We start from the raw sequence: 57,671 nt of genomic DNA, 5'->3' as shown, positions 1-57,671 counted from the left end.
AGAAATTGAGTTAAAACCACCTGCGCCACCATTACCTTTTACGCCGCGAATATCTGGTACCGCACCGCTGAGAGACACCACGTTAGCCACATCAGATACTGCATCGCTTACGGTAAAGTAGCGCATGCTGTCTAGTTCTTCCTGGCTGATCACCGAAACAGAAGAGGTGGTCTCTTTCAAAGAGCGTACTTTCTTCTCACCGATCACGGTGACTTCTTCTAACCAGCGCTCACCTTCGGTGGGGCGTTCGGCGGCCTCCTCAGCCATTGCCGTGTTGATTGATAAGCTCAAACTGAGTGCGGCGAGTGAAGAAAAGGTCCTAAGGGCGTGGATTTTACTCATGGCTGGGGTCTTTGTGTTGAATTGGAATAAAAGCATCAATTGCGACTGATTCGTATTTGCATAAATGTTGCGGCGGGAAGTATAATTTGCCGAAAGGACCATTGCCTTTGCATGAGCGTCAAATATCTTTGTTTAGCAAGCAATTTGTTGGGAGAGACCATTGCCAGTATGTGAGCCATCCTTATCGGGCTATTTAAAGCAGAGTGAATCAAGCTGGATGCAAGCTTTGCCTGGCCAAGATTCTGAATGTGGCTCTAACGGTGAGGTCAATCTCAAGTTGCGCGATTTTCAACAGCGCAGTGGTGCTTCTATTACTGTTGAGGATAGTAATATTGGGCCCGATGACACCTTAATTCGCGGGAAGTTTTACAACAGTGACTTGCGCCAAGGCTTGAACTTGCGCTGTAGTAATACCAAAGAGGAGCATGCATTCTGTTCAGATTCTTCCCATGCACCTGGCTTGTCTTGCATTTTCTTCCTGCGCGGGGCCGTTGATGTTGAGATTGGCAATTGCCATTTTGATCTCAAACCTAAAGCCGAACTTGGCGGTATTAGTGCGACGGCGGTATTAAAAAGAGAGAGCGAGTCTTTTAAGCGGATCACTAAACAGGCGCAATATGTTCGCCATTTAGTGGTTACGGCTAGCCCAGAGTGGTTGTCTAGTAGTGGTTTCGAGCAGAGGCTTGGCCCAAAACTCCAGCAGGTGCTAAAGCAGCAAAATATGGCTTCGCGCCAGTGGCATCCTAGCCAGCGGCTGAATCACTTAATCAAAGATATTTTTAGTCCTTCTTTGATTTTGCCTGAACTTATCGATTTACATCTTGAAGCGAGGACTATTGATATTGTTAGCGAAACCCTTACGGCGCTTATTCTAGCTTCGGGTGAAAGCTCGCAGGAGTCGGCTCTTGGGCGCCATGACAATATCAGGCTGCAAAGAGCGCGCGAGTTTATTTTGGCAGACCCTTCACATAATTTGAGCGTTGAGCTAATCGCTAAAGAAGCCGGCATCAGTGCCAGTGGTTTGCAGCGCTTATTTCAAAGGGTCGAAAACTGCAGTGTATTTGACTACGTTAGAAAGATTCGCTTAGAAGTCGCTCACGATAAGCTAGGTCGTGGACATTGCAGTGTACAAGAGGCCAGTATGTTGGCTGGCTACAAAAGCGCCGCGAATTTCGCTACGGCTTTTAAGCGTTACTATGGTAAAACTCCACGACAAGTTTTAATGGGTACGTTATAGAATACCTGGCACACAGCAGTCGGGCGCATACTTATGTGCTTGTCTAGATGTGGCGGTAGCTCACCAAAATCGACCCAAGACGGAACTTCAACTCTGGCTTGATATAAAAAAGGGTTTTAAGCCACCAAGGTAGCTTGCTGTCGGCTTTATAGAGATTCTCGATATTATTTATGCGAGCTGTGGGTACATTACTTTCAAAAAAAGCGCGCGTATCTCGAAAGCCATGTTTGAATGGACTATCAGAGCCGACGGCTTTCACAGATGGGTGTACCTTATCTTTTAGCAAATCTCCGATTACTTCGATACAGGCTTCGTGTTTGGGGAAACGATTGATGAAGGCGTCAAAAAACTCTTTAATTACCTTCTCTTCAAAGTACATAAAAGTGCCTTCACTAATCAGCAAAATAGACTGTTCGGGATGTACTTTTACCTTGTCAAACCAGCTGAAGTCATCGATACCACCTTCAATTTCATGAATGTTTTCCCGTGCTTCTAATAGCTCTTTACGCAATAAATGGCTATCGCGAACATCAATGTTGTACCAGCTTACATTGTGATCGCCTAAACGGTAGCTGCGATAATCTAAGCCGCACCCCAAGTTAATAATTAGTGGGTATTCGTGCTTATTTATAAATTCTTCTACGGCCTTATCAAATAACCGCGTACGTGTGGCTACACCATGAAACATCATGCTTTGGAAGCTCAGTGACATCTTATCCAGATCAGAAAAGTCAATGCTATCGTCCAATACCAGCTTGGCGGCAAAGGTGTCCTTACAGCTATCAATATCATTGATAGTGGCGTGTCCTCTTGCCCATAATGGTATCAGCAAGGTTTTTGGAATGGCGCTTAAAGAATGCATTCTTGACTCCTGATAAGTAGTGCCCCACCGTGTGGATATAGCTATCGGTGGGGCACAGGTTTATGCGAGGGTTAGTTTTGCTGGGTTCAATAGATCTAGCAATTCTTCGCGACTGAGGTCAGTATTTTCTTGTGCTACATCGATAACTGGGCGGCCTTCTTGGTAAGCTTGTTTGGCAATGTCAGCTGCCTTTAAATAGCCAATAATAGGGTTTAAGGCGGTAACCAAAATAGGGTTTCTCGATAAGGCTTCTTGCAGTTTTTCTTCATTTACCTTGAAACTGCTGATAGCTTTGTCGGCAAGTAGGCGGCTACTGTTGCTTAATAGGATTAAGCTTTGTAGTAGATTTTGTGCGACTAAAGGCAGCATTACGTTTAGCTCAAAATTGCCGGACTGGCCGGCAACAGTGATGGCTGTGTCGTTGCCGATTACCTGTGCTGCGACCATTGCAGTAGCTTCTGGTATAACGGGGTTTACTTTGCCTGGCATAATAGAAGAGCCAGGTTGTAAAGCTTCAAGCTCAATTTCGCCCAATCCAGCTAGTGGGCCAGAGTTCATCCAACGCAGATCGTTGGCAATTTTCAACAATGAAACCGCAGTGGTCTTTAGCTGCCCGGATAGCGCAACGGCGATATCTTGCGAGCCGATATGAGCGAAAAAGTTGTCTGCAGGGGTAAACTCCATATCCAGGCGCACGCTGAGTTCCTTGGCAAACATATCTGCGAACTCTGGGTGAGCATTGATACCAGTTCCGACTGCAGTGCCCCCTTGAGCTAGGCTCTGAATCGCGCTTTGTTGAGCTTTGAGCTGTGTAATATTCTGCTTAATTTGTGTGGCCCAGCTATTTAAGCTCTGGCTCATTCTCACTGGCATGGCATCCATTAAGTGAGTTCGGCCTGTCTTAACATGATCATGAACTAATTCGGCTTTGTGGCGGATGCTGTTAGCCAAATGCTCTAAAGCCGGCAACAACTCCTTTTTCAAGCTGACGGCGGCACTGATGTGAATAGTCGACGGAATAATGTCGTTGCTGCTCTGACCATAATTAACATGATCGTTGGGTGATACGGTCTCGCCGCAGATATTACTGGCCATCGTTGCAAGCACTTCGTTGGCATTCATATTTGAGCTTGTGCCGGAGCCTGTCTGAAAGATATCGACAGGGAAGTGCTGCATTAATGTGGTGCTAGCAAGCAGTTCGTCCGCCGCCTTAACAATGGCATCGGCGTGATTCTCGCTAATAACACCAAGCTTTTTATTGGCGAGTGCAGCCGCCGCCTTAGCGTTCAGCAATGCACGAATAAAATTTTCCGGCATGGCTTGGCCACTAATCGGAAAGTTATTAATCGCTCTTTGGGTTTGAGCACTGTATAGGGCGTTTGTAGGGACTTCCAGCTCGCCCATGCTGTCTTTTTCAATTCGGATATCGCTCACGGTTTTCTCCAGTTAGCTGATTGCAGTTAATCCCGGGGCTACATAGTGACTGCACAGTGATAGTTCCTGGCGCAACTGTAACCAACGGCTTCGATCTTGTTCGTTATGGATAAGTTGATGTAATACATGCAAGGGCTGCCAGATCGCATCAAGGCAGCAGCGCCGCCAGTTAGGCGAAATCAGTTCATCCGAAATGGTGTCGAGCAAAAGGTAAAACTGTTGCTCGTAGTGGTTTTGCTGTCTCTCTTTACTGCAGCGGGTACAAGGTCTGATACCTCGCCGATTCGCGCAGCATGATTCCCTATGCAACCATTGATTAATGAGCTGCGGGTTATCAGGCTCTCGCCCTGAGCGAATCAGAGCTCTTATTTCGATGAGCTCTGGGTCTTGAAATGGATTGTTCATGGGCATTTAATCTAATGCGAATGAGAATGGTTATCATTATATGTTTGAGGCTGGGAATTGCAATAGCTTTGTTGGGTTTCGAGTGCTTAAGCTCGTTGGTAGCTGCAATACGAAAGCAGGCATGTAGAAAGAGAGGCAAGGTAGGCAGATGGAGAGATACTGGGCAGACAGAGGGGGCTTAGCCCCTCAAGCGTTCTAATTGGCGCTGTAGTTAACGGGAATTAGCACTTCGTTGCGGCGTAGCGAAGGCAGGGTCATTGGGTGATCGTAGCCGGCCATTATTGCTGGGCCACTGACTTCGATGTTTTCTGACGACAACCATTGAGTGAGCTTATCGCGATGCTCGGCAATGTTGCTGGGGCTGAGTAGGCCATTAAAGCGAATTGCCGCAAAGGTTCGCTGTGGCCATTGCTCTAAATTGACGCTTTTGTCTTTAGGCTTGGGGGCATCTTTGAAGGTGTATGTCGCGGGTAGTACAAAGGACATTTTCTCCTTGCGCTCTGTATCCATAAATACCGGAGCAGTCATGGCAATTTTCTCATCTCCAGCATTACCTCCCGAGATATAGCGAAATAAACTCATAAAGGCGCCACTGTCACGGCCCTGGCTTTGCATGGCTGTGCTTACCAATACGATGTTTTGGTAGCTTCTGATTTCGATATTGCCGTCAGCTTTGAGTAAGTTATAACTCGCTTCTTCAGTGTTAGCTGATACCAAAGAGCAGGCGGCTAAAAATAGGCTGCTACTTAAAATGACAGTAGCCTTTAGTATCTTGACTGTTCTAAACGCAGGGGAAAACGCTGCTGTCAGATTTTCTTTCAAAAAGTACATAATCAACGACCTGGTATTGGAGAGCTCTCAATTGATACGGCTTATATCCAGCAGTAGATTACAATGTGCTTTTATTAAAGCAGCTCGCCGATAGTTTTCAGGCTGGCTGTGCTGAGAAAAGCTTGCATGGCTTTAAAAAGTTTCTGCAAGGGCTTGCCATAGCGGGCTTTAAAATCCGTACTGGCTAAACAAAGCTCCAGCTCATTGGCGGCCGTTAGCTCGCATAAGGAACGGCATTGATATTCGCTAAGAGTGAACTGCTTTTTGGTAAATCGATCACGGTATTGGGGGCATTTATCGGATCCGTCAAATTGGGGGTAGAGAAAGCCTCGATCACAGGCGCCGTACAAATAGAGAAGTGATTCAGCGGGCTCACCAATGACCTGAACAACCTTATGGCGTTGCTCAAGCTGAAGAATAGCTTCATCGAAACCGTCTGTACCATAACAAGCATGAAAAAGGCCTGCCTCACACAGCGTTTGATTGGCACCCCAACTTTGTAATAGTGTTTGGGTGCCTTTGAGATGGTCAAGCAAGCTGCCATTGAGATGTGCAATTTCACCGATACCTAGCGCTTTAAGTTGTTGGAGCTTGTCCATGCTTGAAAATCCTATTTACTTAAATGTCATGCTTCAGCTTATTTTTAGCCCTGCATAAAACTAAATCAGCAGACTATTTTCATTACTCTTGCCAATATCTCGCATTTTGTCCGTCGTCTCAAGCTGAAGTAGCGGGTTGATCTTTACGTAATGTGTTAGAAAATGAAAATTTTACGGTGTAATTGAGGCGGAATCACTGTCATTCCAGTACAGAGTTTTAATTATAGAAGATCAGTACTGCTGCAGTGGAATGATCACTATTGGGGAAAGTACTTTTCGAAAGTGTGATTTCAATATTACAAAGAACTGCATATGAAAATAGCCCAGCTAAATCCTGTTATAACTGGGCTATAAGCACTAAAAACCAATAAATTGAGAGAAGCTTGATACCGCTTCGCGCTCTGTACGCAAGCTGTTAACAGCTTTGCTCTTGTCTGGGTGTCCTAGTGCGAGTCCGGCGTATATCACGTCTTTGTCATCTAGCTGTAAATGGCTGTGTAAAGAGTTGCGAACCATTGCCCAGATCTCCTGCATACAAGTTCCGTATCCCTTGGCGTGGGCGACTAGGCAAACTGTCTGCATAAACATACCAAGCGATGCCCATTGGTTGCGGCCGTGAACACGGTCAATGGTAAAGAAGATAGCTACTGGTGCTCCGTAGAAATTAAAGTTATCGACAGCCCAAGCTTGGCGGGCAGCTTCGTCTTGTCTTTCTATACCCATAAGTTCATACATAGCCTTGCCCACACCAGCGCTGCGATCTTGATATTTTTGCGGCAGATTTTCAGGATAAACCGGAAACTCATCGGCTTCGCCGGCAGGGTTTTTCATTAGTGTATTTAGGGCTAAGTCGGTAGCCGCTTTGCGGGAGTCGCCAGCGAGAACCACAGTGCCCCATGGCTGAAGGTTTGAGCTGGAAGGCGAGAAGCGCGCAATATCTAGTATCTCTTCCACTTCGGCCTGGCTGATCGGAGTATCAAGAAAAGCACGTGTAGAAATGCGAGTTTTAATTGCGTCGATAGTATCCATAAAAATCCTGTGCCAATAGAGTGTGTGATACCTTCATGTTCCTAGGACGAAGGCGGGCTGTAAAGGGTGGTTTGGAACAGTTAATGTGTCAGATGCGATGCGCAAGAGCAGTATTTGTTATACTCCCTTATTCGCTCGCAGAGACTTTGTCTAATCACTTTGCAACTGCAAAGTACCTTGCCACTGGAGATAAAAATGCCCCACTGCATTATTGAACATTCTGAAAACCTTAGCGCTGAGCCACTTATAGAGTCGGTATTCAATACTGTTGTCGCTTCAGGCCTATTTTCAAAAAATGGAGATGATGTAAAGCTTCGGGCGGCTAAATACAGTGGCTATAAAGTAGGCAATAGCTCGAGGGGTTTTGTACATGTTGTTTTGAAGATTCTATCAGGGCGCAGCACTGAGCAAAAAACTGAATTGGCCAAGATAGTTTTAGGTGGCCTGCAAGGCCTAGCAATTAAAAATTGCTCTTTTACGGTGGAGGTGGTTGATATAGATACACCGAGCTATGCGAAACTGGAAAACTAGTATGCGTTTGTGTCTGTTTATTCTACTGCTAGGGTGCTCCGCCTTTGCTCATGCTGAGCTGGGTTTAGCTAAGGTGAAAGGCCTGAACATAGAGTATGAAATTATTGGCCAGGGGCAGCCGGTGATTTTTCTTGAGGCGGGTGGTTCTGCGGGTTTAAGTGATTGGGACCCAGTTGTTGAAGGTTTTTCAAAGCTGGGAACCGTCATACGATATTCTCGACTTGGTAATGGCAACTCACAAAAATTACGCAAAAATTATAGCTCAGAAGAGTATGCCCAAGAGGCATTGTTATTGCTCAAAGAATTGAAAGTCGACGAACCCGTGATATACGTGGCACATTCATATGGAGCCTATATTGCAAGAGTCTTTGCTGCAGCCTATCCCGATAAAATCTCTGCGCTGATGTTGATTGAACCAGCCTCAGAACATGATGTAGATATAATGCGTGAAATAGACCTTGCTCAAGCTGAGAAAGAAATCGCGCAAATCAAACTTGATGATATGGCCAATGGGATGTCGAATCAGTATCTCGACTTTTGGGCTAAACGTCCTTTACCTGATTACCCCGAGATTCCAGATGTTCCTGTGACGGTTATTGCTTCGGTCAAGCGATATAAAAACCCAGCGGCATTATTCTTTAGCGATGAAGGGCGAGAGAAGTGGGGAAAGCTGCATACACAATGGGCCGAATCCTTTCCCCGAGGGCAGGTCGTGCTAACTAACAAGAGTTATCATTATCCGCAGTTCGATGAACCTGAAATGGTGATTCATGCACTGCAGCGTTTGATCGAGAGAACTCCTCATTAGGGGCTCTCTTTTGAGGTTGTGGTTAGCGTTAATGTGCTGGAAACTGTTGGGCTATCGCACGCAGCAGCTCAAAAGTCGCCATCTCTTTATTGCTGGCTTCACCTTCAGTAGTGCCATACTCGGAATTCGCCGATAGCTTTACGATGACTAAATCACGGCTAGGGTTTACATAAATAAATTGGTTGTAGACCCCGATGGCAGAGTATTCACCTTCTTCGCCCTCAGGTATCCACCATTGGTAGCCATAACCTAGCGGAAACAATTCATGAATACCTGGACGCAAGTGGGGGGCTTGTACTGTGGTGGATTTTTCGATCCACTGTGGACTTAAAAGTTGCTTACCTTGCCATAGGCCATTTAAACGATAGAGCTCACCCAGTTTGGCATAATCCCTGGCGGTGGCATTTAGTCCGCCGAAGGCCATTTCAACATTGAAGTCATCGATTAGCCAATAGCCCGGTGAATTCATGCCCAATGGATGCCACACCTTTTCCTGTAAGTAATCTGTTACAGATCGACCTGTTGCCGCGGCCAAAAGCATTCCCAAAGCTTGAGTGTCGGCGGAATTATAGTGATTCACGGTGCCTGGCGTGTTTTCGCTGATCAGGCTGGGTACAAATTCATCGAGTGAGCCACCCATGGCCATGATTCTACCTAAGCGCAATACATCCGAATCAGGGTTGCTGTAGTCTTCATTCCAAGCGGCGCCAGAAGACATTTGCAACACATGCTCAACCGTGGCTTGATCATAAGCCGAATCTTTGAGACTAGGCAGGTAGTCAATAATGGGTTTTTGCACATCGATAAAACCTTCGCCAACAGCTATGCCAATACCGGTGGCGATAAAACTCTTTGCGACGGACATGGATAGCCAGTTAACGTCTGGGCCGCCGCTTAGCCAGTATCGTTCAAAGCGAATCTTGCCTTGATGAATCACCAGTAAGGCAGAGGTGTCAGTATCGCTGATAAACTGCTCGCTGGAATAGCGTGTGCCATCGTAACTAAAATGCTTCGGTAAAGTGATCTCTGTGCCTTGAGCAATAGTATAAGGAGAGGGGGAGGGGCTCATGGTACTAACAGGGAATATTTCTGCTAGGCGGCCAAAGGTTTGATATTGCTCTTGGCCATTAAATAACGACGCTACAAAATGAGCACGTTGTATATCGCGTTTAAAATATAGTCCGGTTGCTATTAGCACCAGCAAGGTAACGCTAAGGCCTATAATCAATGGTTTTTTCATAGTCTTATCCATACTGCATTTAGCCCATTGGGCTTGATCATTTACTTGGCTAAGGTTTAATGTAGCAAAAATGGCCGAGCAAAATTTATGGGCTCGGCCATAAAAGTTATGCGAATGGTCGTATGGAAGACTCGATGACAGATAAGAAAGAACGGCGCTCTCAAAATCTACCCTTTTCAGATCCAAGTCGATATCAACAGCGAGATGCTAATCATTATATTGAGCACGATACCCACAATGAAGTGGGCTATGAAGCGCTGTACCAGCTACCGGGGCAAATTTTACTGCGAGTTTTAGATTTAAAAAGTTGCAGTGGGGAAGCCGCGGCTATCAGCATACCTCAAGAGCAGTTGGTGTTTTGTTTTAAAGCAGCCGGTGAGAATGTGCTGCAAGCAGAAGGTGTGGATGTGCGCTTGGGCCCAGGACACTTTCTTATGGGCTATGGTGGAGACGGCGAGAAAATCACCGACCAAGCCGATGCTGGGCAGCCTTATCAGATGCTGATGTTGGTCTGTCCGCCTAGCGTCTTTAATGATATGCCCTTTGCTATAGATAACGAACAACTGCCCCAAGACATCTTGCAAGCTACTGCAGGAGAAGACCGTTATGTAAGCAGTTATGCCATGGGAACCCAAATGCTTGCGGCTGCGAAGACCTTGTTTGAGCAAAAGGAAAGAGGACCATGGAATATGGCTTTCTTGCAGGCTAAATCAACAGAGCTGCTATGTTATGCCATCGATGAAATAGGGCGGCAAGAATTGCAAGAGCAATGTAAGCAGGTTTCGCCTAGGGAGCTAGAGCAGATACGTGAAGCCCAAGATATTTTGCAGTTAGAAATGCAAACTCCACCAACACAAGATGAGTTAGTAAAGCGCTTAGGCATTGGTAAAACTCGTTTAAAAAACTGTTTTAAAGCCGTAGTCGGCTGCTCTATGAGTGACTACCTCTTATCGCTACGCATGCAAAAGGCTCAGCAGCAGCTTCATATTGGCGATCTTTCTGTAACTCAGATTGCAGAATCTATAGGCTATGAGCACGCCGGTAATTTTGTTGCAGCCTTCAAGCGACGTTTCGGCACCACACCAAAAGCCTACCAAAAGGCATTGCAATCCTTAGCTGACTGATCTCTTTTTAGCGGGCGCTATATCGGGTCTACTTTATGCATATCTACGGATTTGACCATATCCTTGGTAGCCGCTAAATAGGCCGCCATATGTTCTGAATTGGCGTGAGCCAAGAGGGCGTCTTTATCTTGGTAGCATTCCTGCACATAGAACATAGCGGGAGCCTTGCGATCTTGATAGAACTGATAACGCAGGCAGCCAGGCTCTTGGCGAGTAATCTCTTGGGCTTTATGCATCTCGGTTTTTAAAGCATCAATACTTTCTTCATGGGCGCTGACGCGGACTAAAAGGTTAACTTCTGACATTTACTGCTTGCTTAATTTGTTGAGTGAACGATCGATCGATAATATTATTTGGACGCATCAAAGGCAAGTGCGGATTGATATTAGCTTGCCTCACTCCTGCCTCTGGCAGGCTCTTTTGCAGTGTTGGAAGTGTGGTATTGCTCAACATTGAACGATTTAGCTTGCGATAGGCTATATGCATACTGTTCTTGCAGCTTGGCTGTTATTGGAACGTGGGCTGTTTTTAGAACGCAGGCTATCGGAACTTCTGATGGAACCTCAGGTATAAGTACTTCAGGTATCGTTATTTCGGCAAATATGAATAAGGGTTAATCATGTATAGAGAATCAAGGGATTGCTTTTTGGGCTTGTGTTTAAAAACAAGCGTAGTGTTGTTTAGTGCCGCATGTGGTTTCGCTTCTTCTTTGTCGCTCGCCGCCACAGACCCTTGGGGCTACTGGGAAGCGGCTGATAAAGGCGCGATAGCGCAAATCTATCCATGCGATCAAGATCGCCAAAGCCTTTGCGCAAAGTTACTGTGGATTAAAGATGACCCAGATGGCACGTTACTAGATAGCAATAACACAGATGCTCAGTTACAGCAGCGAACGCTTACGGGTTTGGTATTTGTTGATGGCGTCGCTTTTAAAAAAGCAGGCAAATGGTCTGGTGGCAGCATATATGACCCTAAATCCGGCAAATCTTATAAGGCCAAGGTTGAGCTAAAGTCGGCTGACAAAATTAAGCTGGGTGGATGTATTGCGTTTTTATGCGATAGTGAAACTTGGAGTCGAACCTCGAAGCCTATACAGAGTAAAGAATAGCTGCTATTTATGGCTAGCCAATAACTATTAGGTTCAACCCCAGCACTTGGGTGGGGCTATTCTGCTTGCCCCACCAATTTAATTACTACAATGTGGCCCTTTTCCACATCTAGGCCGAGTGAGGAGCAGTCGTTACTAAGGGTATCAGTTGCACCGCGTACGCTTTGACCAGTTGTTTTATTGATGCACATTACTGATATTGGGTTAATTCCTAATACGGTGCTTCCTACAATGGATTGGCCCTCGGCAAACTTTAGTGACCCCCTTAGAGCTGATGTTCCTCCTTCGCAATGCTGAACAAAGTCCACATCTAATTCACGCAGTGAGCCATCAAAATTATAACTAAGTTTAGTAACTGTAAAGTTCCCTGTTGACCTATTGCAGCCGCGTCCGTCACCTGTGAAGCTCAGGCCAGCTTCAGTACTTTCTTGAAATGGGTATCGGGTAGCATTTGGGTAATGTCCGACTTTAAGAGTCTCGCCACTAGGTGGGGCAATGTCAAAATTCCACCAAAGCCCTAGTTCTCTAGGGGGGTTGTTTATGGATAAAGAAATTCCCCCGTCAGAGTTTCCACGATAAACAAATTCAGCTTGTGTGCTAGAGATTTGAAATTTTTTCCCCTGGCCAATATAGTCGCCCGTATCGCTATTGATATTTAGCAAAGAGCTAGCCCAGCTAGAATATGAAATCATAAGCGATAAAAATAATAAGGTCCGTATCATAGTAGTTTCCATCTGATTTATTTAGTGACGCCTAGTCTGATAATGGCTTTTTTAGTTAGTCAGTTTTTGTTTCACAATTGAAAAATTCTGACCAGCAGTGTCAAAAGAAAGGGTGGCGGTGCTTCCTGAAAAAGGGAAGTCGTCGACTTCTATTTCTTTTTTCAAATCACTAAAGTACTGAATTTCTCCGCTTTTATTGTTGGCGGTAAAAGAGGTGAACGAATCTTCTGCTAAAACTTCATATTGGGAGCCTGATTTCTTCAACAGCCTTATGCGATGCAGGCCATTGCCAAGATTGCCGGAGTAAAAAAGCGTGCTCCAGCCAACCCGCTGAGAGCTTTGATCTTTGTTGAGGGCTGCAAGGACATCAGGCCTGCTTACGCGGCTTGTAGGGATGGGAGCTTCATCATCAATTTTAATAAATAGCTCAATATCTTCTGAAGCGCTTTCTGTATTGTAGTGCCAGCCACGAATAGATATAACGCCTGTTGCATCTTGGTTTTTATTCGGATATTCGATTTTAATTGCAGGTGTTCCGTTGATGAGGCTTCCATTATTAATGCTTTTGGGGCTTCCGCTAAACCATTGGCGCTTTGATCGAGTTTGCTTTCCGCTAGCATCTATTTGACTAATGATGGAGAAATTCTGTTCGGCGGTGTTAAAAGCTAGCTCTACGCTCGAATTAGCATATGGAAAATCATTTACCGTCACATGTGGGTAAGATTGGTTGATATACTGCTTTTCAGACTGTTCTGTAGAGCTTTGAATGGTAAAGGCAGTAAATGTTTCTTTGTTGATAAGAACCCCATCTTCACTGTAAATTTCCAGCTCGTGTTGTCCATTGCTTAGATTGCCCGAATAAAACAAAAGATTCCAACCAATCGGCGTTGTAGAGTTATTGATCTTCATTGCCTTGTAGACATCGGACCGAAGATTTCCGATGTTTATCTCAATTGGTGCTGCGTCATCAATTTTTGCATAGATAGCAGGTTTCTTGGCCGACTTCAGAGCTTGTTGCTCATCCTTGAACCAACCTCGTAACTGAACTACTCCAGAGATTAAACGATTTGATTTAGGGGTTTCCAAAGACACATTAGGTACATTGGCAGTTTTCCCGAAATCGAAGATGCACGACTGACCCTGGCAGTCATCGAAGTTCACTTCTACTGAGCAAGATTGCTGAGATTGCGGCAAAAAGTACATGTTACCTTCTAACTTCCCATTGCAGCCTGTGATAGAGGTCAAGTTCGCGTTTTCGAAAGGGATAAGTTGAAAGATTCTGCGATTAAGGGAGTCTGTGTTAATAGCCTTTAGAGTTCCAGGTCCGTTGAGGGCGATGCTACGTATATCCAAGCTATGACTGCGCTGATTTTTATAGTCAATAGTGTTTTTGCTATTTCCTCGATTTGATAAATTACTAGTGTAACTTCCAAATAGTTCATTTTCTGAGATATCAATCCGTACACCCGCGGCCGATATTTCTTTACTTAGGTTACTTGCTTGGCTGTATATCTCATTGTTCTGTAAAGATATGGAGTACATGTACTCCGCAGCAGTGTGTTCAGGTAGTTCGCCATTAAATGCATTGTGAGCGAGTAGGACCTCACTGCACATTGAGCAAAGATTGTTGGGTATCTCTCCGCTTAGTAGGTTATTGCTAAGATCCAAAAAACTAATGCGAGCACTTTGACTGAAACTGTCAGGCAGTACTCCCGTAATCTGGTTGTTGGCAAGTTTCAGGGTTAGCAATGCAGCTTTGGGCGAATTGCTGAAATTCGGTAAATCTTGATTTAACTGGTTATTACTTAGATCTAGATAGTTTAGTGAGCTGGCCTCAAATAAGCTTCGAGGTAATTTACCCTTAATCATGTTGTGAGATAGAGAAACGCGTTCTAAATTGCTAATAAACCCAATGTTTTCACTAAGAACCCCCTGAAGTCTATTATTATCGGCTATCAGTGTTTTTAAGTAACTGAGCGAATTTATCGAGTGTGGCAGATTGCCATCCAAATTATTGTTGGGTAAGGAAATGCTAACTACTCTATTGTTCTCTACCTTGACTCCAAACCAGTTTTCTATCGGCAGGTCACCCCAGTTTTCTTGTTTGTGCCACGTTTGTCCGTTTGTGCTGTTGTAAATATCTACTAAGGCAAAACATTCCTGATAACTGACTTTTAAATCTGAATTATTACAAATCTGCGTGTCTAGCCCAGCAACAGCCTGGGTCGATATGCTTGCTAAGCATGTAAGGAACACACCTAGGGGGTTATTCATGCTCAAGTCCTTCTGAATATGTAAGGTATAGTTAATTCTAATATCTTAACTTAGGCGCCATTCAAATGGAAAGCAGTTCAATGTTATTTAATGAAGTCGCGTACGCTAATTTTTGTAGGGGCAGGGTGACCGTTTGCGCGAGCTAATATGTAGCTGACTGCCTAAGGGACTGTGATGGTCTTACATGACTGAAACCTTCAATATTCGATGAGGAGGATAGCCACTATTTATTTGGCCGCCCATAGGTTATAAATTGCACAAAGTTAACCTGCTGTTTATGCCCAATAGCTGCTATAGTACAGCCTTCGAATCAGAGCTGGCCTTTGCTTAAGAGCCTGGTTAGCCTCCGAGCTTTACCTCTATTTAAATACCGAGAATTTCATGCCGTTTACCTCACTTGGCCTTTCAGAGCCAATTTGCCGCGCTTTGAGCGATCTTGGCTATAGCAAACCGACTAGCATTCAAACACGAGCGATACCGGTGGTATTGCAAGGTGAGGATGTAATTGCCACGGCGCAAACCGGTACGGGTAAAACGGCGAGTTTTGTATTGCCGCTATTAGAAGCTTTTCAAGCCAAAGAGCCGATGCGTGGAAAGCGGGTGCGCTGTCTAATACTGAGCCCCACTCGTGAGCTGGCCGAGCAGCTACATAAAAACATCCAGCAGTATGCTCGCTATTGCGATCAAAGCAGCATGGTGATGGTAGGTGGTGTGGATTCAGGCCCGCAAAAAGAGGCCCTAATTAAAGGCGTGGACTTTTTGGTGGCCACTCCTGGGCGCTTGATCGACCTGCTGCATCAACGTGCGCTGTATCTGGATGAGCTTGAAGCATTGGTGATCGACGAAGCCGATAAGATGTTGGATATGGGCTTTATCGATGACATTAATAGAATCATCGAACGCACGCCAGAAGACCGACAGAGTTTGCTGTTTTCGGCCACCATGCCACCGCCTGTGCGCCAGTTGGCCAAATCGACGATGTACCGGCCCAAGGATATCAGTATTGATGCCCAGCATCGCGGTGCCGACACGGTAGAGCAATGGTTGGTCGCTGTTGATAAAGATACCAAGTCGACATTGCTAAGCCATCTGATTAAAGAAAACGATTGGCAGCAGGGTTTAATTTTTATCGAAACGAAACATGGCGCGGCCAAGCTAGCTGAGCAATTGGGTAAACGTGGTATTGAGGCCGAAGCTTTTCATAGTGGTAAAAGCCAAGCCTCTCGTGAACGTGCCTTAGAAGAGTTTAAAGCTGGCAAGCTGCCATTTTTAATCGCCACCGGTATTGCTGCACGCGGTTTGGACATCGAAGCTCTACCTAGAGTGATCAATTACGACCTACCTTTTGATAGTGATGAGTTCATCCATAGAATCGGCCGTACAGGACGAGCAGGGGCCAAGGGTGAGGCCGTTAGCTTATTGTCACTAGATGATTTTAAAAACTTATGCGCTATCGAAAGCCGTTTAGGACACATTATCGAGCGTCGTGAAATAGAAGGCTTCACGCCTCGAAAAGAAGTGCCAATTTCGATACTCAATTATCAGCCGAAAAATAAACCCAAGGCTAAACCCAAAAAAGATCGTGCCGGTAAACAGGGCGCTGATTTCAAACCCGCTAGTAAGGGGCGAAATAAAAGCAGCCAAAATGCATGGTCTAAAAGCTCATCTACTGAAACGTCTCATCAAGGTGAGCCGAGCTCTAGAACATATGATTCTAAAAAACCTAAATCTAAAAAGCCATTTAACCCTTGGCTAAAGTAGTGATTATTCGGCTCTTAGTTGGGGGGGCGAATTAAGTTTGCCCCTAGCATAAGGCCTTGTTAAGCTAAATTCATAACTTGCAGCACAATGGCGAAGCCCTGTGTTTAAAAGGATGTAAGCAAAACTATGGATTATTTTGCACCGCTTTCACGACGCATAAAGGCCCTGATGATTGATGGCCTGTTGATAGCTTTTTGGTTGTTTCTGGCTATTTTTGTAATCTCCAAGTTGGGTATCAATAACAGCAAATTGGAATCTTTATTGATACTTTTTGTTGTTGCCTCGATAGAGCCGTTGCTGCTAAGTCTGACAGGCTCGACAGTTGGTCAGCATCTCTGTGGAATTCGCGTCCGTCGTATTGATAGTGATAAGAAGTTAAATATCTTTCTGAGTACTATTCGAACCTTATTAAAGCTTCCTTTGGGCATTCTTTCATTGGCAACGGTTTCTGCTAGTAAGCGTCACCAAGGTGTTCATGATTTTATCTGTCGTAGTATTGTGGTGCATAAGAGCCCTGAAAGCGCTCCTGTTACTGAGCGATTAAAAGCGCGCGTAAAGGATACAGATAATTACCGCTACCCATCAGTCATTCGTAGGGTTTTCATTATATTTCTGTACCTACTAATTAGCATTGTTGCGGTTGCCATATTGTCGGCGCTACTAATGTCAGAATCTTGCTTTGAAGGCTATAGCTGCAGTGATATCGATGGCGTAATCAATATTGGCCTTAGTGTATTGTTTTACATTAGTGTGTTTGTGATTATTGCACTTGCTTGGCAGGCCCGATTGTGGGGGTGCAGAAAGCGTGCTTTAAAAACAGAAGAAGGTTCCAGTTAGCACTCTTAGTCCTGTTGTCTTGTATGGGTTGTATGTCTCGAAAGAGGGGCTTGGTAGCCACAAAATTTCACTTTTAGCCCTATCAGCTTCCTGGCTATCTGATTAAGCTTGTAAATCTGAGTCTACGCCTAACGGAGCTTAATGATGACCCACTTAAAAACCCTGTTTTATGTATTGCTTCTTGCCTGCTTTACCTCTTTTCAGTTCGCCAATGCTGATGATAGCAAACAATCCCAAAAAGCCATTTTGATAACAGGGGCTAGCTCTGGTATAGGGCTTAGCATGACCAAATTGTTATCCCAAAACGGTTTTTACATTTATGCTGGGGTGTTGCATAAAGAAGAGATGGCAGCACTAGATAAGCTGGAAAACGTTAAGGCCGTTCAGTTTGATGTGCGTAATCAAGCGCAAATTGATGCCGCTGTAAAAGTCGTGGAGGGCGAAGGTAAGGGCCTATATGGTTTGATTAATAATGCCGGCGTTTCGATTTTCGGTCCAATGTTGGAGCTGCCCGTAGAGCAGGTAAAGTATCAGATGGATGTTAATGTTTACGGGCCAATGCGTGTAAGCCAGGCCTTTGCCCCATTAATTATGCAAAGCAAAGGGCGTATTGCTACCACAGGCTCTATAGCGGGTATTCTGTCACCTCAGTTTATGGGAGCGTACAGCATGAGTAAGCACGCCATCGAAGCTTACACCGATGCCTTTGCCCAAGAGATGGCGGGCTTTGGCGTTAGTGTGCATGTGATCGAGCCCGGTAATTACGGCACTAACATTGGTAATGCTGCAAAAAAACGCCTGCTCGATATGGACTACTGGCCAGCGACTACGCGTTATGGCAAAGCGCGCAGCCATTTGTTAGGACGTTTAGATCAAACCGAAAAAGGTCCGGATCCAATTGATGTTGCCGAGGCGGCCTTACAACTTATGCAATCAGAAAATCCAAAGATTCGCTATATGGTAACGGCTACGCCCGCGCAAGCCGAGATTACTCTTAGGCGTCAGCTTAGCAAAATGCTTGAGCTAAACGCTCAGCAAAAACATGAATTGTCTCGCGACCAGTTAATTAAGTTGTTGGATGAAGAATTAGGCAAAAACCAGAAAAAGTAACTGGCTGAATAGCTGCTTGGCGGTACATATGCCGCCAAGCATTTTCCGCCAACCATTATTGGAGCTGCAAATTAACTAGAAAAGCACTTATTAATCCAGGTACCAATATCCTGAATTTGCTCCATCACCACCTGATGCTCCATGGGGTAGGTCTTCCACTCAATGGAGTAATCATATTTTTTCAAAGTCTCTACTGCGTGCTCGCCTAAATCTAAAGTTACCACCGGATCATGGGTGCCATGACTGGCAAAAAAAGGTGTTTGTAGATTAGCGTCGCTGCGCTCTTGCTCGAGCTGATCGGTAAAAACCATATAGGTTGACATTGTCAGTACGCCGGCAAGCTTATGTTGAGTGCGTAAGGCTGTGTAGTAGCTGATAACGCCGCCTTGGGAGAAGCCGGCAAGAATTATGTTTTCTGCTGGAATTCCTTGAGCAATTTGCTCATCGATTAGTTTCTCCACCAAAGCGTAAGATTCTTCAATACCTTGGCGATCTTGTCTTCCTTCGATGGTCATGCCTTTAATGTCATACCAGCCAGGCATTTGCATGCCACCATTAATGGTAATAGGGCGGTTGGGCGCTTGGGGAAAGACAAAGCGTATGGTTGGGCTGTCATTTAAGCCCAAATGAGGGACTACCGGGGGGAAATCATTGCAAGAGGCGTCAAGGCCATGTAGCCATATAATAGCGTGAGTAGCGGCTCCATTGCCGTGAGTTAGTTCAATTGACATAAGGTATACCTGCTGCCTGTCACCCCGAAATGGGTTGAGTGTATTCAATAAAAGTTGGTAGTAAATGATACAGGGTGCGGCAGGAGTTTCCCACTTCATGGCCTATGTTTTTACGCTTGATGTTTGAGACTAACAAAGTGCTAGCTCTGCTTTTTGCATATGACAGGTAAACAACAATACAACTGCAGAGGTCTATAAGCCATCTAAAGCTAATATAGCGATTTGAAAGCGGTTCCACTTTCAGATGATGACTTCCTTAAACGCCAAACAAAACGGTCACTGCGTCCACGTATTTGTGGGGCAAAAACGGAATCAGTGCGCGGGTCGTCTGGGTTGGAAAGTATGTCACTTGTCGAATGTAAAACAAAACCCGCTTGAACTAGCTCAGTCATAACTAAGCTGTCGTGTATTCTATGTAGGCTTCTGGTTACTTGATCCCTATCTTTTGGATGTGCATGGTGATCAATAACCAATAAACTGCCGCCTGGCTTGAGTAATTTGAACAGACGGCGGTTCATTTCCTGCCTATCTTCACCAGTCCAGTATGTATCATGGTAGTAGAGCACCATCCAAATTTGGTCGACTTTTTCAGGAAGTTGAATATGATCCAATTGTTGAACCGAATATTGAACGTTTTCACGAAAATCGAGCTTTTGATAATCTGAAAAAAAGTGTTTGATTCGAGGTAAATGCTGGAATGCTCTAGCCGGATCTACAGAATAAACGGTGCCTTTATCGCCGACAACCCTTGATAACAATGCCGTGTAATAGCCTTCTCCAGGAGTGATCTCTAGTATTTTATCATTGGGCTTTACGGTAGAGAACAGCAAGATATCTAATGGCTTTCTATGCGAATCTCTCGCCTTTGCTGTCGCGAGACGAGTAGAGTCATTGACAGCCGCATGCACGGATTCATATACCGTAGTATCGATAACGGTATAGTCAGCGCTGCTAGCATAGCTGTGTACGCTAGCGTGCCCGATAACAAGTAATACGATAATGGTAAATTTGAACATGGTGATCTCCTGTTCTGAGGATATGTATGGGGCCGCAGCAGTAAGTGGGAGAAGCGCTGTGTATCGGCTTCCCCTTGTAGCGATGATCTAATCTCCTAACGCTGAGGCTCGGACTGAAAAGGAGAGTTTTGATCTAAAGAGTGGCTGGGTTCTAAATTATTCTTCTCAATGGAGTTTGTGTGTTCATAAAGTCGCCCAAGCATAGAGCCTAGCGTAGCCCAGCAAGCGGCAATTGCTGCGGCAATACATGAAATGGCAGCCAACCCAAGGCCTATGCCATCGCTTAACAGAGCAAAAATAGAACCACTGACAGCATCGCCTCCACGATAAATGACTACATCGATTACCGGTTTAGCTTTTATTCGCTCCTCGTAACTGACCTCGGTGAATAACATTTCACGAGCAGGCCTAGTTATAGAGTAATTCCCGACACGCCGCGCAACTTGAACTGCGAGAAGAATCGTCACCCAGGGAGCGAGGGCTAATAGCAGCATGCTTAGAAACATAAGAACTGGAATGCTACTAAGAGTTCGACCCATCCCCAAATATTTAATCATCCGGCTAGTGAGAGCAAAGGCGAAGACAAAGGTCAATAAATTTACGACCCAATCTATTCCGCCTAGTATTTGGGTGCGTTGTACCCGGCTAAATTCCGCTAAAATGTTCTTCTGTTGAAAGTACATAAATGAATTTAGAAACACATACAGCAATATAAAAGCAGCAATATAGAGAAGGTAGCGATTGCTGAAGACATCGGAAAAGCCCTTCCACCAGGTGCCTCCAGCCACGCGATTTATATCGGTAGGTGGAGTGGATTCTTCAGAGTTATTATTGCCTTGAATTAAATATAGGGCAAAAGGGATGGCCAGTATCAATGTCAATGCAGCGAGCAGCATTAATTTATCCAAGCCGATAATCGCACTGAAAAACAGCGGGATTGTAGGCCCAAGAATTGCTCCAGCACTGGCTCCTGCACTGATAAATGGGAAGAGCCGTTTACTCTGACTTTTTGTGAATATAGTACTCAAGAAGCTCCAAAATACCGAGAGGTTCAAAAGACTGAATACGGTCACCCAAAGATAGAAGCCCTTCTCTAGTAGCACCGGGTCTTCCAGGCGCGGGGAAAACACATAGAATAGTGCGAAACTTGCAGAAAAAAACACATAGATAATAGGGGCTAGGTGTTTTAATTTCATGCGAGAAGCCGCTACTCCGTATAGTGCGATCACTCCAGTCGCCAGAAAAAACTGAATATTCCACAGCATGCTAAGTTCGGAGTCGCTCCAATCGCTGGCCATGGCGTCGCGAACTGGGCGTAGTATGAAGTATGATGCCATCAACATCAGTGCCATTAAAAATGCCGCTAATGCTGGCTTTTGTTCGTGTGGCCTCATGAGTGTTAGTGAATAGATGTTCTTCTTGATAGAGTTCATTTTCTAGCCTTTGCCATCAGCTCTCTTAGCATCTCAACAAGGGACTCGTCATTTAAGCTGAATTCATGATCTTGGTTGAGTTCAATGACTTTTTGCAAAGAACGCTTGATTGCTAGGTTTGCCTCTCGTTGGTTTGGGGTAACCATATAGCGCAGCTTAGTTTTGTCGGCACTCATAAAATTCAGTACCGCGTTGGCTACGGGAGTTGGCTCGGCGTGATGTGATCTGTCTGAAATTACGAAGGAAGCTAACTTTTCAATTTCTTTTTGATACTGGGTTGGTCTCTGTCCTTGGCGAATAGAGTGCAGTCGCTTTTCCATGTTTTTCATGATGTTTGAGCGAAAGTTTCCGGGCTCTACAATACTCACTTTTACTTCGAACTTTTCCATTTCCGCAGCAAGCGCCTCGGTGTAAGCCTCCATTGAATGTTTGCTCATGCTGTATGGGCCGAATAACCTTCCTGAGAATAGTCCCGAAATAGAACCGATGGTGGTTATTCGGCCTCGGCTTTTGATTATCAGCGGCGCAAAAGCTTTATTGACCTTGTAAGGCCCCATGACATTGACATCATTTATAAACTGCATATCCTCTTCAGAGACTTCTATCAGCGGATCGTAGATAAAAACACCTGCATTATTGACTAGCCCGAATAGGCCTCGCCCTTCTTTTTCAATCAGTTTTACTGCAGAGCTTATGTCGCTATCTTTAGTGACATCCAGCCTTACCCCTTGCATATTAGGTAATTGGCTTAGAGCGGTGATGTCTTTTTGTTTTCGGGCTCCGGCATAAACAAAGTAGCCCTCTTCGGCAAGTGTATGTGCTATTTGCTTTCCGATTCCTGAGGAGGCTCCGGTGACCAGTATGGCTCGTGTCGAATTGCTTTTGCCAGCCTCTTGGGCGAATACTATGGCGCTAGCACCGCTTAAAAGGATAAGGCTTAAAAGAGTTAAAATACGAATACAGTGTGGCATGGCTATCTCCAATAAGGTAAGTAAAGACAGATCATAAATGCCTTGCTACTCGGCGGTGAGTTTGTAGACGAAACCAAGCCTAGTCTCGCTCAACAGTGACTGAGGCCGCCGCTGGGGCCTTATCGACTTGTTTGCGGGGTTTATCGACGCAACCCCCATACTCGGCGACAAGTCGTGCCAGTTGGTCTTAAATTGGTTATAGTTCTGCTTTATATTTCAAGTCCGGTTTTTATAGTGCATAGATCTTCAGATCAATCTCGAAAACGATCCTTATTAATCGCGTTTTGGTCGGTTGTCTTCTTGGTGAACCTAGGGCCAGAATGGCAGCGTTACTCCTCGATTCGTGAGGGGGTTGAGGTCGCCGGCTTAGCGACCGTATTACAATGGTTTGTCGCTTTGGTGGCGCTGAAGTTATTGCTACCTCGATTACTCGATAAAAACCGAAAGCTTGCTTTTGTAGTTTCTATAATTGCTACAATGTTTTTGGCTTCTGAAATCTACATTTTGGTGAGTTATCTATATCTCGAAAGCAACTACCCAGATACCTACGGGGCCTTTTATTTGGCTAATTTGGCTGATCTTTCTATTTGGCAGAGATTGGGCCTCTCAGGAATGATCAAATATATAATACTTGGTAAATGGCCAATGTTATTGTTTCCCTCTGCCTTGTTAATTTCTGTGAGTTTTTACGAGAGACAAAAACATATATTGGAATTACGAGAGCAAAAGCAGGTGGCGGAGCTGCGTGCCTTGAAAGGCCAGCTCAATCCGCATTTTATTTTTAATACTCTGAACAATATATACGCCTTGGCCTTGTGTCGATCGGAGCAAACGGCTACAGCAGTGGAGAGGCTGTCGGGGATTTTGGATTATGTTTTGCATAATGCGCATGATAAAAGCGTATTACTGGACAAGGAGATTCAGATGATCAACGACTATATTGCTCTTGAAAAGCTACGTTTTGGTGATCGAGTAAATGTTTCCTTTAAACATAATGTGGATGGCCTCACGGCTGTTGCCCCTTTGCTTTTTCTGACGCTCGTAGAAAATGCATTTAAACATGGTGTTAGTCAGGAGTTAAAGCAATCTAAAATCGATATTATCCTAAACGCTGACAGAGAAAAGGTCTGCTTTAGTATAAGTAATTCAAAACCCAAGGTTTTCAAGTCGACTGAAAGTAGCCCTTCTATAGGGCTGAAAAATATGATGAAACAGCTCGAATTACTGTACCCAGTCCGCCATAGTTTACAAATACAGGAAACAGAAAATAACTACAGTGTCGATTTAACTATTCAGTGGGATGATGGATCACGATGAATGATTGCTATAGCTGTTTAATTGTTGATGACGAGTCGCTGGGTAGAGATCTAATTGAAACTCACTTACAGAGATTTCCGAAATTTAGTATTGCTGCCAAGTGTTCTAGTGCAATTGAGGCCAGTCAAGTACTAAGTGAGCAATCCGTTGATCTTATGTTTCTGGATATTGAAATGCCGGTCCTCAAAGGCACCGAGTTTTATTCAAGCCTGTCTCGCAATAGGCCCAGTGTTATTTTTACGACTGCGCATAGGGATTATGCGCTGGATGGATTTGAGCTTGATGCAGTAGACTATCTGTTGAAACCCATCACGTTCACGCGATTCTTTAAATCCATAGAGCGGTTTTTAGCACAACAAGATGTTGTTGCATCGGGCCGAGAAAAGCTCGAAGGGCATCTCTTTGTACGTTGCGATCGGAAAGATGTTAGGGTTAGTTTTTCTGATATTCTGTTTGTAAAGGGCTTAAAAGATTACATCGAAATTGTGACGCCGATAAGAAAATACTTGGTTAAAAGTACTTTGTCGTCATTTTTAGACAGGCTGCCCGTTTCATTTATTCAAATCCATCGTTCGTATATAGTGAATTCAGATCATATAACGGCCTTTACCAAACATGATGTGGAAGTTGGCGAAGAAGAGATCCCAATCGGTAAGGCATTTCAGGGTGACTTGAAGCGTATACTCTAACAGCTTATCGCTGCAGCCCATTAAGAGATGAAAGAGATGTAAGGGATGTAAGGGATGTAAGGGATGTAAGGGATGAGGGCGACATTAAAGGTACGTTACTAAAGATCTCTGGGGGCGGAAATCCTATTTGCCGATAATGGCTGCGGTATGGGCAAGAAATTTCTGACCAAGGTGTTCGTGCTGTCTTATGGCTCCAGTTAGGCCGCTTTGCCGTTAGCATTTCCATGCGTCAGTGGTTCTCTAGCGTCAATAAATCTACCTGACTAAACTGGAGAACCGTTAATATTGCCATATTGAGCAATTGACATATGGAAGCATTAAGTCGCTTATTTGTACTTACATAGCACTAAAACCGCCATCCATTAATAGGGCATGGCCAGTCATATAGGTATTGGCAGGGTCGCAGGCGAAGAGCATACCGCGCACAATCTCCTCTGGCTGAGCATGGCGTTTCAAGCACGTGTCAGCACCGATACGCTTAATAGCGGTATCTCGATCTTTAACACCCTCTAATGCTCGATCGAACATATTGGTTTCGGTAACACCTGGGCAAATCGCATTTACACGAATATTAAAGCGGCCATATTCCACAGCGGCCGATTTACTCATCCCAATAACAGCGTGCTTACTTGCGGTATAAGCACTACCAGCGGCAAAGCCGTTTAAGCCCGCAATGGAAGACACATTCAAAATTGCACCAGATTGCTGTTTCAACATGGCCTTAACTTGATGCTTCATGCCTAAAAATACACCTCGCACATTGATATTCATCATGCGCTCAAAGTCTTCTAAAGGCATATCTATCAACGGCGTTCCTTCAGGGTCCAAGCCCGCATTATTAATAGCAACATCCAGCTTGCCAAAGGTAGCAACAGTTTGGCTGACAAAGCCCTCTACTTGGCTCTCTGAGGTGACATCGCAGCTTTGATAAAAGACCTCGCTACCTTGCGATTGCAGCTGTTCAGCAAGCTCTTTTAGCAAAGTTTCATTGATATCGCTCAAAGCTAACTTTGCCCCAGCTGCTGCAAACTGATTTGCAGCCTCACGTCCAAGGCCTCCGCTGGCGCCAGTGATAAGAACAACTTGATTTAGAAACTGTGACATTAATAACCCCCAAGAAAAGATCCAAGTTCTGCTTTTATTCTATCGTTGTGAGTCGATCAAGCTAGGGGAGATTGTTACCAATAAAATGGTGTAAATGAACAGCCAAGAGATAGGTTGGGTTGCTTAGCGGGGAGATCGACCATAAACAAACGGCGCTTTCTAATAAACTAAATTGCTTTGCTAGTTTTATCATTGGTGTTTTCCAGACTAATTCATACAGTTCTTCCCTTGTCAGAGTTTGTGTGACTTTCACCGCTAATTACTCCTAGATCTCGCTCTCTATTCTGCCTGCTCAGTGGCTTGTATATGCGCACAATAAGTGGTTCTATACGCTCTCTATTTTTACAGTAAACGGTGGAAATACAGAAATGGCGTCTTCCCTGGTCTCATGGATAGAGCCGGCAGATTTGTCAGCATCAGAGGGGACTCTAGAAACAGGCCAATTCGGGCCTATTGCTAGTGCTCTTGATCAGCCTGAGTTTGGTCAAGTAGAGCCTGATCAAATAGAGCTTGATAAAATAAAAAGTGATCAAATAGTCCTCATTTATGATCGCAGCGCTGCCAAAGTCTTCGCAGCGTGGCTTAAAAAACATACCGTTCGATCCTTGTATTTACACCGGGTAAAACTGTCATCCTCAAGGCATTTTCCAGATGTTAAACAGCCAATGCTAAATAAATAAGCATCATGGCAATGAATGCATGGCAATGAATGCATAGAAATGAATGCATAGAAATGAATGCATAGTAACCTAAGAATTATGGAGACCAGTCGTTAAATGGCTAAAAAAGCAACAAAAGCAGTAAAGAGCTTTGAAGAATCCCTCTGGGATAGTGCCAATAAGCTGCGTGGCAGCGTTGAATCCTCCGAGTATAAGCACATCGTACTCAGTCTGATCTTCCTCAAGTTCATCAGTGACAAATTCGAAGAGCAACGCCAAAAGCTAATTGATGATGGCAAAGAGCCCTTTATTGATATGGTGGAGTTTTATACCCAAGACAATGTCTTCTACCTGCCAGAAGAGGCCCGTTGGTCTGCGGTGATAAAGCAAGCCAAACAAGACGATATTGCCCTCAAGATTGATACCGCCCTGCATACGGTTGATAAAAACAACAAAGCTCTGGCCGGCGCACTGCCCGATAACTACTTCTCCCGCCTGGGGCTTGAGGCCAATAAGCTGGCTGCGTTGCTCGATACTATTAATAATATTGATACCCTTGCCAACGAATGCCATATGAGTGAGGAAGATCTGGTCGGCCGGGTGTACGAATACTTCCTGGGTAAGTTTGCCGCCAGCGAGGGTAAAGGTGGGGGAGAGTTCTATACGCCGAAGTCAGTCGTAAGCCTTCTAGCTGAAATGCTCGAGCCCTTCGAAGGTAAAATCTACGATCCCTGCTGTGGCTCGGGCGGCATGTTTGTGCAATCCATCAAGTTTGTGAACAGCCACAACGGCAACCAGAAGAATATTTCTATTTACGGCCAGGAATACACCAGCACCACCTACAAGCTGGCGAAGATGAACCTGGCCATTCGCGGTATTAACGGCAACCTGGGTGATGTTGCGGGCGATAGCTTCTTTAAAGACCAGCACCCAGACCTAAAAGCCGATTACATTATGGCCAATCCGCCCTTTAACCAAAAGCAGTGGCGTGCCGATAGCGAACTCACCGACGACCCGCGCTGGAGCGGCTACACCGTACCGCCCACGGGCAATGCCAACTACGCCTGGATTCTGCATATGCTCAGCAAACTTAGCGAGAGCGGCACCGCGGGTTTTGTGCTGGCCAACGGCTCTATGAGCTCCAATACCTCCGGCGAGGGCACCATTCGCAAAGAGATCATTGAAAACGATCACGTCGATTGCATGATCGCTCTGCCGGGCCAGCTGTTCTACACCACGCAAATTCCGGTGTGCCTGTGGTTCCTCACCAAAAATAAAAAGGCCGACAGCAAACGTGGCTACCGTGATCGCCAAGGCGAAACCCTATTTATCGACGCCCGCCAAATGGGCCAGATGGCCAGCCGTATTCACAAAGAGCTGACCACAGAAGACATCGCCAAAATTGCCCAGACTTACCACGCATGGCGCGATGCGCAGGATAGCGCGAGTGCCGGAAACGCAGGAGCAGTTTCCGGCCGGGGAGAGCCATACGAAGATGTCGCGGGCTATTCAAAGTCTGCTTCATTGGAAGACATCAAAAAGAACGATTACGTCCTCACCCCTGGGCGCTATGTGGGTGCCGCCGAGATTGAGGATGATGGCGTGCCTTTTGAGGTGAAGATGAAAGAGCTTAGCCAAAGGCTCTATGTGCAGATGGAAGAGGCCAAAACCTTAGATGATGCAATTCGTAAGAATCTGGAGGTTTTGGGTTATGGGAAATGAGTGGCCAAAAATTACTTTTGGTGAGCTCTATTCAGTTCCATCAAGGAATGGACTCACAAAACCGAAAAAAATACGCGGTGAAGGTTTCAAGTTCATCAATATGGGGGAGATATTTGCCTTCGACCGTATGCTTAACATTCCATGTGACAGAGTGCCATTAAGCGATAAGGAAAAGTCGAGCTCTTTGGTTGAGTCTGGCGACTTACTTTTCGCTAGGCAGTCGCTGACATTGGATGGTGCGGGAAAATGCTCAATATTCTTAGGTGACGATGAGCCCGTAGCTTTTGAGTCACATTTGATAAGAGTTAGATTGAACCATGAGCTAATCGACCCGCAATTTGCCTACTACTTTTTTAACAGTCCCCTTGGCAAAGGAGAAATGTGGACGATTGTAGAGCAGGGTGCTGGACAGGCCGGCATTAGGGGGTCGGATCTAATGAATCTAAATATTCCGTGCCCAGGTCTTAATGATCAAAAGCGGACAGTGGAGATTTTGAGTTCTTTAGATAACAAAATCCAACTAAACCGCCAAACCAACCAAACCCTAGAAAAAATGGCCCAAGCGCTATTTAAAAGCTGGTTTGTGGATTTTGATCCGGTGATCGATAACGCACTGGAGGCGGGCAACCCCATTCCGCCCGAACTTGAGGCGAGGGCGAAACAAAGAGCTGAAGTGCTCGCCCAGGCACAAACAGAGGCCGGCAAGCTTTCTCAAGAGAACGCGAACACCGGCGAAGGCGACAACAACCCGCTCGCCTACCTAAGCCCAGAAATCCGAAAACTGTTTCCTAGTGAGTTTGAGGAAGCTGAAGGGGCGGGCTGGGTGCCTAAGGGGTGGAAAGCGGGGGATTTAAGTTTTATTGCAACTGCGCTCGGTGGTTTTGCTTTCAAAAGTAAAGATTTTTTAGATGAAGGCAAGGCTGTGATAAAGATAAAAAATATTAACGCAAGTAGAGGTGTTGATATTTACGATGTAAATAGAGTGTCGGATGAAGTCGCTTCGGCAGCGGGCGGATTCTTGCTCTCAGATGGTGACCTAGTTATGGCGATGACTGGTGCAACAGTTGGAAAGTTTGGTGTAATCGTCTCTGAGGATGGGGAGAGCTACTACCTTAACCAACGGGTTTGTAAGTTAAGCGCTAGGTCTAAGGGTGGAAATGCTTTTTTATATTCAGCTCTCAATAACCCAGGAATTGAAGAGGCAGTTGTTAGTTCTGCTCAAGGAAGTGCGCAGCCAAATATTAGTGCTTCAGGTATTTTATCAATATCGATGGTTGTCCCGCCTGAGAATCTTATCGAAATGTTTAATTTTGAGCTTTCTTCTTTATATCAGAAGCGCATTAATCTAACGAGGCAAAATTATAAGCTCGCCAATCTCCGCGACACTCTCCTCCCCAAACTAATCTCAGGCGAACTACGGCTCCCATCAACAGCCAATACCGAACCATCCTTAAAGGCCACCACCCCATGATCGACCTTCACGCCAGCAAAGCACTGTTTGCGAAATTGCCCGTGGATGATCAGGGGCGTTTGCCGATACAGCAGGCCAGCCACTACATAGTGCAGCGCGAGGTTCCACTAGCGGTGAACCCCCTCAGTGGCTGGCAGGCCCACTTGTTTACCTTGCAGCGCCGTCAGTGTGTGTTGTGGGTACACGGGGCGACGCGCTTCCCCTTGTTTATGTCCTGCCTGAGCAAAGCGGATTTTAAAGATTTACAGTGGCGGTTTGTCGATACCTTGATGAACACTTTACTTAAAGCCGGTGCGAGTGACTGGCAGATGCAAACCGCTGACGCCTTGTTGCAACCTTTACAGATCGACAGCGTCTGCGACCGCTCGATGCAAGCCACCATTAATCGTATGAAAGGCGATATAGAGCATTCGCTCTACTATCACGAATCGAAGGTCGCCGATCTGTCGTCTTACCGCACCGGCGCATGGCTGGCCGATCGCCCCACCAAGGTAAAAGGGCAAAAAGATTATCTGTGGCCGCAACAAGAAATGTTGGCCTTATTGGATAAAGCGGCATCGAGCCTGCTGGACTGTGGTAGCTTGCCGCCGACTGAAACTGAGGCCGAGAGTGAGGTGATAGACGATAATGTGGTGTCACTCAGTGCCTATCGCGAGGAGCGCAAACCGTGACCCTTGGAGGGCACGCCAGTACAATTTGGAAGCAGGGTGAATTAGAGGTAGCCCAGTGTGTAGGTTTTATCAGAGGGGCCTTTGGTAGAGGTGTTTTGTAGGCGTTTTACGCATTTGCGTTATTAATATTGGCCACCGTTTTACAGGGATAAAAATGGAATGATCAAGTTTACTGAAGCACAGCTGGAATCGGCGATTATTGAATTGTTGGCCGTGCAGGGCTATCCCCACGCCAGTGGAGAGTCCTTACAGCTGAAACCGGGCGAAGTGCTGATTAAGGAAGACCTACGCGCTTATCTGCGAGCGCAATATCAAAGCGACGATATTAGCGAGTCTGAAATAGACGGCATTATCAAACAGCTTGAGTTGTTACCGGCGAGTGATCTTTACGACAGCAATAAGCAGTTTTGCAAGTGGCTCAGTGATGGCTTCATCCTGAAGCGGGAGCCCTCAGCCGATAAAGAGCAGCACAGCCAAAAGGACATTTATATTCAGCTGATCGATTACTCCGACCTAGCTATGGTTCAGCATTTGGTCGTTGATGAAACGGTTGAAGAGCACGAGCACGCAGCAACGCTCTGTGTGGCTGAGCAAGCTGGCCGTTATTCTGTTGGCAGTGCAGCGGCTACTGAGAACCTGGCCAGTGACTCTATAGACAGCAATAATATCTTTAAGGTGGTGAATCAGCTCACCATTGAAGGAGTAGAGCAAGATCGCATCCCCGATGGCATTCTCTATATCAATGGCCTGCCGTTGGTGGTGTTTGAGTTTAAAAGTGCTATTCGCGAAGAGAGTGCCAATATCGAACACGCCCATACCCAGTTAACGGTTCGCTACCGTCGCGATATTCCCCAGTTGTTTGTCTATAACGCCTTTTGCGTAATTAGTGATGGCGTTAATAACAAGATGGGCACGGTGTTTGCGCCTTACGAGTTCTACTATGGCTGGCGTAAAATTACGGGTAATGAGTCGATTGATAAGGACGGTATCGACTCGCTGCATACTATGTTGCAGGGCCTGTTTGATCAGCGCCGCTTACGTGAAGTGATTCGACACTTTATTTATTTTCCTGATAAATCCCACGAAGAAGTAAAAATTATCTGCCGTTATCCACAGTATTACGCGGCTAATAAATTGTTTGAAAGTATCAAGCAGCATCAGAAACGCCCGGATGGTGAAGGCGGCTTTGTTGGCGACGGCAAGGGCGGTACTTATTTTGGTGCTACTGGCTGCGGTAAGAGCTTTACCATGCAATTTCTTGCTCGCCTGCTGATGAAAAGTGTGGAGTTTGAAAGCCCCACCATTGTATTGATTACCGATCGCACCGATTTGGATGATCAGCTCAGTAAGCAGTTCACCAATGCCAAGAGCTATATTGGTGACCAGATTGTGGAAAGCGTCGAGTCACGGGCCGATCTTCGGGCCAAGCTCCAAGGCCGCCAAAGTGGGGGGGTATTCCTCACCACTATTCACAAATTTACCGAAGACGCCGAGCTACTGACTGATCGCTGCAATGTGATTTGTATCAGTGATGAGGCCCACCGCAGCCAGATCAATCTCGACCAGAAAGTGACGGTGATTGACGAAGGCCCTAATAAAGGCGTGAAGAAGAGCTACGGCTTTGCAAAGTATCTCCATGATTCGCTGCCCAATGCCACCTATGTTGGCTTTACTGGCACACCGATTGATGCCACCTTAGATGTGTTTGGTCAGGTGGTGGATAGCTACACCATGAGCGAGTCGGTAAAGGATGAGATTACCGTTCGTATTGTGTACGAAGGCCGGGCAGCTCGTGTGGTATTGGAGAATGCCAAGCTTAAAGAAATTGAAGAGTATTACGATCAATGCGAGAAGGATGGCGCCAACGAGTACCAGATAGAAGAGAGCAAGAAGGCCATGGCCAATATGGGGGTGATCCTAGGTGATCCCGACCGTATTCGGGCGCTCGCTAAAGACTTTGTAGAGCATTACGAGGCCAGAACGGAAGAAGGCGCTACGGTGGCGGCTAAGGCGATGTTCGTCAGTAGCTCGCGCCACATTGCCTATGCTTTTTATCAAGAATTGAGAGAGCTGCGCCCAGGGTGGTTTGAGGTCAAAGCCTGCGTAGAAGGTGAAGAGCTCACCGAGCAAGAGCAAAAGGATATTAAACCGAGCGAGCGAGTTCGCTTGGTGATGACCCGCGGCAAGGATGACCCGAAAGAACTCTGGGATTTATTGGGCACTAAAGACGACCGTAAAGAGTTGGATCGCCAGTTTAAAAAGGCCAAGTCCAACTTCAAAATCGCCATTGTGGTGGATATGTGGCTCACCGGTTTTGATGTGCCATTCCTCGATACCATTTACATCGATAAGCCGGTGGCTAAGCACAATCTGGTTCAAACTATCTCCCGTGTAAACCGCAAGTTTTCCGGAAAGTCTAAGGGCTTGGTGGTGGATTACATCGGTATTAAAAAGGCCATGAATCAGGCGATGGCTAAATACTCCAAGACCAGTACAACCGATTTTGAAGATGTTCTGGCCTCTTTGGTAGAGGTCCGTAACCACTTGGATCTATTGCGTCAGCTATTCCATAAATTCGACAGCAGCGATTATTTTAGCGGCGAACCAGTAGCACAGCTTAACTGCTTGAACAATGCGGCCGAGTTTGCGATGTCCGTGGGTAAGCTGGAAAAGCGATTTATGGGCCTGACCAAGCGCCTCAAGGCAGCTTATGATATTTGTTGCGGCAGTGAGGAGCTAAAACAAGCTGAAAAAGATCACGTTCACTTCTACCTAGCCGTGCGCTCCATCGTTTATAAACTAACCCGAGGCAATGCGCCAGATACCGCACAGATGAACGCTAAGGTGAAAGACATGATCGCTGAGGCGCTGAAAAGCGATGGGGTTGATGAAATTTTTAAAATGGGCGAGGGTAATGAAGGCGCTATCGATATCTTCGACGATGACTATCTGGCCAAAATCGACAAGATCAAACTGCCCAACACCAAGATTGAGCTACTCAAACAGCTATTGGCTAGAGCCATTAGCGAGATGAGCAAGACCAATAAGATGCAAGGCGTGGATTTTAGTAAGAAGTTTAAGACCTTGGTAGAGAAGTACAACGAGCGTAAAGAAGACGATGTGCTGGTGGGTGAAGTATTGGATGACTTCGCCACTGAGATCGTCGACCTCTATAGTGAACTGCGCGAAGAGATGAGCTCGTTCGAGGATATGGGTATCGACTTCGAAGAAAAAGCCTTCTACGATATCCTCAAGTCCCTAGCCGTTAAATATGATTTTACTTATCCAGAAGGCAAATTGGTCGAGCTGGCTAAAGAAGTCAAAGAAGTGGTGGATGATAAAGCTCAATACCCCGATTGGAATAATAAGGCAGACATTAAGGCCTCACTGAAGGTAGACCTGATTATGTTACTGCATAAATATGGTTATCCGCCAGTCGCCAATGATGATGCCTATAAAGAGATCTTTGAGCAAGCGGAAAATTTCAAGAAAAATAGGTTGGCAGTGCCTCAATAATTAATATCCGGATTTAAATATGTCAGAAGAAAATATTGATAAAGATGTAGAAGGATTGGATGAACAACCATCTGAGTCGTGGGGCGATTATCCGCTAGATACAGTGTTTGTTAGAAAGGATGCGCGAACCGTTGGTGACGTGGTTAATAGAATTAAGAAGGGGCGCTATAAACTGGATCCTGAATTTCAGCGGGATTTTGTTTGGTCCCCGTTGCAGCAGGCTAGACTTATTGAGTCCAGCCTTATGCGTATACCTCTTCCCGTGCTCTATGTCGCAGAGGATACTGATGGAAAGATTATAGTTGTTGATGGTTTGCAGAGGTTGACAACGTTCTTTAAGTATTTAGAGGATGAGTTCTCATTAAAAAATATCGGAAGTAATGATCCTGATTCCTTGATAAGAAATAAGAAGTTTTCAGAGCTTCCAATACACCTGCAGGAGCGAATCGAAGATACCCAGTTGACCCTTTATATTTTAGATTCTAAAGCACCAGAAAGAGCCAGGCTGGATATCTTTGAGAGAGTGAATAGCGGTGTACCACTGACTAGGCAGCAAATGAGAAATTGCCTTTATTCGGGGCCAGCTACTAGATGGCTTAAGAAGGCATCTGAGGATGAGTCTTTTCTGCATGCAACAGGAGGGTCATTGAAGTCTAAGTCAATGAGGGATCGAGAGGTTATTAATCGCTTTTGTGCATTTTATATACTTGGGAGTGAGGGTTATAAGGGGGACATGGAAGAGTACCTCGCTGAAGCGTTGTCTACGATGAATCGTATGAGCGCTGAAGATTTGGGAAGAGTTTTTGAGGAGTTTAAAAATGCTATGGATTTGAGTGCAACTCTATTTGGCAAGCATTCATTTAGGAAGTCGCTTGCTAAAAGGAATGGGGATAATTCTAAATCAGTTTTAAATATATCCTTGTTTGATGCGTTGGCGGTTTCTCTTTCAAAGAATTACTCCAAACTTACTGGGATAGCCAAAGGCGACCTGGTGGGTCGTGTGGCTACCCTGTTGAGCTATGACACCTTTATGGACTCTATCTCACTGTCGACGAACAACTCCAATAAAGTTAGATGTCGACATGATTTGCTTGAAATGGTGCTAGGCAAACACTTAGAGTCTGATGTGTCTCAGATTGTTTTCTATGACACACTAAAAACCCTTCTTCCTGTTTATAGGCTGGATTTTGAAGCGCATAGATTATTTATCTTATCAGGTGCGGTAAATGGCGCGTATAGGGAAGTTTCAAAATATACTGATTGGAGTAAAAGGGATGATCTGAGATCTGAGTTTCAGTCTAAATGTATTGTGTTGTTAAACAACGAAGGGGCTTCTGAATCTCAAGTCAAGATGGTTGCTGCTTCTTTGTTTAGTGAGGCCAAGTCTATAAGTTAATTCTTATTGGTTGTCGAATATTTCAATGGAGGTGTTTTGTGTTAGATGGATTGATGGTTGAAAATTTTAAGTGTTTGAAGAGGCAGTTTGTCCCTTTGTCTCCTTTGACATTGCTGACAGGATTCAATGCTGCTGGAAAATCCACGGCTATTCAATCTGTTTTGCTTGGGAGCCAAATGGCGAGGACGGGGTCCGGCTGTACAGGTGTCCCTCTGAACGGGGATTTGGTGAAATTAGGCTCGGTAGGAGACGTTCTCTGTCAGTTTGCTGATGAGAGAGAAGTTCGATTTGAGTATAGCGCTGCATGTTCAAAGTCTCGTGTAAAGCTCGACGCATCTGAGCGATCTAAAACTTCATTGTTAGTTAAGCCCGGAAGCTCTTTGCAGGAAGATAGTACTATCAATTCTATTTTAAGAAACGTGATCAATATTAGTGCTACTCGTATCGGAACACTTGATGTTTTCCCCTCTCCAGAGAATCTCGAACCTGTGTTTGCAGATGTAGGTGAAAGTGGACAATTTGCTCCATGGTGGTTTGATCAGCACTCTGATGAAGATGTTTGCAAAGAAAAGGCTCACCCTAGTGAAAAAGCTCTTATTCTGAGGCGTCAGTTCAGCGCTTGGGCCAATGAAATTTTTCCAGGTAGTGAGGCAAATACAGTAAATATTGAGAGGACACCACTTGTTAGACTAGAACTTAGAACTGGGCTGCAAGACCAATGGAAGCGGCCAGCTAATATCGGATATGGATTGACCTATGCGTTTCCGATATTGGTAGCTGGACTGCTAGCAAAAAAGGGTCAAATATTAATCATAGATAGTCCGGAAGCTCACCTGCACCCACGTGGCCAATCAAAAATAGGTTTCTTTTTAGGGGCTATGGCTGCAGCAGGCGTTCAAGTCTTAATCGAAACTCATAGTGATCACGTATTGAATGGTGTCAGGTTGGCTGTGGCCAAAAATGTAGTTCCTAAAGGTGATGTTTCAATTCATTTTTTCTCGTCCTCGTCAGATGATTTTGATCCCTCAGCTGTGGTTACCTCGCCAATAATAGACAGTGAAGGTAATCTTAGTGAATGGCCTGAAGGTTTTTTTGATCAATCAGATAAGGATCTTGCTGCATTGAGTGGGTGGGGGTAAGCAAGCAATATGGAATGGATTCTAAATGATCTATCGTTAAGTCATCAGTTTGATAATGTTGATGACTTTGTTGAAAAAATGTCGGTTTTCTTAAAAGCTAAGACTAGTGATAGCTTGCTGAATAAAAACGTACTTTGTCCACGGCAACTAGGTTCGGTTGAAGTGTTCGAAGGGCTTACATTTTCTCATGTAGTGTTGAATTTGGTGTCAAGGAATCTGCGGGCTCAGATCTTAAGCTGGGTTAATAAAAATGGTCCGTTTTGGTCTGATAATAGAGTTGATAATCCGGATGACTATTTTGAATATGGTTCTTTAGATGTCACTGATCAGGGGTTGGGGGAGTGCGCTAGAAGGGAAATAGCGGAGTTGGATGTGACTTCATTCAGCTTCGATGGAGACTACAGCAAAAGCCCTCTTGTTATTCGTCATGGATTGGAAGAGGCGTCTCTAGGGCATTATGATATAGAAAATATTTGGGGAATTGATAGCCTAGTTGTTGCAGCAAAGGAGTCATTGCCCAAACCTCGTAACTGGGATGAGGCTATTGATCGTGTGAAAGAGCAGTGTCCTCATATTAAGCTTTCGGGTCTTGTTAATGAGCAAATGTCACCTGTACCATTTAGTATTGGTAATTTTGAGAGTATTTGTGAGCGCTTTCGAATCTTGAGGGAATATCTAGATAGTAGAGATGCTAGTGGCAATCATACTGAAGCCACAAATGTTATTCTTAGAAATTTCTTTCAGGGCGATAAGGCGTGGTTCTCAGGTAGTTCAGCTGATGAATGCAGAACTTTTTCTGAAAAACTGAGTTTTATTGACTTATATGATGGAGAGAAGAAGTTATTTCCGTTTCATGGGAAGATAAAGACGCCTCAACTAAGGATTCATTTCGAGTGGCCAGTTCCTGCCGATAGGTCGGAAATACAAGTAGTTTACATAGGCCCTAAAATTACTAAGCGTTAGATGAGTTCCCGAGGCTAGCTATAAAGCCGGGCTATTTCTCCGGCTTTATAGCAACTATTTACAAACTTTATTCGCCCTCAATAAGCGTAAAAATCAATCCATATACTCTTCAATACTCGGACAAGAGCACACCAAGTTACGATCACCATACACATTATCAATACGGTTCACTGTTGGCCAAACCTTATGGTGCTTTAACCACTCGGCTGGGCGTGCGGCGATTTCACGGCTGTATGGGCGATCCCATTCGGCGGCCATAACATCATCTTGGGTGTGTGGGGCGTTATTTAGTGGGTTGTTATCCTTTGGATACTCGCCAGATTCTACCTGGGCGATCTCCTTGCGGATGGTGACCATGGCTTCGATAAAGCGATCCAATTCTTCTTTTGATTCAGACTCGGTCGGCTCGATCATAAGCGTGCCCGCTACTGGGAAGCTCATCGTTGGGGCGTGATAACCGAAGTCGTTTAAACGCTTAGCGATATCTTCTTCGGTAATACCGCTGGCCTCTTTTAATGGGCGCAGATCCAGCAAACATTCGTGGGCGACAAAACCGTTTTTGCCTTTAAACAAAATAGGGTAGTGCTCGCCTAACTTCTTAGCGATGTAGTTGGCGTTCAGCATGGCGTATTGACTAGCCATTTTCATGCCTTGACGACCCATCATCTTAATATACATATAAGAAATAGGCAGAATAGAGGCGCTGCCCCAAGGTGCGGCCGAAACCACACCATTGGCTACTTCTGTGCCTGGCACTGGTTGTACCGGGTGACCGGCAACAAACGGCGCTAAGTGTTCTTTCACGCCGATAGGGCCCATACCTGGGCCACCGCCGCCGTGTGGAATACAGAAGGTTTTGTGTAGGTTCAAGTGAGATACATCACCACCAAAGCTACCTGGGCCAGCAATACCTACTAGGGCATTCATATTGGCGCCATCAACATAAACCTGGCCGCCTACGGAGTGAATTAAATCGCATAGCTCTACGATTTCTTCTTCAAATACACCGTGGGTGGATGGGTAGGTCACCATAATGCAAGAGATACGCTGACCATATTCTTCTACCTTCGCGCGAATATCATCCATGCAGACGTTACCGTTGGCATCGCACTTGGTTACCACGACTTTCATGCCGGCCATTTGTGCAGAAGCTGGGTTAGTACCGTGAGCTGAAGAAGGAATCAAACAAATATCGCGATCGAATTCATCTTTGCTGTGGTGGTATTTTTTGATGGCGAGTAGACCGGCGTATTCGCCCTGAGCACCGGAGTTAGGCTGCAGGCTTACGGCATCGTAACCGGTACATTCTTGCAGCATTTTCTCCAGCTCTTCAAACATCTGCTGGTAGCCTTTGGCTTGATCGATCGGCGCGAATGGGTGGATGCGACCAAACTCTGGCCAGGTTACTGGAATCATTTCGGCGGTGGCGTTTAGCTTCATGGTGCAGCTGCCCAGTGGAATCATCGAGTGATTCAGAGCGATATCTTTACTTTCCAAACGCTTCAAGTAACGCAGCATTTCAGTTTCGCTGTGGTAGCGATTAAATACTGGGTGGCTCAGGATGGCATCGTCACGCACTAGCTCGGCTGGAATACCTTCGTTGGCTTCAAGCTCGGCTTCAATGGCAACAGCATCGATAGCCTGACCAGTGATGACTTCCAATAGCTCGCTTACATCGGCCAGCTTAGTGGTTTCGTTCAAGCTAAGGGTAATGTGCTCTTCGCCTAGCTGACGCAGGTTGATTTCTTTAGCTGCAGCGCGGGCTAGGATATCAGAACGGTTGTTGGAGGTGCTGTCCGCTTCGATGGCTAGAGTATCGAAATAAGTATCGTGTACCAGCTTAACACCCGCTTGTTCCAAGCCTTTGGCTAATACAGTCGTTAGGCGGTTGATACGATTGGCGATACGACGCAGGCCATCTGGGCCGTGGTATACCGCGTAGAAGCCGCTCATTAGGGCCAGTAAAACTTGCGAGGTACAAATATTGGAGTTGGCTTTTTCGCGGCGGATATGTTGCTCACGGGTTTGCATGGCCATGCGGTAAGCTTGTTTGCCGCGGGCATCGATAGAAACACCAATGATACGGCCAGGGGCGGAGCGCTTGTATTTTTCACGGAAGGCAAAGAAAGCAGCGTGTGGGCCACCAAAGCCCATCGGTACACCAAAACGTTGGTTGGTACCTACCACCACATCGGCGCCCATGCTGCCTGGTGATTTTAATAGCACCAAGCTCATGATATCGGCGGCTACAGTAACCAATGCATCGGCGGCGTGCGCCTGATCGATGATGGCTGTTAAATCTTTGATCTCACCGCTGGTGCCTGGGTATTGCAGCAATACACCAAAGTATTCCAAACCTTCTAGATCGGTTTCAGGATTACCCACTTTGATTTCAAAGCCGAAGTGCTCGGCACGGGTTTCAATCACCGCAATGGTCTGTGGGTGAGTCGCCGCATCAATAAAGAAGGTATTGGATTTGTTCTTCTTCATCTGGCGCTTACACATGGCCATGGCTTCGGCGGCTGCAGTGCCTTCATCCAACATAGAGGCGTTGGCGATTTCCATACCGGTTAGATCCATCGCCATTTGCTGGAAGTTAATTAAGCCTTCCAAACGACCTTGGGCAATTTCTGGCTGGTAAGGGGTGTAGGCGGTATACCAACCTGGGTTTTCCAATACATTGCGCAGGATAACATTAGGTACGTAGGTATCGTGGTAGCCCATGCCAATGTAGCTTTTGAATACCTGGTTTTTATCAGCAATCTCGCGAATTTCCGCTAATGCCTGTTGCTCGCTTACGGCATCAGCCAGATCCAGGGCATCTTTCTTCAAAATGCCATTGGGTACGGTTTTCTCGATGAGCTCTTCAACAGTGCTTACACCTAGCTCGGCCAGCATGGCCTCTACTTGGGCGGAATTGGGACCAATATGGCGGCTGATAAACTCATCGTGATGGGCCAGGGTCTGATACGGAGTAGCGGACATAGACATACCTTTGTGCGGCGCAATCGCTGCTTTAGCTTCATCTTAGAAGCTTTCAGCAAGGCGCAAATCTCGCCCAGGCCAGTAACGGCGGGCGTTTGGGTGCATGGGGCCAAAATGGCGATTAAAAAGTGGCGGCAATTTTAGCAAACGGGTTTCCTATAGGGCAATGGAAATTTCCTATAGGAAACAGCTTGTCCATAAATTGACCACACAATGCAGCTTTGCCCGATAATTGCACTAAATTGGTACTTTGGTATCAAAATAACTCATGGGAATTACAATTATTGCTTAAGCTATAGCCATATTGGGCGATAACCTTCAATGTCTTAATAAAAACAGGGTTTTTGATTGGAAAGCGCCGCACTTGCTGATTGGTAAGGAGCAGTAGCCGCACGATCATTTCCTGCGATGAGTGGCTAAAGCCTTGATAGCAATAATAACAACGACAGATAGATCTTTGCATAGCTGCATGCCGCTGCAGCTTCTGCTATTGCTATGTACTCTGTTTGTTTCTAGTCATTCCTACGCTGTTTCCCCGCAAAGCACGCCCTTATCCATTGTTGAGGAATCTTCTTCACCTTTAGATGCCATTAGCTTGCCTGCGACAGATATCACTCCGCCACATAATCTGCCGGATCTCGGCTTGCACGATATGCCATCCCTATTAATCGGTGCGGTTGCTGCGGCTGTTGCGCTTATTTTGCTGATTGTCGTGCTGGCCTTTATCAATTTGAAAACCAGCCGTCAGTGGGCCTTCTTAGCTGGAGTGCTAGTACTTCTTTTAGCTTTGGAAGCGTGGTTAGAGCACTATATTTCCTACCGCTATGAGCAGGATGAGCGTGCCAATGTTGCAAGACGCTTAGATATGGTGAGAGCCAATCTTGATAGCATCTTAAACAATAATCTATCGCTTATTAAAGGGATGGGTATCGCGATCGCGGCAAACCCAAAGCTCAGTAAGGATGATTTCAACTCCTATGCCAAAGAAATTTTAAGAACGGAGACCTTACTGCTCAATTTTGCCGCCGCCCCCAATTTTCAGATTCAATACGTTTATCCCTTAAAGGGTAATGAATCGGCTGTTGGTTTGGATTATATGCAGCAGGCAGAGCAAAGAGATGATGTGCTGAGAGTAGCACGCCAGCGACGCATGCTTGTTGCGGGCCCGATTGATCTCGTGCAGGGTGGGCAGGCCTTTATTGGTCGTGCGCCGGTATACTATGTCGATGTTCAATCTGGCCAAGAGTTGTTCTGGGGGATAATTTCATCGCCGATGTTGGTCGATGAGGTATATCAGGTTGCTGGCTTAACTGAGTTAGCAAAATCCGAAAAAATAGCTATTCGTAAAAAACGTTTTAGCGGTGGGCATAGTGCGGTGTTTTATGGTGATGCCGCTATCTTTGACAGTAGCCCCGTGGTTAGCGAAATGCTAATTGGTGCCGAAATTTGGCAGTTGGCTTCAATACCCAGTAACACCCCTGAAAATCTACCCCCGGCCCTAAATAGTTTACGTTTGGCATTTCTGTTCTTGGTGATGATGGGTGGGTTTTTATTGCAAGTGCGTATCCGTCAAAGTGATGAACGCAAAAAGCTGATTTCTGCTTTGCGTTACCGGGAGCGAATGTTAGCGCAGGTAGGGCGAATCGCCAGTGTAGGTGGCTTTGAGTACGAAAAGGGTAAGGGCTTTGTTTATTGGTCGCGAGAAGTGTTTAAAATTTTAGGAGTACCTTTTAATAAGGGGCCGCTTAGCGATACCGAGTTTTTGGATATTATCGAAGCCGAGTGCCAGGAAAAGGTTATTGAGTCTGTACGTCAGCTGAGTCGATCGGCTTGCGAGTCCTCCCTAGAATTACAGCTTAACTTAGAGGATGGCCGTAAAAAGTGGGTTGCTATACAAGCCTATTCCGAGATTCACTTAAACGGCCATGTGAAAATTAAAGGCGCCATTCAGAACATTACTGAACGTAAAAAATCTGAGCTGACCATCTTGCGTCAGGCCAACTACGATACTCTAACGCAACTGCCTAATCGGAGTTTGTTTGATAGTCGCTTGGTTGCTGCTGTGGCGAGTGCCAGTAGAAGCGGCGAAAAATTTGCCCTATTGTTTATTGATCTTGATCGTTTTAAAGCGGTAAACGATTCCTTAGGGCACGCAGTGGGTGATCAATTGCTGCAGATAGTGGCTGGCCGCCTAAGTGCTTGTACTCGTGAATCCGATACACTTTCGAGACGCAGTGGTGATGAATTCACCTTGATCGCCAGTCAAATCAAAGATGCGAAATGCGTAGATATTGTTGCACGAAAAATTATCGAAGAGCTTAAACAGCCAGTTTGCATTAGTGGAAACCAAATCTACGTTACCGCGAGTATAGGGATAACCATATTTCCAGATGATGCCGAGTCTGCCGATACTCTGCTAAAAAATGCAGATCAAGCTATGTATGCAGCCAAGGAGCTCGGGCGTAATCGCTTTCGTTACTATACCGCGCTGATGCAGGACGATGCTGATGAACGGCTGCGTTTACATATGGATTTGATTGATGCGATTGAAAACGATCAATTGAGAGTGTTTTATCAGCCTATTATTGATCTTCATAGCGGCGAGATATGTGAGGTTGAGGCACTACTTCGTTGGCAGCATCCTCAGCGGGGTTTTATTTCCCCAGAGAAATTTATTCCTTTGGCTGAAGATGTCGGCTTGATTACTCAGTTAGGGGATATTTCAATGCAAAGGGCGATATCAGATATATTGAGAATTAATAACGAGTTTGATTTGGACATAGGACTATCTCTCAATAAATCTTACCGCGAGTTTTTTGGCTCAGCAGGTTGTGAAGAAGCATGGTTGGAAAATCTATTGTCACCTGCGGAACGCCCGCCAATAACCATTGAAATTACCGAGTCTATTTTGATGGAGGATGATCGTGTCTATCAAATCTTGGACCAACTTCGTAAAGCGGGCATCAAGATAGCTATTGACGACTTTGGTACGGGGTACTCATCCTTGAGCTACTTACGCCGATTCCCGGTAGATTGGCTCAAGATTGATCGATCTTTTGTGCGTGATATCGTTGATGATAAAGAGGATCTGGCGCTGGTTGAGAGCGTGCTGGCCATGGCTCATAAGCTTGGTTTATCGGTAGTGGCCGAAGGTGTTGAAACCGATGAGCAACTCCAGCTGCTGCAGATGCACCAATGTAATATGGCCCAAGGCTTCTTCTTCGCTAAGCCTATGCCCTTGGCAGACCTTAAAATGTGGCTCAATGAACGCTACAGCCCTGTAAAGCTGGTTCCTCGCAAATCCAGTAGTCTTTAGCTAGGCGGCTCTTCAATCTAGGGAAGCTGTTTTCTTCCGTCCTGCTGCTGTCGCAGTTCCATTGTACACAAGCTATAATCGCCCACTTAATCTTCAACCATAGGTGATGCAGTGAGTGTAGAAAGCGGAGATGTATCCGTATTGGCGGTAGCCCGTAAGGACGACGATAGCTTTGTCGAACCTTTGCAATTGGGTAAACGACTCAAAGAAATCCGTCTAGCCAATAGCCTCACCTTAGAAGAAGCCAGTAATCTTACCGGCCTTGCCCGCTCGACCTTATCAAAAATAGAAAACGAGCAGATCTCGCCAACCTTTCAAGCTGTACAAAAGCTAACCAAAGGCTTGGGGATCGATATCCCCCAACTTTTTGTACCTCCTGCGGATGGCCCTGAAGCGAATGGTCGACGTGATGTGACTCGCGCCGGCGAAGGTAAAGCTCATCCAACCAGCACCTATGAGCACGAGCTACTAGCATCCGATATTCGCCACAAAAAGATGGTGCCTTTTAAATGTACGGTAAGAGCGCGCTCTTTTGATGATTTTGAAGATTGGGTTCGCCACGAAGGTGAGGAGTTTATGCTCGTTCTATCAGGGCGGGTGGCAGTGCATACCGAGTTCTATGAGCCAGTGGAGCTGGAAGAAGGCGATAGCATGTACTACGACGCCAAAATGGGACACTGCTTGCTGTCCTTGAGCGAAGAAGATGCACAGGTGCTTTGGGTAACCACTCGTTAAAAAATGGGCTAATCAAATTTAAGGCGAAACACCGGGGGATATGATGGGGCTGTTCAGTATAGTTTTCCTGATCTGTTTGTTGTTGGGGCTTTATATAGGCTGGCGCAATGGCTGGCTAAAAACGCTTATCCGCTTATTGTCCTTTCTTGGTGCTTATGCGCTTTTATATCTCTACCTAAAACCTTTTTCTGCTTATCTTAGTGAAGTTGCTGAGCTTGGTTTCCTATTCAGCAATTTGCTGGCTGGTGGTGCGTTGTTAGGGCTTGGTGGCTTCGCCATTTCTCTTTGTTTGCGCATTTTAGTGGCCCTAATCAAATTGTTATTACCTTGGAAAGCGCCGGCTGAAGAAAAACCGCCAAGCAGTGCAAAAGATCCTTTCGGTGCAATTGTTGGGGGTGGGCTTGGCTCTATCTTTGCGCTGTTTTTAATTTGGGCGATGAGTTTATTATCTTCAGAATTACCCCAGTTAACACCTAAACCTAACCATCAGTGGGATCTAAAATTATCGAGCTTGGCCAAGAGTATGGTAGGGGGCTTAAGCGGTCGAGCTCTTCAGTTAGCAGGCGCAGAGACTCAAGATCAAGCCCTGGTGCAAACTATAATGCGTGATCCGCTATCCAACGCTAAGCGTTTGCGAAGTATTGGTGAGAGTTCCGCTTTTAGGGAGCTGTTGCAGGATAAAGATAGTGTTCAACTAATGCGAAGCGGTAATAGTGAAGCGCTATTGAAAGACAAGAAATTTCAGGCTGTGATGCAGCAGCCTGCAATGCAGGATTTGGTGAAAGAATCTGGATTGGCGGATCAGACAGGTGGTGAACAAGCCCTTGCCAAGACCGTAGGTAGCGCTTTTAGTCGTATGGAGTCTTTGCGTAACAACCCAAAAATTATGCAAATCATGCAAGACCCTGAGTTGCAGAAGCAGATTAAGAATAAAGACTACTTCGCATTGTTTTCAAACCCAAAGTTTGAGCAAATACTGGAAGCTTTCCAAAATGCTCCAGCGCCGAAAAGTGAAGCATCGAATAATGAGACAGAAGAGAAAGCTTCATACCCCGAGCCTAGCGACAAGGTTTACCATTGGGTAGATGACGAAGGTAATCATCACTACTCTGATCAGAAACCAGATTAAAATGTATCGCTACTTGGGGGGGAGCGCGGCTCTGATTAAAGCGAGGCGATTGCGAGCTGGCTAAGCTGTATCCTAGTATTTACCCCAGTTTTCTTATAGATATTCTTGAGGTGGTTCTTAACACTCCAAGGGCTGATCGCGAGTTCTTTTCCCATTTCTTGGCTGCTTAAGCCGTTGATGGCCAGCTGGTAGATTTGATATTCACGCTGGCTCAAGTCGTAATCTTGTTGGATGTCGCTACCTTGGCCTATATCGCTGTTTCTTTCCATATACACTAATAAATAAGCTTTGTTATTCTGAATGGAAAACTCTAGCTGAATACTGATGCTGAGATTTTCATTGATATCAGCGACATCGTTTATTAGCTTGGGAAGCCTGCGCTGTTTGGCTTTATTGTGAGATTTAAACAGCTCAATATTGCGCTTGACTCTTGCGGAGCGCTCAAAAATATCACTGATACTATTTCCGTATTTGCTGAGCTGCTTACCCAGCCTCGTCATTTTTTCATTGCGATAAACGCTTTTGAAATCATCCGAGAAAATGATAATGGCTTTATCGTCTAATTTGTCATTAAGGATATTAAAGATATCTATTTGTTGCTCACTTTGAGTTTTTAATAAGATGTGACTTAGTGCGTTGGCCAAAATAGGTGTAATCAATTGTGCCAACAGTACATCGGATGTTGAAAAATCGTGTTCCTCTTTAGGGCGGGTTACGCTAATACTCGCCAAGATGTCGCCCTGATGATGCACGGCCATAGTAAGTACATAACGGCAATCCATGGCCTGTAAGAGCTCTGTATAAAAGCGTGTTTTTTTCAGTTGCCGAAAGCTGATTAAATCGCTAAGCCGAATAGCATTTAGATCGCCATGGCAGTGACCAGATTGAATCCATTCGTAAAGTGGGTCTTCATGGTGCAGGGCGGGGTAGTTCCATTCTTGATTGACATTGTCGTTATGAAAGAACATATCTTCTTTAGAGAGCGTCCGGCCACCCCATTTAAAGTCATTCCAGTTAAGCACAACGGAGCTGTTTGCCTTGAATATTTTTTCTAGGCGACTGAGTGTGGTTTCTACAAAATCGTCAAAAGATTCTTCATTTTGTATGGCTGCGGCTAATTCAACAACCTGATGTGTGGTGTCTTTATTAATCATGGTGCACGCATAAGTCTATGTAATTATTCTATTTTTAATCAGCCTTAGGGCCTTCTTATCGCTATTTTCGAGGGTTGAGCCGCATTTCTAAAATAGCTCGATCGAGCTATTTATCATGTTAGCCCCTAAACCTAGTATTTTGCAAACACATCAAAATGATAATGAATAAAGGGGATGTAGCCGATGAGTATGCCTAGTGCTTTCTCGAAAAAAAGTCTTTGCCTTTCTATTGCCGTAGCTTCAGTTTTCTCAGCTTCCTTAGGGGCTGCTCAATTGGAGGAGGTTGTTGTCACCGCTCAAAAACGCTCGCAATCGTTGCAGGATGTTGCCTTAAGTGTTTCAGCGGTGGAAGGCGAAAATATTGATCGCTTAGATCTTGATAATGTCACCAGCTTAGCCACCATGGTGCCAAATTTGAACGCTATGGATAATGCTGCGGGTAACCCATCTTTTCGAATAAGAGGCGTGGGCCTGAATGACTTCTCGGCCGCCTTTGATAGCCCGGTTGGTATCCACCTAGACGAGACCTTTTTGTTTAAGCCGGTACTGGCGTCCTTGGGTTTCTTTGATGTCGCCAGGGTAGAAGCCTTAAAGGGCCCTCAGGGTACGGTCTTTGGTCGTAACACAACTGGCGGCGCCGTAAACTTCTATAGCCATACGCCGAGTGACGAATTTGAAGCCGGCGTAAAACTCAGCTATGGACGCTACCAACGCTTTGAAGGTGAGGCCTTTGTTAGTGGTGCTCTCAGTGATCAGCTCAACGGTCGCCTGGCTGTTCAAATTAAAGATTACGCGGATGACGAAGGTCCCTGGCTAAACCTTTACGACAACAAGAGATTGGGCCAGTTGGAACAACAGCAGCTGCGTGGCATGCTGGAATGGAGTAACGAGCAAACTAAAGTTCTACTTACTGCTGAATATGGTAGCAAGGAAGGGGACTTAACTCCTTACGATAACCTCTTTCAATCACAACCTGGTGCCCACCCTTTTGCGGCCGGTGTTGAAGGTCAGCTTGACCCGACAAAGATTATTCGCGAACCAAAAAGTCGCAACGTGTTTAATGCGGATTATAGTCAAAGCACTGACAGCGAAATATGGGGTCTTAGACTGCGTGTTGATCATGAGCTAGAGATTGGCAGCTTAACCTCTTTAACAAGCTATAAAGATTTTGAAAGGGAAAACACAGAGGATAGCGACAACACACCTATTCGCAGCGTAAACATCGATTGGAACAGTAAACTCAGCAGCTTTAGCCAAGAGCTGCGCTTAGCAGGCGAGTCGGACAATCTCACCTATTTGATTGGCGCCTATTACGAAGACGATACTACAGAGATTGTTGAGCTGGTGGATTCTAGAGATTTTCTAGGTTCTTACTTCGGAGACGACTACCAGGTCGATACTCGTTCTTGGGCCATTTTTAGCAACAATGAATATGCCTTAAACGATCAGCTGAGCCTAGTTTTTGGCTTGCGTTATACCGAGGAAACTGTGGAAATAAATGGCGAAGGCTACCTAGCTGCCGCCGATACTTCGATACAATCCTTTTCGCGCGTGCTGTCAGCTGATCGCCAATTTATCGCTAGTGCCAATGGCAAGCGAAGCGATGAGGATTTAAATTGGAAGCTTGGTTTAAATTACTACCCTAGCGAAGGCGTTTTGCTGTATAGCTCGGTGTCGACCGGCTTTCGCAGTGGTGGTTTCGAGATGAGCTTCGGCGGGCTGGCATTGGGCAATACTTTACTGACTTTTGCGCCTGAAGATGTATTGGCCGGTGACTTAGGCATTAAGACCACATTGCTAGATGGCGCTATGAACTTAAACGCCGCTTTGTTTTACACCAAGGTGGATGATTACCAAGATAACATCAGCCAGGGCAGTGAAGTGGTACCACGTCGAAGAAACGTAGGTACCTTGGAAACACAGGGCCTAGAGGTCGATTTGCAATGGCAGCTGAGTGACTCACTTATGGTGCAGTGGGGATTAGGCTATACCGACGCTGAAGTGACTGAATCCGATGGCGTTGTGGATGGTGTTCCGCTGCAAGGCACAACTCCTGTAAATACCCCCGAGTGGTCGACCAGCCTACTGATTAATCATCAGCTATCTTTGGGTGATGACTTGTTGCTGGATTCATTGATCAGTGCACAGTGGCAAGACGAACGATATTTAGAGCCTGAAAACTCCGCAGACCACTTGGTCGAAGCTTATCACACCATCGATGCCAGCATCGCCATGATGCCAGGAGATGCTTCATGGTCGCTCAGCTTATGGGGCAAAAACCTCACTGACGAAGATTACCTCTTGTACATCAATGATGTGCCAGCGTTTCTATTGTTTTTGCCCATCAGAGCAGAGCCTCGCACCTTTGGGATAAGTGCGGAATACAACTTCTAGAGGTTGTGGGAATTTACAGCGTTTCTTAAAATTTTACTGAGGATTATTACATGTCTCGAGCAATGAGCAGCCTAAATTGGAATCAGGCGCCCCATAATCGTTACAGTTTTCAGCACGTACAATCATTTTTTCCAAGTGCACGCTTAGATCGCAAAAACGCTCAGCCTTTTGCATTTACCGAAAATCAGCAAGATCTATCTGCCATTACATTTCAAAACAGCAAGGGTGAAACGGCGACTGTCGCAGATATGTTGGAGAGCAGCTTTACCGACTCTTTTCTAGTGGTAAAAGCTGGATCTATCGTGTCAGAACTTTATTTGAATAATATGACTAGCACTAGCCATCATCTGGTTAATTCGGTCACTAAATCCTATGTCGGTATGTTGGCCGGAATCGCAATCGACAAAAGCTTGCTAGATCCACAGGCCTCGATTCAACAATATCTACCCGAGCTTAATAATGATGCCTGGGAAGGTGCGACTCTTCGCCATGTTCTGGATATGACCGCTGGTGCTTATTATCACGAAGATTATGAAGATCGTAATACCGACTTTTGGAAAGAAAGTGCCGTGGTAGGTTGGCGACCGGATCTAGTAAGTGATGTTAGCCCCAATAATCTATTGGATTATGCGGCCTCCCTTAAGGGCAAAGATCAGCAAAATGGTGAGAAATTTCACTATCGTACTGTGACTACCAATATATTGGGTTTGATTCTGGAAAGAGCTATGAATGCTCCTTTAGAAAATTTACTGAGCGAACATCTGTGGTCTAAATTGCAAACCCAATGCGATGCAAATGTTGTCTGTGATGCAGCGGGGCATTTATATGTTGGTGCCGGCTTAAGTGCGACAACTCGAGATCTCGCCTGTTTTGGAATGATGATGACAGGCAATGGCAAACTTGCAGGGGAGCAGATTGTTCCAGAAGCTTGGGTAAAAGATACCCTGGCCGGCGCGGAATGCTCAAGCCAATGCTACTTAGATAGCGAGTATTTCGTATTCGGCTTTAGCCACTACCGTAATCAGGTATGGGTTAAAGACAAAGACAAAGGTGCTATGTTGGCGCTAGGCATTCATGGGCAAATTATTTACATGGACCAAAGCAAAGACATTGTCATCGTAAAACTCTCCTCACAAGAAGAGCAGGTCAATATGGATATGTTTGTGGATGCCTTTAATGCCATGGACGCCATAGCGGGTGCACTATAGTCTGGTTTTTATCGCGGTAGTTGCTGATGTTTAACTTCAATGTAGTAACGATAATATGGTAACGAGAATATAGTGTCTTACTGACCTTTAGAGCCCAGTTTGTTGTCTGGGCTCATTTTTTATTTTTCTAGGTGTTTCTTCTAAGCTTGTTACCTTGATTGGTAACTTAGAATCTCACACACTAATTCGTGACGGTCAAAATAGACTTCATTGTGGTAGATTTTTCCATCACGCAGGTGCACAAGACATACTCCATCAATTTCCACGGTTTTATCGCCGACGGGTGCGCTGACATGCCAATGGTTCACAAATCCATCTTGCATGGGGACCGCATAGCGTTGCCGCCATACCCAGTTTGGGTTTTGGCTTAAGAGTTTTTCAAAGTGAGGCCTAATTTCTTCATGCCCCTTTAGAGACTTAGTTAGACCTCCATCCATATAAATAGCGTCTTCGCTGTAAAAGCTGAGAAGTAACTCAGGTTGGTTTCCTGTCCAGGCGGGGTGCCATTTCGCGGCGAAATCCCTGGCCTGTTTTTCGCTGAATCCTGAAAATTGCATGTTAATCACCTATTTAGTTTTTAATTTCTTCTCTGCCCTGTATACACATAAGTGTTGCACTCATTGTTGCAATACAGCTTTCTTTCCCCTCTTGAATAGCGAAGGCTTTGGCTTGGCTAAAGTACAGTTGGCGTCCGGCTCGGATTAATTCGCCTCGATAAATGAAATATTCCCCCTTAGCGGGAGCTAACAGTGTGGTTTTAAATTCCACGGTGAGAATGCCATTGCCCTCTGGCATTTGAGTAAAAGCCGCATAGCCGCAGGCGCTGTCTAGCGCCGCGGTCGTTATACCGGCGTGAATAAATCCGTGTTGCTGGCATAAGCTTGGCTGATATGGCATGTGTAGTTCTATGTGCCCGCTGCTAACGGATTCGATGCCGATCCCCAGTGTTTTCATCGCATTTTGCTGATTAAAGCTGGCTCGTAAACGCTCGAAGCTTGAACTTGTCGAGCTTATTTCTGTAGACATAATCGCTGCTCTCTAGTGGTGGAGCAGCAATCCTAAATCGGCAATGGGGTGAGGGGATTGAATAAATCGGACAGTTTTTTGCTTCCAGGTCTTGGCAAACTGCCCAGGAGTAAGGCTAGTAAAATGTTTGAATTCTCTAATCTGGTGGGCTTGATCGCTATAGTATCTACTTGATGAGTGACAGTCTATTAGACCGTTTTTTAGACTGTGTTCACGCCTAAGTTGCAATAACCACTGCTTAGGGCTAAAACCTAAGGTGCTTTTACAAAGGCGTTGTAAAGTGCGTGGGTGCATATGCATTTGTTCGGCAATAGACTCGACATTCAAATACTGCTCAAGGCTACTGCTGCAGTTGAGCAGCTGTTGCTGCCTTTCACTGTAATAGTCGTTTGCACGATTTTCGATGCGATCTAATAAGGGCGCAAAAGCAGCTATGTCTTTTGGGCAGTCCGGTTTTAGAGGGTGTCGTGCGGATATATAGTTTATCAGGCCCTGGGTTTCTTCCCAGTTTAGAACGTCGCGCAGGCTCAACCCCGGGTTGTAAAAGTGGATGCCGAATAGGCATAGAGGGGATATGGCCGCTCGTTTTTTACTGCAAAAATTCCCTGCCTTCAAATGTGGTCTAACCTTTACCTCATTTTCACAGGGTTCTATGAAAAAGAACAACTGAGACATATGATTGGAAAAGGCTTGCCCGCTAGTTTTTTGTAGCGAGCCGTTATCATTGAAAAATACTAGTCTCTGTACGTGCTTAAAGCGCGCTTTGCTAAGAGCGAACTCAATATAATAACTATTCTTTGGTCTCGCGGATAAAGTCTCCATCGGGTCCATTTGTTTTTTAAAGAGTCTTATTTTTGATAACGATAACAGCCATCTTCATCAAAATCGCGGTTAATTAATCCTTGCTTCCAAAGATGGTTAAGGTGGGCGAGAGCCTCTCCCATGGCAAGACGAAACTGAATGCCTTTTAATTCGCGCTTATAAATAATATCAATACTATCGACCGCTCGAATCGGATTTTCGCAAGCTTCTAGAAGCCCATCGAGATCTTTCTTGTGGCCAGCTTTTAGTTGATTAAGACGGTTATGCAAACCGTAAAACGGGTCGCCATGGGACGGCAGCACCAGGCAGTCTTTCGGTAGCTCGAAGAATTTTTCCATCGAGATTAAATACTCACTTAGCGGTGATTGGTTTGGCTCAAGGGATTGCACGCTAATATTGGGAGAGATTTTAGGTAATATCTGATCACCTGATAATAAGATATTGAGTTCAGGGCAATATAAGCAAGCATGCTCTGGAGAGTGGCCGTAACCAATAATAATTTGCCAGCGACGACCGGCAATATTAAGCTCTTGCCCTTCTTCTAAGCGTTCGTAGCAGATGGGTAGTGGAGCAGTGATCCTTGATAAACTGCCGGTATTTTTAATGAAGTCTTCCATCTGCTCGGTATTTAAACCGCAGCGATGATAAAACTGTGTGAGCTCCCAGTTGTCTTCTCGATTATTGCCCTTAAAAAGCGCACGAGCCGTTAGGTATTCACGCTGGGTGATATAAAAGCTCGCTCGGTATTTGTCGCACAACCAGCCCGCCAGACCGAGGTGGTCGGGGTGAAGGTGAGTTGCGATAACCCCAAGCAATGGTTTCTCGATCATCATGCGATCGCAAATTTTTTGCCACAATTGCTTGGTTTCTTCACTGCCGATGCCGGTATCGACGATATACCAACCTTTGGCATCTTGTAAGAGATAAACATTGATGTGTTTTGGGTGAAAGGGAACTGGCATTCTAATCCAGTACACCCCGGTTGCTACTTCCGTTAAATCACCGCCTTCCGGAACGGCAAGCTCACTGTAATCAATGCTAAATTCACTCATATCACTCTCTCAATCGGTGCCGCTTAATAAGAATATTGAATCATCGGGCTACCGTGTGGCTATCGGCTAACAGGCCTTTATTATAGGGTATGCTCTAAATTATGTCGTTTCGGCAGGATAGCGGTCGAGAATCGTTGTGAAATCGCTACTGGTATTCGGCTCGGCTAAGCGACATAATTTCTTTGTCTATCATACTAGGCCTTCCCGCTGAGCGAACAAAGGGTAAAAAAGATCAAGCAATCTGTCTAAAAAGGACATTTGGGGCTTTTTTAGACAGCCTGGCCTAATCTTGCAGCTCATCAGGCCTAGGGCATCTCTGAATAATGGCGTTGGTGCTCAGGCCTTCAGACATGTTCACAGTTTAGGCGCAGACTCGAAGGCATACTGGCCGTACGTCAAGAGGCTGTAACAACAACTGTGAGCTTGTCTGAAGGCCCCGCAGGGCGGAGCCTAAAGCACCCATCTACGTCGTAATGCTTTTTGCAAAGGGCAAGGCCATTAGCGGCAAAGCATGCTTAGTATCTGGGCGCTTTACGCGGTGCCCTTGGGGTAGACCTCCGCTGAGCACTAACGCATTTATTCAGAGGTGCCCTAGATGAAAATAAATCAATAAGGAATGTATCCGCATGAAAAAATCCTTTAAGCAGCTATCTATTGCCGCGTTGGGTGGCTTGGGTGCCATCGCACTATCGGCAGGCTTACAGGCTGGTGCTGCCAACACCATTGCCAAAGGTGAAAATGCCACCTTTGTAGAAGCTTCTGTGAGTAAGCAGGCTAAGCAGGCAACGGCTTTAGCCGATAAGTTGTGGTCCTTGGCTGAAATGGGTTATCAGGAACATAAAAGCTCGGCTGAGATGCAAGAGCTGCTTAAGCAGGCTGGTTTTAAGGTTAAAGCCGGGCTTGCGGGTACAGAAACCGCCTTTGTGGCCAGCTATGGTAAAGGCGGGCCGGTAATTGCCATATTGGCCGAAATGGATGCTCTGCCGGGTTTCAGCCAAGCGGCCAAGCCTGAAAAAATGGCCGAGCCAGGTATGAACTCTGGCCATGCTTGCGGGCATCACCTTTTTGGCGCTGGTTCGCTTACGGCCGCGATCGCGGTGAAAGAATGGCTGGCAAAAAACAAGGTGGCTGGCCAGATTCGTTTATACGGCACGCCAGCTGAAGAAGGCGGTTCGGGCAAGGTCTATATGGTTCGTGAAGGATTGTTCGACGATGTTGATATTATGTTGCACTGGCACCCCGCCAATAAAAACATCGCCCCGGTTGGTACTTCTTTAGCCAATAAATCCGCTAAGTTTCGCTTTCATGGTATCGCCTCTCATGCTTCCGCTGCTCCGCAGTATGGCCGCTCGGCTTTGGATGGAGTAGAGGCCATGAACATGATGGTGAATATGATGCGTGAGCATATTCCTAGCGATGCGCGTATTCATTATGTGATTACCAACGGTGGTGAAGCGCCGAATGTGGTGCCAGAGTTCTCGGAAGTTTTTTATTATGTACGCAGCCCCGCGGCCGAAACCTTAGTGCCTATTTGGGAGCGTGTAGAAGATATTGCCAAAGCTGCGGCGATGGGTACGGGTACCAAGGTGGAATGGGAAGTTATCCATGGCAACCACAGCGTGTTACCTAATGTGGCCTTGGCTGAGCTAATGCACAATAGCTTGGCACAGTTTGGTGGTTTTAGTTATAGCCCTGCAGAGCAAAAGTTTGCCGATAAAATACGTATTAGTTTGGGCGAGCGTGGTGAAAAGGCTAAGGGTGACGAAGCCAAAATCTACCCCTTCAGCAAAGCCATTAATTCTTCTGGCGGTTCAACCGATGTGGGTGATGTAAGTTGGGTAGTGCCAACTGTTGGTTTACGTACCGCGACTTGGGTGCCTGGCACTTCGGCTCATAGCTGGCAGGCGGTAGCTGCCGGAGGCACGACTATTGGTCATAAGGGCATGCTGCTGGCTGCCAAGACTATGGCGACGACTATGATTGATCTTTATCAGCAGCCTGAAGTTATTAAGGCGGCGAAAGCAGAATTTGAAGAGCGCCGAGGTAAAAACTTCGAATATAAAGCTTTGCTTGGTGATCGTAAGCCGCCACTAGAGTATCGCGTTAAAAAATAATCTTTTCTACCATGCCTAATAGCGTTTTCCAAAAACCACACAGTAAAGGGGAGCGCTATTATGCAGCCCAGGGCCTGTTAACACTAATTCGGCCATCACTGTTAGCGCTAAAATCGCCTTAATCACGGCGCGAGGCGCGTAGTTTGGTCGCTCCAAATAAGCAACGAGCAACACCGAGTAAGGCGATTTTAGCCTAACCCTTCGGGCCGACTTATTTCATCGCTCGGCTGTGTTAGTGCTCGCTATAGTGAAATGACCACAATACGCTCACCCTGCCTTGCCGAATCGATGAAATAAGTTCGGCAGTGATGGCCGAATTAGTGTTAACAGGCCCTAAGAACTCGCCCAGAAATACGATAAAATCGCCAGTTGGTGGCAGCAGCAACATCGTGATTCGCAATACGGTGTTCACCAGTTTGAGCAAGCACTAAAGTTTACCACGCAAGAGGGCCAGGCCTTAGATGTTGGCTGTGGCGCAGGCGGGCGATTTATCAGTCGCTTGTTGGCTTCGGGTTTTAGTGTGGATGGCGTGGATGTCTCTCCTAAAATGATCGACCTGGCTCGGCAAGCACACCCTGGTTGTAATTTTTACTGTGAAGATATTTGTCACTGGCAGACGAGTAAACAGTATGACTTTATACTGGCTTGGGATAGTTTGTTTCATTTACCTCTCGACCAACAGGCGTCGGTTTTGAAAAAGCTAACGAGCTTTCTCAAAAGCGGTGGCGTGTTGTTTTATACCTTTGGGGATGATGAAGGTGATCATTATGATCGTTGGCGTGATGATGATTTCTATTACAGCTCGGTAGGTATTAATAAAAATCTTGAAGTGCTTTTGGAAAATAATATGCTGCCTAAACACCTAGAGCTGGACCAGTTTCCAGAAAAACATGTCATGATGATTGCCATAAAAACAGGCGGTTGAACGTCTGGTACTCCGAGTGACATATCGCTAAAGCGTTAAGCGAACTTAAGAGCAGGGAAGGTGAGGTCTGAGCCAGACCTTTGAGTAAAAGCGATAGAAAATCAAAATGGCTTTTACAATATAATCCGCAATCAAAGCGCCAAATATCCATTCCACCGAGAGTCCTAGCATCTTAAATACTAGGGCCACGGCCATACGGGTCAGCAAAAATCCACAGAAGGTCGAAAGCAATGGAAAGCGGGTATCACCTGCGCCGCGCAAGGCGCCTCCCAGAGCAAAATCGACCGCCATCAAAGGCTGAGAGATACCTAGCATTAATAAAAATACAGCCGTTAAACGTATAACTTCAGGGTCATTCACCATAAAGCTGGCTAGCGGTGTGGCATAGTAGATGGTAAGTCCGCCCATTAGGGTCATGGTTAACACGGCCCAGAACAAAGTGCGGTAACCAATGCCAATGGCTTGCTCTGGGTTGCCTGCCCCTAATTCTTGCCCAACTAAGGCCGAGGCGGCGACACCAAAGCCGGCACCAATCACGATAGTGATGGACAAGATTCCTAGGCCAACGCCGTATGCCGCAAAGGCCTCGGTGCTATAAGTTGCTACCACCGTTAAAAATAAAAATAGGGCGATTTGAATCACTAATTGCTCGGCGATTGCCGGATAAGAGATGTGCCAAAGCTTCTTTACGGCTACCCAATCATTTTTAATGCTGCTTGATTGGTAGGGCAGTTGCAGGCAGTGTCGGCGCCACAGCAACCAGGTCAAAATACTGCCCAATACATAAGCAATGCCGCCACCCAGTGCCGTGCCACGAATGCCTAATTCCGGAATATTCAACAAAGGCCAACCAAAGGTAAGAGCTGCGCAAAGAGGCAGAAATAGTGCATTGCAAAATGCAGTGATATACAGCGGTACCCAGCCATCGCCGGTAGCACGCAGCGCCGAGGTAATTAATATAATAATCGCGAAGTTTGCATTAAATGCGCTAGAGAAGCGTACATAATCAATAGTGGCTTCTTTAGCCTCACCCTGCAGCTGAAACACATCCGCTAAATAAGGCACCAGCCACATAAACAGGGCGCTGGCTACAATACTTAGTGCAATACCTAGTTTAACGCTAAGACTGGCTTGCAATGCCGCTTCTTTAGGATCACCAGCGCCCCAAGCATGGGCGATTAATGCGGTCGCACCAGCGCTTAAGCCCATAATGCCGGCATAAACAATAAAGAAGATTCTCGAGCCTGTGGTAACCGCGGCCACTTCAGCCGTGCCTAAGGTGGCCACAATTTTTATTACGGCGAGGTTAACCAGATTAAATATCAGAAATAAAGAAATGCTCGGCAGGGCGAGGCCGAGAATAGAGGGGCGCTTAGAGTTGGCTGTCGCTTCCATGGTTGCAGGCTTTGGCCCTGTATCAATGCTCGAATTTATCGAAGGCATTTAATCTTAGAAATTATCCCTCCAGTTTAGCAGCTGGAGCTGATTTCTAAACAGAGCCAAAGTGCCACCTTCCGTGGTGCGAAATGGTCAAGGGGCGTCTAGCTGGCTTTACTTTGGGGTACAGCTTTTAAAAGCCCTAGTAGGCGTTGTCTTGGTGTCATTATTAAAACATTGCCAATCAACACCAATAACAATCCTAAAATACTTAACCAAGTCCACTGGAAGCTTTCAAACCAGGCCGATAATTGCAGCGCTATCACTGGGAACAGCAAGCTGGCATAAGAGGCCTTATCGGCACCTAAGCGGCCGACCAAAG

The 57,671-nt window shown here is 45.7% G+C and carries 49 protein-coding genes (2 of these 49 cut by a window edge); 25 read left to right on the top strand and 24 right to left on the bottom strand.

Annotation, left to right across the window (positions count from 1 at the left end; all coding sequences use genetic code 11):
• Nucleotides 1–342 carry the 5' portion of a TonB-dependent receptor gene (locus tag Q1A08_RS16030; RefSeq protein ID WP_299774734.1) on the bottom strand. Its footprint begins 1,719 nt before the window's first position, so 342 of the gene's 2,061 nt are visible here — the first part of the coding sequence; it begins with the start codon at nucleotides 340–342; its stop codon lies off the left edge, out of view.
• A gap of 160 nt (nucleotides 343–502) precedes the next feature.
• On the opposite strand from Q1A08_RS16030, the gene Q1A08_RS16025 reads away from it, so the two are divergent.
• Nucleotides 503–1,579: an AraC family transcriptional regulator gene (locus Q1A08_RS16025; RefSeq protein WP_299774732.1), complete on the top strand. Its 1,077-nt coding sequence runs from the start codon at nucleotides 503–505 to the stop codon at nucleotides 1,577–1,579.
• A 43-nt stretch (nucleotides 1,580–1,622) separates the two neighbouring features.
• On the opposite strand, the gene Q1A08_RS16020 is transcribed toward Q1A08_RS16025, so the two are convergent.
• The 6 genes from Q1A08_RS16020 to Q1A08_RS15995 all read right to left on the bottom strand — a co-directional run bounded on the left by Q1A08_RS16020 (nucleotide 1,623) and on the right by Q1A08_RS15995 (nucleotide 6,739).
• Entirely contained in the window at nucleotides 1,623–2,441 is an 819-nt protein-coding gene (locus tag Q1A08_RS16020; RefSeq protein ID WP_299774730.1) for a class I SAM-dependent methyltransferase, read from the bottom strand.
• Nucleotides 2,442–2,501: 60 nt separating this feature from the next.
• Entirely contained in the window at nucleotides 2,502–3,875 is a 1,374-nt protein-coding gene (locus Q1A08_RS16015) for a class II fumarate hydratase (protein WP_299774728.1), read from the bottom strand.
• A 12-nt stretch (nucleotides 3,876–3,887) separates the two neighbouring features.
• Nucleotides 3,888–4,280: a hypothetical protein gene (locus Q1A08_RS16010; RefSeq protein WP_299774726.1), complete on the bottom strand. Its 393-nt coding sequence runs from the start codon at nucleotides 4,278–4,280 to the stop codon at nucleotides 3,888–3,890.
• 195 nt (nucleotides 4,281–4,475) lie between these two features.
• A complete protein-coding gene (locus tag Q1A08_RS16005; RefSeq protein WP_299774724.1) occupies nucleotides 4,476–5,111 on the bottom strand; it encodes a heme-binding protein in 636 nt (211 codons plus the stop codon).
• Between the two features lie 74 nt (nucleotides 5,112–5,185).
• Nucleotides 5,186–5,710, bottom strand: a complete 525-nt coding sequence (locus tag Q1A08_RS16000) for a DUF6817 domain-containing protein (RefSeq protein ID WP_299774722.1) — start codon at nucleotides 5,708–5,710, stop codon at nucleotides 5,186–5,188.
• Nucleotides 5,711–6,067: 357 nt separating this feature from the next.
• Entirely contained in the window at nucleotides 6,068–6,739 is a 672-nt protein-coding gene (locus Q1A08_RS15995; protein ID WP_299774720.1) for a nitroreductase, read from the bottom strand.
• 195 nt (nucleotides 6,740–6,934) lie between these two features.
• Here Q1A08_RS15995 and Q1A08_RS15990 point away from each other — a divergent pair, with 195 nt between their 5' ends.
• Both Q1A08_RS15990 and Q1A08_RS15985 read left to right on the top strand, forming a co-directional pair.
• The gene (locus tag Q1A08_RS15990) at nucleotides 6,935–7,270 is read left to right on the top strand and encodes a 5-carboxymethyl-2-hydroxymuconate Delta-isomerase (RefSeq protein WP_299774718.1); all 336 of its coding nucleotides are present in this window, start codon (nucleotides 6,935–6,937) and stop codon (nucleotides 7,268–7,270) included.
• A gap of 1 nt (nucleotide 7,271) precedes the next feature.
• Entirely contained in the window at nucleotides 7,272–8,078 is an 807-nt protein-coding gene (locus tag Q1A08_RS15985; protein WP_299774716.1) for an alpha/beta hydrolase, read from the top strand.
• Between the two features lie 28 nt (nucleotides 8,079–8,106).
• On the opposite strand, the gene Q1A08_RS15980 is transcribed toward Q1A08_RS15985, so the two are convergent.
• Nucleotides 8,107–9,318 carry a serine hydrolase gene (locus Q1A08_RS15980; RefSeq protein WP_299774714.1) on the bottom strand — a complete coding sequence of 404 codons (1,212 nt, stop codon included), beginning with the start codon at nucleotides 9,316–9,318 and terminating at the stop codon, nucleotides 8,107–8,109.
• 134 nt (nucleotides 9,319–9,452) lie between these two features.
• Here Q1A08_RS15980 and Q1A08_RS15975 point away from each other — a divergent pair, with 134 nt between their 5' ends.
• Nucleotides 9,453–10,442 carry an AraC family transcriptional regulator gene (locus Q1A08_RS15975; RefSeq protein WP_299774712.1) on the top strand — a complete coding sequence of 330 codons (990 nt, stop codon included), beginning with the start codon at nucleotides 9,453–9,455 and terminating at the stop codon, nucleotides 10,440–10,442.
• A 17-nt stretch (nucleotides 10,443–10,459) separates the two neighbouring features.
• Here Q1A08_RS15975 and Q1A08_RS15970 read toward each other — a convergent pair whose 3' ends face one another.
• Nucleotides 10,460–10,747, bottom strand: coding sequence for a putative quinol monooxygenase (locus tag Q1A08_RS15970; RefSeq protein ID WP_299774710.1), 288 nt, complete (start codon nucleotides 10,745–10,747; stop codon nucleotides 10,460–10,462).
• A gap of 314 nt (nucleotides 10,748–11,061) precedes the next feature.
• On the opposite strand from Q1A08_RS15970, the gene Q1A08_RS15965 reads away from it, so the two are divergent.
• Entirely contained in the window at nucleotides 11,062–11,550 is a 489-nt protein-coding gene (locus tag Q1A08_RS15965) for a DUF2147 domain-containing protein (protein ID WP_299774708.1), read from the top strand.
• Nucleotides 11,551–11,606: 56 nt separating this feature from the next.
• Here Q1A08_RS15965 and Q1A08_RS15960 read toward each other — a convergent pair whose 3' ends face one another.
• Together Q1A08_RS15960 and Q1A08_RS15955 are read right to left on the bottom strand one after the other, a co-directional pair.
• A complete protein-coding gene (locus tag Q1A08_RS15960) occupies nucleotides 11,607–12,272 on the bottom strand; it encodes a hypothetical protein (protein ID WP_299774706.1) in 666 nt (221 codons plus the stop codon).
• Between the two features lie 51 nt (nucleotides 12,273–12,323).
• Nucleotides 12,324–14,546 (bottom strand): hypothetical protein, encoded by a 2,223-nt coding sequence (locus Q1A08_RS15955; RefSeq protein WP_299774704.1) that lies wholly within the window; start codon nucleotides 14,544–14,546, stop codon nucleotides 12,324–12,326.
• 381 nt (nucleotides 14,547–14,927) lie between these two features.
• Here Q1A08_RS15955 and Q1A08_RS15950 point away from each other — a divergent pair, with 381 nt between their 5' ends.
• The 3 genes from Q1A08_RS15950 to Q1A08_RS15940 all read left to right on the top strand — a co-directional run bounded on the left by Q1A08_RS15950 (nucleotide 14,928) and on the right by Q1A08_RS15940 (nucleotide 18,254).
• Nucleotides 14,928–16,307, top strand: a complete 1,380-nt coding sequence (locus Q1A08_RS15950; protein ID WP_299774702.1) for a DEAD/DEAH box helicase — start codon at nucleotides 14,928–14,930, stop codon at nucleotides 16,305–16,307.
• Between the two features lie 126 nt (nucleotides 16,308–16,433).
• Entirely contained in the window at nucleotides 16,434–17,144 is a 711-nt protein-coding gene (locus tag Q1A08_RS15945) for an RDD family protein (RefSeq protein ID WP_299774700.1), read from the top strand.
• Nucleotides 17,145–17,285: 141 nt separating this feature from the next.
• The gene (locus Q1A08_RS15940) at nucleotides 17,286–18,254 is read left to right on the top strand and encodes an SDR family oxidoreductase (RefSeq protein WP_299774698.1); all 969 of its coding nucleotides are present in this window, start codon (nucleotides 17,286–17,288) and stop codon (nucleotides 18,252–18,254) included.
• Between the two features lie 71 nt (nucleotides 18,255–18,325).
• On the opposite strand, the gene Q1A08_RS15935 is transcribed toward Q1A08_RS15940, so the two are convergent.
• The 4 genes from Q1A08_RS15935 to Q1A08_RS15920 form a co-directional block, all read right to left on the bottom strand.
• The gene (locus Q1A08_RS15935; RefSeq protein WP_299774696.1) at nucleotides 18,326–18,985 is read right to left on the bottom strand and encodes a dienelactone hydrolase family protein; all 660 of its coding nucleotides are present in this window, start codon (nucleotides 18,983–18,985) and stop codon (nucleotides 18,326–18,328) included.
• 209 nt (nucleotides 18,986–19,194) lie between these two features.
• On the bottom strand, nucleotides 19,195–20,001 hold the full coding sequence (locus Q1A08_RS15930) for a methyltransferase domain-containing protein (protein ID WP_299774694.1): 807 nt from the start codon (nucleotides 19,999–20,001) through the stop codon (nucleotides 19,195–19,197).
• Between the two features lie 95 nt (nucleotides 20,002–20,096).
• On the bottom strand, nucleotides 20,097–21,434 hold the full coding sequence (locus tag Q1A08_RS15925; RefSeq protein ID WP_299774693.1) for an MFS transporter: 1,338 nt from the start codon (nucleotides 21,432–21,434) through the stop codon (nucleotides 20,097–20,099).
• On the bottom strand, nucleotides 21,431–22,405 hold the full coding sequence (locus Q1A08_RS15920; RefSeq protein WP_299774691.1) for an SDR family NAD(P)-dependent oxidoreductase: 975 nt from the start codon (nucleotides 22,403–22,405) through the stop codon (nucleotides 21,431–21,433). Before Q1A08_RS15920 ends, Q1A08_RS15925 begins: the two co-directional genes overlap by 4 nt.
• A gap of 234 nt (nucleotides 22,406–22,639) precedes the next feature.
• Between Q1A08_RS15920 and Q1A08_RS15915 the strand changes: the two genes are divergently transcribed.
• A complete protein-coding gene (locus Q1A08_RS15915) occupies nucleotides 22,640–23,722 on the top strand; it encodes a histidine kinase (RefSeq protein WP_299774689.1) in 1,083 nt (360 codons plus the stop codon).
• Nucleotides 23,719–24,411, top strand: a complete 693-nt coding sequence (locus tag Q1A08_RS15910; protein WP_299774687.1) for a response regulator transcription factor — start codon at nucleotides 23,719–23,721, stop codon at nucleotides 24,409–24,411. The genes Q1A08_RS15915 and Q1A08_RS15910 overlap by 4 nt, the downstream gene beginning before the upstream one ends.
• A gap of 336 nt (nucleotides 24,412–24,747) precedes the next feature.
• On the opposite strand, the gene Q1A08_RS15905 is transcribed toward Q1A08_RS15910, so the two are convergent.
• Nucleotides 24,748–25,515, bottom strand: a complete 768-nt coding sequence (locus tag Q1A08_RS15905) for a glucose 1-dehydrogenase (protein WP_299774685.1) — start codon at nucleotides 25,513–25,515, stop codon at nucleotides 24,748–24,750.
• 368 nt (nucleotides 25,516–25,883) lie between these two features.
• Between Q1A08_RS15905 and Q1A08_RS15900 the strand changes: the two genes are divergently transcribed.
• The 8 genes from Q1A08_RS15900 to Q1A08_RS15865 all read left to right on the top strand — a co-directional run bounded on the left by Q1A08_RS15900 (nucleotide 25,884) and on the right by Q1A08_RS15865 (nucleotide 37,052).
• Nucleotides 25,884–26,195 (top strand): hypothetical protein, encoded by a 312-nt coding sequence (locus Q1A08_RS15900; RefSeq protein WP_299774684.1) that lies wholly within the window; start codon nucleotides 25,884–25,886, stop codon nucleotides 26,193–26,195.
• Nucleotides 26,196–26,291: 96 nt separating this feature from the next.
• Complete coding sequence (locus Q1A08_RS15895; protein WP_299774682.1) at nucleotides 26,292–27,896, top strand: class I SAM-dependent DNA methyltransferase; 1,605 nt, start codon at nucleotides 26,292–26,294, stop codon at nucleotides 27,894–27,896.
• Nucleotides 27,850–29,367: a restriction endonuclease subunit S gene (locus Q1A08_RS15890; RefSeq protein ID WP_363323544.1), complete on the top strand. Its 1,518-nt coding sequence runs from the start codon at nucleotides 27,850–27,852 to the stop codon at nucleotides 29,365–29,367. The genes Q1A08_RS15895 and Q1A08_RS15890 overlap by 47 nt, the downstream gene beginning before the upstream one ends.
• Nucleotides 29,364–30,038 (top strand): hypothetical protein, encoded by a 675-nt coding sequence (locus Q1A08_RS15885; RefSeq protein ID WP_299774678.1) that lies wholly within the window; start codon nucleotides 29,364–29,366, stop codon nucleotides 30,036–30,038. Before Q1A08_RS15890 ends, Q1A08_RS15885 begins: the two co-directional genes overlap by 4 nt.
• 159 nt (nucleotides 30,039–30,197) lie before the next feature.
• Nucleotides 30,198–33,554, top strand: a complete 3,357-nt coding sequence (locus Q1A08_RS15880; RefSeq protein ID WP_299774677.1) for an HsdR family type I site-specific deoxyribonuclease — start codon at nucleotides 30,198–30,200, stop codon at nucleotides 33,552–33,554.
• A gap of 19 nt (nucleotides 33,555–33,573) precedes the next feature.
• On the top strand, nucleotides 33,574–34,950 hold the full coding sequence (locus Q1A08_RS15875; protein WP_299774675.1) for a DUF262 domain-containing protein: 1,377 nt from the start codon (nucleotides 33,574–33,576) through the stop codon (nucleotides 34,948–34,950).
• A gap of 38 nt (nucleotides 34,951–34,988) precedes the next feature.
• Nucleotides 34,989–36,089, top strand: coding sequence for a DUF3696 domain-containing protein (locus Q1A08_RS15870; RefSeq protein WP_299774673.1), 1,101 nt, complete (start codon nucleotides 34,989–34,991; stop codon nucleotides 36,087–36,089).
• A gap of 9 nt (nucleotides 36,090–36,098) precedes the next feature.
• Entirely contained in the window at nucleotides 36,099–37,052 is a 954-nt protein-coding gene (locus tag Q1A08_RS15865) for a hypothetical protein (RefSeq protein ID WP_299774671.1), read from the top strand.
• Nucleotides 37,053–37,145: 93 nt separating this feature from the next.
• Here Q1A08_RS15865 and gcvP read toward each other — a convergent pair whose 3' ends face one another.
• Nucleotides 37,146–40,037 (bottom strand): aminomethyl-transferring glycine dehydrogenase, encoded by a 2,892-nt coding sequence (gene gcvP, locus Q1A08_RS15860; RefSeq protein ID WP_299774669.1) that lies wholly within the window; start codon nucleotides 40,035–40,037, stop codon nucleotides 37,146–37,148.
• A 469-nt stretch (nucleotides 40,038–40,506) separates the two neighbouring features.
• Here gcvP and Q1A08_RS15855 point away from each other — a divergent pair, with 469 nt between their 5' ends.
• The 3 genes from Q1A08_RS15855 to Q1A08_RS15845 all read left to right on the top strand — a co-directional run bounded on the left by Q1A08_RS15855 (nucleotide 40,507) and on the right by Q1A08_RS15845 (nucleotide 45,217).
• The gene (locus Q1A08_RS15855; protein WP_299774667.1) at nucleotides 40,507–43,353 is read left to right on the top strand and encodes an EAL domain-containing protein; all 2,847 of its coding nucleotides are present in this window, start codon (nucleotides 40,507–40,509) and stop codon (nucleotides 43,351–43,353) included.
• Nucleotides 43,354–43,464: 111 nt separating this feature from the next.
• Nucleotides 43,465–44,088, top strand: a complete 624-nt coding sequence (locus tag Q1A08_RS15850; protein ID WP_299774665.1) for an XRE family transcriptional regulator — start codon at nucleotides 43,465–43,467, stop codon at nucleotides 44,086–44,088.
• A 40-nt stretch (nucleotides 44,089–44,128) separates the two neighbouring features.
• Nucleotides 44,129–45,217 carry a CvpA family protein gene (locus tag Q1A08_RS15845; protein WP_299774664.1) on the top strand — a complete coding sequence of 363 codons (1,089 nt, stop codon included), beginning with the start codon at nucleotides 44,129–44,131 and terminating at the stop codon, nucleotides 45,215–45,217.
• Nucleotides 45,218–45,252: 35 nt separating this feature from the next.
• Here the strand turns inward: Q1A08_RS15845 and Q1A08_RS15840 are convergent, their stop codons facing one another.
• A complete protein-coding gene (locus Q1A08_RS15840; protein WP_299774661.1) occupies nucleotides 45,253–46,371 on the bottom strand; it encodes a helix-turn-helix transcriptional regulator in 1,119 nt (372 codons plus the stop codon).
• Between the two features lie 183 nt (nucleotides 46,372–46,554).
• On the opposite strand from Q1A08_RS15840, the gene Q1A08_RS15835 reads away from it, so the two are divergent.
• Nucleotides 46,555–48,765, top strand: a complete 2,211-nt coding sequence (locus Q1A08_RS15835) for a TonB-dependent receptor (RefSeq protein WP_299774659.1) — start codon at nucleotides 46,555–46,557, stop codon at nucleotides 48,763–48,765.
• Nucleotides 48,766–48,815: 50 nt separating this feature from the next.
• Complete coding sequence (locus tag Q1A08_RS15830) at nucleotides 48,816–49,973, top strand: serine hydrolase (protein WP_299774657.1); 1,158 nt, start codon at nucleotides 48,816–48,818, stop codon at nucleotides 49,971–49,973.
• Between the two features lie 149 nt (nucleotides 49,974–50,122).
• On the opposite strand, the gene Q1A08_RS15825 is transcribed toward Q1A08_RS15830, so the two are convergent.
• The 4 genes from Q1A08_RS15825 to Q1A08_RS15810 form a co-directional block, all read right to left on the bottom strand.
• Nucleotides 50,123–50,530: a nuclear transport factor 2 family protein gene (locus Q1A08_RS15825; protein ID WP_299774655.1), complete on the bottom strand. Its 408-nt coding sequence runs from the start codon at nucleotides 50,528–50,530 to the stop codon at nucleotides 50,123–50,125.
• A 13-nt stretch (nucleotides 50,531–50,543) separates the two neighbouring features.
• Nucleotides 50,544–50,999: a PaaI family thioesterase gene (locus Q1A08_RS15820; RefSeq protein WP_299774654.1), complete on the bottom strand. Its 456-nt coding sequence runs from the start codon at nucleotides 50,997–50,999 to the stop codon at nucleotides 50,544–50,546.
• Nucleotides 51,000–51,011: 12 nt separating this feature from the next.
• Nucleotides 51,012–51,614 (bottom strand): helix-turn-helix transcriptional regulator, encoded by a 603-nt coding sequence (locus Q1A08_RS15815; RefSeq protein WP_299774652.1) that lies wholly within the window; start codon nucleotides 51,612–51,614, stop codon nucleotides 51,012–51,014.
• A gap of 233 nt (nucleotides 51,615–51,847) precedes the next feature.
• Nucleotides 51,848–52,873 (bottom strand): MBL fold metallo-hydrolase, encoded by a 1,026-nt coding sequence (locus tag Q1A08_RS15810; protein WP_299774650.1) that lies wholly within the window; start codon nucleotides 52,871–52,873, stop codon nucleotides 51,848–51,850.
• Nucleotides 52,874–53,499: 626 nt separating this feature from the next.
• On the opposite strand from Q1A08_RS15810, the gene Q1A08_RS15805 reads away from it, so the two are divergent.
• The gene (locus tag Q1A08_RS15805; protein WP_299774648.1) at nucleotides 53,500–54,987 is read left to right on the top strand and encodes an amidohydrolase; all 1,488 of its coding nucleotides are present in this window, start codon (nucleotides 53,500–53,502) and stop codon (nucleotides 54,985–54,987) included.
• A 361-nt stretch (nucleotides 54,988–55,348) separates the two neighbouring features.
• Nucleotides 55,349–55,912 (top strand): class I SAM-dependent methyltransferase, encoded by a 564-nt coding sequence (locus Q1A08_RS15800; RefSeq protein ID WP_299774920.1) that lies wholly within the window; start codon nucleotides 55,349–55,351, stop codon nucleotides 55,910–55,912.
• A 45-nt stretch (nucleotides 55,913–55,957) separates the two neighbouring features.
• Here Q1A08_RS15800 and Q1A08_RS15795 read toward each other — a convergent pair whose 3' ends face one another.
• Together Q1A08_RS15795 and Q1A08_RS15790 are read right to left on the bottom strand one after the other, a co-directional pair.
• The gene (locus tag Q1A08_RS15795; protein ID WP_299774646.1) at nucleotides 55,958–57,307 is read right to left on the bottom strand and encodes an MATE family efflux transporter; all 1,350 of its coding nucleotides are present in this window, start codon (nucleotides 57,305–57,307) and stop codon (nucleotides 55,958–55,960) included.
• A 146-nt stretch (nucleotides 57,308–57,453) separates the two neighbouring features.
• On the bottom strand, nucleotides 57,454–57,671 hold the 3' end of the coding sequence (locus Q1A08_RS15790) for an EamA family transporter (RefSeq protein ID WP_299774644.1). It continues 703 nt past the right edge of the window; the window shows 218 of its 921 coding nt (coding positions 704–921); its start codon lies beyond the right edge, outside the window; its stop codon occupies nucleotides 57,454–57,456.

The organism is uncultured Pseudoteredinibacter sp., assembly GCF_947500695.1.
Lineage (GTDB): Bacteria > Pseudomonadota > Gammaproteobacteria > Pseudomonadales > Cellvibrionaceae > Pseudoteredinibacter.
The sequence above is the reverse complement of the archived record's forward strand: the minus strand, read 5'-3'. Positions and strand labels throughout refer to the sequence as shown.

Coding starts and splice junctions, on each gene's coding strand:
- Q1A08_RS16020 (WP_299774730.1), bottom strand. CDS start 2,441: ATGCATTCTTTAAGCGCCATTCCAAAAACCTTGCTGATACCATTATGG.
- Q1A08_RS16010 (WP_299774726.1), bottom strand. CDS start 4,280: ATGAACAATCCATTTCAAGACCCAGAGCTCATCGAAATAAGAGCTCTG.
- Q1A08_RS16005 (WP_299774724.1), bottom strand. CDS start 5,111: ATGTACTTTTTGAAAGAAAATCTGACAGCAGCGTTTTCCCCTGCGTTT.
- Q1A08_RS16000 (WP_299774722.1), bottom strand. CDS start 5,710: ATGGACAAGCTCCAACAACTTAAAGCGCTAGGTATCGGTGAAATTGCA.
- Q1A08_RS15995 (WP_299774720.1), bottom strand. CDS start 6,739: ATGGATACTATCGACGCAATTAAAACTCGCATTTCTACACGTGCTTTT.
- Q1A08_RS15990 (WP_299774718.1), top strand. CDS start 6,935: ATGCCCCACTGCATTATTGAACATTCTGAAAACCTTAGCGCTGAGCCA.
- Q1A08_RS15985 (WP_299774716.1), top strand. CDS start 7,272: ATGCGTTTGTGTCTGTTTATTCTACTGCTAGGGTGCTCCGCCTTTGCT.
- Q1A08_RS15980 (WP_299774714.1), bottom strand. CDS start 9,318: ATGAAAAAACCATTGATTATAGGCCTTAGCGTTACCTTGCTGGTGCTA.
- Q1A08_RS15975 (WP_299774712.1), top strand. CDS start 9,453: ATGACAGATAAGAAAGAACGGCGCTCTCAAAATCTACCCTTTTCAGAT.
- Q1A08_RS15970 (WP_299774710.1), bottom strand. CDS start 10,747: ATGTCAGAAGTTAACCTTTTAGTCCGCGTCAGCGCCCATGAAGAAAGT.
- Q1A08_RS15965 (WP_299774708.1), top strand. CDS start 11,062: ATGTATAGAGAATCAAGGGATTGCTTTTTGGGCTTGTGTTTAAAAACA.
- Q1A08_RS15960 (WP_299774706.1), bottom strand. CDS start 12,272: ATGATACGGACCTTATTATTTTTATCGCTTATGATTTCATATTCTAGC.
- Q1A08_RS15955 (WP_299774704.1), bottom strand. CDS start 14,546: ATGAATAACCCCCTAGGTGTGTTCCTTACATGCTTAGCAAGCATATCG.
- Q1A08_RS15950 (WP_299774702.1), top strand. CDS start 14,928: ATGCCGTTTACCTCACTTGGCCTTTCAGAGCCAATTTGCCGCGCTTTG.
- Q1A08_RS15945 (WP_299774700.1), top strand. CDS start 16,434: ATGGATTATTTTGCACCGCTTTCACGACGCATAAAGGCCCTGATGATT.
- Q1A08_RS15940 (WP_299774698.1), top strand. CDS start 17,286: ATGATGACCCACTTAAAAACCCTGTTTTATGTATTGCTTCTTGCCTGC.
- Q1A08_RS15935 (WP_299774696.1), bottom strand. CDS start 18,985: ATGTCAATTGAACTAACTCACGGCAATGGAGCCGCTACTCACGCTATT.
- Q1A08_RS15930 (WP_299774694.1), bottom strand. CDS start 20,001: ATGTTCAAATTTACCATTATCGTATTACTTGTTATCGGGCACGCTAGC.
- Q1A08_RS15925 (WP_299774693.1), bottom strand. CDS start 21,434: ATGAACTCTATCAAGAAGAACATCTATTCACTAACACTCATGAGGCCA.
- Q1A08_RS15920 (WP_299774691.1), bottom strand. CDS start 22,405: ATGCCACACTGTATTCGTATTTTAACTCTTTTAAGCCTTATCCTTTTA.
- Q1A08_RS15910 (WP_299774687.1), top strand. CDS start 23,719: ATGAATGATTGCTATAGCTGTTTAATTGTTGATGACGAGTCGCTGGGT.
- Q1A08_RS15905 (WP_299774685.1), bottom strand. CDS start 25,515: ATGTCACAGTTTCTAAATCAAGTTGTTCTTATCACTGGCGCCAGCGGA.
- Q1A08_RS15900 (WP_299774684.1), top strand. CDS start 25,884: ATGGCGTCTTCCCTGGTCTCATGGATAGAGCCGGCAGATTTGTCAGCA.
- Q1A08_RS15895 (WP_299774682.1), top strand. CDS start 26,292: ATGGCTAAAAAAGCAACAAAAGCAGTAAAGAGCTTTGAAGAATCCCTC.
- Q1A08_RS15890 (WP_363323544.1), top strand. CDS start 27,850: ATGATGCAATTCGTAAGAATCTGGAGGTTTTGGGTTATGGGAAATGAG.
- Q1A08_RS15885 (WP_299774678.1), top strand. CDS start 29,364: ATGATCGACCTTCACGCCAGCAAAGCACTGTTTGCGAAATTGCCCGTG.
- Q1A08_RS15880 (WP_299774677.1), top strand. CDS start 30,198: ATGATCAAGTTTACTGAAGCACAGCTGGAATCGGCGATTATTGAATTG.
- Q1A08_RS15875 (WP_299774675.1), top strand. CDS start 33,574: ATGTCAGAAGAAAATATTGATAAAGATGTAGAAGGATTGGATGAACAA.
- Q1A08_RS15865 (WP_299774671.1), top strand. CDS start 36,099: ATGGAATGGATTCTAAATGATCTATCGTTAAGTCATCAGTTTGATAAT.
- gcvP (WP_299774669.1), bottom strand. CDS start 40,037: ATGTCCGCTACTCCGTATCAGACCCTGGCCCATCACGATGAGTTTATC.
- Q1A08_RS15855 (WP_299774667.1), top strand. CDS start 40,507: ATGCCGCTGCAGCTTCTGCTATTGCTATGTACTCTGTTTGTTTCTAGT.
- Q1A08_RS15845 (WP_299774664.1), top strand. CDS start 44,129: ATGATGGGGCTGTTCAGTATAGTTTTCCTGATCTGTTTGTTGTTGGGG.
- Q1A08_RS15840 (WP_299774661.1), bottom strand. CDS start 46,371: ATGATTAATAAAGACACCACACATCAGGTTGTTGAATTAGCCGCAGCC.
- Q1A08_RS15835 (WP_299774659.1), top strand. CDS start 46,555: ATGAGTATGCCTAGTGCTTTCTCGAAAAAAAGTCTTTGCCTTTCTATT.
- Q1A08_RS15830 (WP_299774657.1), top strand. CDS start 48,816: ATGTCTCGAGCAATGAGCAGCCTAAATTGGAATCAGGCGCCCCATAAT.
- Q1A08_RS15825 (WP_299774655.1), bottom strand. CDS start 50,530: ATGCAATTTTCAGGATTCAGCGAAAAACAGGCCAGGGATTTCGCCGCG.
- Q1A08_RS15820 (WP_299774654.1), bottom strand. CDS start 50,999: ATGTCTACAGAAATAAGCTCGACAAGTTCAAGCTTCGAGCGTTTACGA.
- Q1A08_RS15810 (WP_299774650.1), bottom strand. CDS start 52,873: ATGAGTGAATTTAGCATTGATTACAGTGAGCTTGCCGTTCCGGAAGGC.
- Q1A08_RS15805 (WP_299774648.1), top strand. CDS start 53,500: ATGAAAAAATCCTTTAAGCAGCTATCTATTGCCGCGTTGGGTGGCTTG.
- Q1A08_RS15795 (WP_299774646.1), bottom strand. CDS start 57,307: ATGGAAGCGACAGCCAACTCTAAGCGCCCCTCTATTCTCGGCCTCGCC.